Annotated in this window: 52 protein-coding genes and 1 pseudogene (2 of these 53 cut by a window edge); 32 read left to right on the forward strand and 21 right to left on the reverse strand. The window is 59.2% G+C overall.

Annotated elements, in window-relative coordinates:
- Nucleotides 1–6, forward strand: partial view of a MerR family transcriptional regulator gene (locus ACYZTZ_RS01530; protein ID WP_461996998.1) — the 3' end only. The gene continues 954 nt to the left of window position 1, outside the view; 6 of the gene's 960 nt are visible here — the last part of the coding sequence; its start codon lies off the left edge, out of view; the stop codon is at nt 4–6.
- Between the two features lies 1 nt (nt 7).
- Here ACYZTZ_RS01530 and ACYZTZ_RS01535 read toward each other — a convergent pair whose 3' ends face one another.
- Nucleotides 8–613, reverse strand: coding sequence for a hypothetical protein (locus tag ACYZTZ_RS01535; protein WP_129438411.1), 606 nt, complete (start codon nt 611–613; stop codon nt 8–10).
- A 54-nt stretch (nt 614–667) separates the two neighbouring features.
- Nucleotides 668–1144 carry a PAS domain-containing protein gene (locus tag ACYZTZ_RS01540; RefSeq protein WP_056743003.1) on the reverse strand — a complete coding sequence of 159 codons (477 nt, stop codon included), beginning with the start codon at nt 1142–1144 and terminating at the stop codon, nt 668–670.
- A gap of 154 nt (nt 1145–1298) precedes the next feature.
- Between ACYZTZ_RS01540 and ACYZTZ_RS01545 the strand changes: the two genes are divergently transcribed.
- Entirely contained in the window at nt 1299–1754 is a 456-nt protein-coding gene (locus ACYZTZ_RS01545) for a flavodoxin (RefSeq protein WP_056743005.1), read from the forward strand.
- On the opposite strand, the gene ACYZTZ_RS01550 is transcribed toward ACYZTZ_RS01545, so the two are convergent.
- Entirely contained in the window at nt 1735–2631 is an 897-nt protein-coding gene (locus tag ACYZTZ_RS01550; protein WP_461996999.1) for a LysR family transcriptional regulator, read from the reverse strand. The two genes, ACYZTZ_RS01545 and ACYZTZ_RS01550, sit on opposite strands and share 20 nt — an antisense overlap.
- Before the next feature lie 96 nt (nt 2632–2727).
- Between ACYZTZ_RS01550 and ACYZTZ_RS01555 the strand changes: the two genes are divergently transcribed.
- The 5 genes from ACYZTZ_RS01555 (at nt 2728) to ACYZTZ_RS01575 (ending at nt 6646) form a co-directional block, all read left to right on the forward strand.
- Nucleotides 2728–3114 (forward strand): CidA/LrgA family protein, encoded by a 387-nt coding sequence (locus ACYZTZ_RS01555; protein ID WP_415773277.1) that lies wholly within the window; start codon nt 2728–2730, stop codon nt 3112–3114.
- A complete protein-coding gene (locus tag ACYZTZ_RS01560) occupies nt 3104–3790 on the forward strand; it encodes an LrgB family protein (RefSeq protein WP_461997000.1) in 687 nt (228 codons plus the stop codon). Before ACYZTZ_RS01555 ends, ACYZTZ_RS01560 begins: the two co-directional genes overlap by 11 nt.
- Nucleotides 3791–3937: 147 nt before the next feature.
- Nucleotides 3938–4720 (forward strand): class II aldolase/adducin family protein, encoded by a 783-nt coding sequence (locus tag ACYZTZ_RS01565; protein ID WP_046045897.1) that lies wholly within the window; start codon nt 3938–3940, stop codon nt 4718–4720.
- On the forward strand, nt 4720–5622 hold the full coding sequence (locus tag ACYZTZ_RS01570) for an alpha/beta fold hydrolase (protein WP_461997001.1): 903 nt from the start codon (nt 4720–4722) through the stop codon (nt 5620–5622). The genes ACYZTZ_RS01565 and ACYZTZ_RS01570 overlap by 1 nt, the downstream gene beginning before the upstream one ends.
- A 112-nt stretch (nt 5623–5734) precedes the next feature.
- The gene (locus ACYZTZ_RS01575) at nt 5735–6646 is read left to right on the forward strand and encodes an SDR family oxidoreductase (RefSeq protein ID WP_046045899.1); all 912 of its coding nucleotides are present in this window, start codon (nt 5735–5737) and stop codon (nt 6644–6646) included.
- An 84-nt stretch (nt 6647–6730) separates the two neighbouring features.
- Here ACYZTZ_RS01575 and ACYZTZ_RS01580 read toward each other — a convergent pair whose 3' ends face one another.
- Both ACYZTZ_RS01580 and ACYZTZ_RS01585 read right to left on the reverse strand, forming a co-directional pair.
- Complete coding sequence (locus ACYZTZ_RS01580) at nt 6731–6997, reverse strand: bacteriocin immunity protein (protein WP_461997002.1); 267 nt, start codon at nt 6995–6997, stop codon at nt 6731–6733.
- Between the two features lies 1 nt (nt 6998).
- On the reverse strand, nt 6999–9332 hold the full coding sequence (locus tag ACYZTZ_RS01585) for an S-type pyocin domain-containing protein (protein ID WP_461997003.1): 2334 nt from the start codon (nt 9330–9332) through the stop codon (nt 6999–7001).
- 668 nt (nt 9333–10000) lie between these two features.
- On the opposite strand from ACYZTZ_RS01585, the gene ACYZTZ_RS01590 reads away from it, so the two are divergent.
- The 4 genes from ACYZTZ_RS01590 (at nt 10001) to ACYZTZ_RS01605 (ending at nt 19459) form a co-directional block, all read left to right on the forward strand.
- Entirely contained in the window at nt 10001–11794 is a 1794-nt protein-coding gene (locus ACYZTZ_RS01590) for a DUF1302 domain-containing protein (protein WP_461997004.1), read from the forward strand.
- Nucleotides 11795–11817: 23 nt separating this feature from the next.
- Entirely contained in the window at nt 11818–13185 is a 1368-nt protein-coding gene (locus ACYZTZ_RS01595; protein ID WP_461997005.1) for a DUF1329 domain-containing protein, read from the forward strand.
- A 140-nt stretch (nt 13186–13325) separates the two neighbouring features.
- Nucleotides 13326–15875, forward strand: coding sequence for a LuxR C-terminal-related transcriptional regulator (locus ACYZTZ_RS01600; RefSeq protein ID WP_461997006.1), 2550 nt, complete (start codon nt 13326–13328; stop codon nt 15873–15875).
- 155 nt (nt 15876–16030) lie between these two features.
- Nucleotides 16031–19459: a dermonecrotic toxin domain-containing protein gene (locus tag ACYZTZ_RS01605; RefSeq protein ID WP_462000632.1), complete on the forward strand. Its 3429-nt coding sequence runs from the start codon at nt 16031–16033 to the stop codon at nt 19457–19459.
- A 44-nt stretch (nt 19460–19503) separates the two neighbouring features.
- Here the strand turns inward: ACYZTZ_RS01605 and ACYZTZ_RS01610 are convergent, their stop codons facing one another.
- Nucleotides 19504–20295, reverse strand: coding sequence for an IclR family transcriptional regulator (locus ACYZTZ_RS01610; RefSeq protein ID WP_461997007.1), 792 nt, complete (start codon nt 20293–20295; stop codon nt 19504–19506).
- Between the two features lie 164 nt (nt 20296–20459).
- Between ACYZTZ_RS01610 and hmgA the strand changes: the two genes are divergently transcribed.
- From hmgA to maiA, 3 genes are read left to right on the forward strand one after another with little or no spacing between them, the layout of a single operon-like run.
- On the forward strand, nt 20460–21764 hold the full coding sequence (hmgA, locus tag ACYZTZ_RS01615) for a homogentisate 1,2-dioxygenase (protein ID WP_461997008.1): 1305 nt from the start codon (nt 20460–20462) through the stop codon (nt 21762–21764).
- Nucleotides 21765–21767: 3 nt separating this feature from the next.
- Entirely contained in the window at nt 21768–23072 is a 1305-nt protein-coding gene (fahA, locus tag ACYZTZ_RS01620) for a fumarylacetoacetase (RefSeq protein WP_461997009.1), read from the forward strand.
- Between the two features lie 12 nt (nt 23073–23084).
- The gene (gene maiA / locus ACYZTZ_RS01625; RefSeq protein ID WP_461997010.1) at nt 23085–23720 is read left to right on the forward strand and encodes a maleylacetoacetate isomerase; all 636 of its coding nucleotides are present in this window, start codon (nt 23085–23087) and stop codon (nt 23718–23720) included.
- A gap of 97 nt (nt 23721–23817) precedes the next feature.
- Here the strand turns inward: maiA and ACYZTZ_RS01630 are convergent, their stop codons facing one another.
- Nucleotides 23818–24621, reverse strand: coding sequence for a SirB1 family protein (locus ACYZTZ_RS01630; RefSeq protein ID WP_461997011.1), 804 nt, complete (start codon nt 24619–24621; stop codon nt 23818–23820).
- A 183-nt stretch (nt 24622–24804) separates the two neighbouring features.
- Between ACYZTZ_RS01630 and ACYZTZ_RS01635 the strand changes: the two genes are divergently transcribed.
- The 4 genes from ACYZTZ_RS01635 (at nt 24805) to ACYZTZ_RS01650 (ending at nt 29138) form a co-directional block, all read left to right on the forward strand.
- On the forward strand, nt 24805–25824 hold the full coding sequence (locus ACYZTZ_RS01635; RefSeq protein WP_046045910.1) for a Glu/Leu/Phe/Val dehydrogenase family protein: 1020 nt from the start codon (nt 24805–24807) through the stop codon (nt 25822–25824).
- Nucleotides 25825–25938: 114 nt separating this feature from the next.
- Nucleotides 25939–27033: a pyruvate dehydrogenase (acetyl-transferring) E1 component subunit alpha gene (gene pdhA, locus ACYZTZ_RS01640; RefSeq protein WP_461997012.1), complete on the forward strand. Its 1095-nt coding sequence runs from the start codon at nt 25939–25941 to the stop codon at nt 27031–27033.
- Nucleotides 27026–28012, forward strand: coding sequence for an alpha-ketoacid dehydrogenase subunit beta (locus tag ACYZTZ_RS01645; protein ID WP_461997013.1), 987 nt, complete (start codon nt 27026–27028; stop codon nt 28010–28012). The genes pdhA and ACYZTZ_RS01645 overlap by 8 nt, the downstream gene beginning before the upstream one ends.
- Nucleotides 28013–28028: 16 nt before the next feature.
- Entirely contained in the window at nt 28029–29138 is a 1110-nt protein-coding gene (locus ACYZTZ_RS01650) for a dihydrolipoamide acetyltransferase family protein (protein ID WP_461997014.1), read from the forward strand.
- 161 nt (nt 29139–29299) lie between these two features.
- Here ACYZTZ_RS01650 and ACYZTZ_RS01655 read toward each other — a convergent pair.
- Nucleotides 29300–29554 (reverse strand): annotated as a pseudogene (locus tag ACYZTZ_RS01655) (YebG family protein); the annotation flags it as partial.
- 278 nt (nt 29555–29832) lie between these two features.
- Between ACYZTZ_RS01655 and ACYZTZ_RS01660 the strand changes: the two are divergent.
- The gene (locus ACYZTZ_RS01660) at nt 29833–30333 is read left to right on the forward strand and encodes a phosphate-starvation-inducible protein PsiE (RefSeq protein ID WP_008150634.1); all 501 of its coding nucleotides are present in this window, start codon (nt 29833–29835) and stop codon (nt 30331–30333) included.
- Here ACYZTZ_RS01660 and ACYZTZ_RS01665 read toward each other — a convergent pair.
- From ACYZTZ_RS01665 to ACYZTZ_RS01675, 3 genes are all read right to left on the reverse strand, one after another.
- Nucleotides 30330–30647 carry a DUF3509 domain-containing protein gene (locus ACYZTZ_RS01665; RefSeq protein ID WP_461997015.1) on the reverse strand — a complete coding sequence of 106 codons (318 nt, stop codon included), beginning with the start codon at nt 30645–30647 and terminating at the stop codon, nt 30330–30332. The genes ACYZTZ_RS01660 and ACYZTZ_RS01665 overlap by 4 nt on opposite strands.
- A gap of 216 nt (nt 30648–30863) precedes the next feature.
- Entirely contained in the window at nt 30864–32165 is a 1302-nt protein-coding gene (locus tag ACYZTZ_RS01670; protein WP_461997016.1) for a serine/threonine transporter, read from the reverse strand.
- 62 nt (nt 32166–32227) lie between these two features.
- Nucleotides 32228–33604, reverse strand: a complete 1377-nt coding sequence (locus ACYZTZ_RS01675; protein WP_461997017.1) for an L-serine ammonia-lyase — start codon at nt 33602–33604, stop codon at nt 32228–32230.
- 135 nt (nt 33605–33739) lie between these two features.
- On the opposite strand from ACYZTZ_RS01675, the gene ACYZTZ_RS01680 reads away from it, so the two are divergent.
- The 8 genes from ACYZTZ_RS01680 (at nt 33740) to ACYZTZ_RS01715 (ending at nt 41919) form a co-directional block, all read left to right on the forward strand.
- Nucleotides 33740–34687, forward strand: a complete 948-nt coding sequence (locus tag ACYZTZ_RS01680; RefSeq protein WP_056743053.1) for a LysR substrate-binding domain-containing protein — start codon at nt 33740–33742, stop codon at nt 34685–34687.
- A 213-nt stretch (nt 34688–34900) separates the two neighbouring features.
- A complete protein-coding gene (locus ACYZTZ_RS01685) occupies nt 34901–35308 on the forward strand; it encodes an HPF/RaiA family ribosome-associated protein (protein WP_008150614.1) in 408 nt (135 codons plus the stop codon).
- Between the two features lie 201 nt (nt 35309–35509).
- On the forward strand, nt 35510–35815 hold the full coding sequence (locus ACYZTZ_RS01690; protein WP_461997018.1) for a DUF3649 domain-containing protein: 306 nt from the start codon (nt 35510–35512) through the stop codon (nt 35813–35815).
- Nucleotides 35812–37392, forward strand: a complete 1581-nt coding sequence (locus ACYZTZ_RS01695; RefSeq protein WP_461997019.1) for a PepSY-associated TM helix domain-containing protein — start codon at nt 35812–35814, stop codon at nt 37390–37392. The genes ACYZTZ_RS01690 and ACYZTZ_RS01695 overlap by 4 nt, the downstream gene beginning before the upstream one ends.
- A complete protein-coding gene (locus tag ACYZTZ_RS01700) occupies nt 37393–37719 on the forward strand; it encodes a DUF3325 domain-containing protein (protein WP_095129392.1) in 327 nt (108 codons plus the stop codon).
- Between the two features lie 4 nt (nt 37720–37723).
- Nucleotides 37724–38287 carry an RNA polymerase sigma factor gene (locus tag ACYZTZ_RS01705; RefSeq protein WP_095129391.1) on the forward strand — a complete coding sequence of 188 codons (564 nt, stop codon included), beginning with the start codon at nt 37724–37726 and terminating at the stop codon, nt 38285–38287.
- Complete coding sequence (locus tag ACYZTZ_RS01710; RefSeq protein WP_461997020.1) at nt 38284–39273, forward strand: FecR family protein; 990 nt, start codon at nt 38284–38286, stop codon at nt 39271–39273. The genes ACYZTZ_RS01705 and ACYZTZ_RS01710 overlap by 4 nt, the downstream gene beginning before the upstream one ends.
- Before the next feature lie 216 nt (nt 39274–39489).
- Nucleotides 39490–41919, forward strand: coding sequence for a TonB-dependent siderophore receptor (locus tag ACYZTZ_RS01715; RefSeq protein ID WP_461997021.1), 2430 nt, complete (start codon nt 39490–39492; stop codon nt 41917–41919).
- A 117-nt stretch (nt 41920–42036) separates the two neighbouring features.
- Here ACYZTZ_RS01715 and ACYZTZ_RS01720 read toward each other — a convergent pair whose 3' ends face one another.
- Nucleotides 42037–42912 carry a helix-turn-helix domain-containing protein gene (locus ACYZTZ_RS01720; RefSeq protein WP_461997022.1) on the reverse strand — a complete coding sequence of 292 codons (876 nt, stop codon included), beginning with the start codon at nt 42910–42912 and terminating at the stop codon, nt 42037–42039.
- Between the two features lie 137 nt (nt 42913–43049).
- On the opposite strand from ACYZTZ_RS01720, the gene ACYZTZ_RS01725 reads away from it, so the two are divergent.
- Entirely contained in the window at nt 43050–43952 is a 903-nt protein-coding gene (locus ACYZTZ_RS01725) for a DMT family transporter (RefSeq protein WP_461997023.1), read from the forward strand.
- Between the two features lie 29 nt (nt 43953–43981).
- Here the strand turns inward: ACYZTZ_RS01725 and ACYZTZ_RS01730 are convergent, their stop codons facing one another.
- The 3 genes from ACYZTZ_RS01730 to ACYZTZ_RS01740 form a co-directional block, all read right to left on the reverse strand.
- The gene (locus ACYZTZ_RS01730) at nt 43982–44491 is read right to left on the reverse strand and encodes a DUF2165 family protein (RefSeq protein ID WP_461997024.1); all 510 of its coding nucleotides are present in this window, start codon (nt 44489–44491) and stop codon (nt 43982–43984) included.
- Nucleotides 44492–44632: 141 nt separating this feature from the next.
- A complete protein-coding gene (locus tag ACYZTZ_RS01735; RefSeq protein WP_461997025.1) occupies nt 44633–45607 on the reverse strand; it encodes a 2-hydroxyacid dehydrogenase in 975 nt (324 codons plus the stop codon).
- 143 nt (nt 45608–45750) lie between these two features.
- Entirely contained in the window at nt 45751–46719 is a 969-nt protein-coding gene (locus ACYZTZ_RS01740) for a LysR family transcriptional regulator (RefSeq protein WP_008150590.1), read from the reverse strand.
- Nucleotides 46720–46901: 182 nt separating this feature from the next.
- On the opposite strand from ACYZTZ_RS01740, the gene ACYZTZ_RS01745 reads away from it, so the two are divergent.
- From ACYZTZ_RS01745 to ACYZTZ_RS01760, 4 genes are all read left to right on the forward strand, one after another.
- A complete protein-coding gene (locus tag ACYZTZ_RS01745) occupies nt 46902–48413 on the forward strand; it encodes an efflux transporter outer membrane subunit (RefSeq protein ID WP_461997026.1) in 1512 nt (503 codons plus the stop codon).
- Between the two features lie 139 nt (nt 48414–48552).
- The gene (locus ACYZTZ_RS01750) at nt 48553–50745 is read left to right on the forward strand and encodes an FUSC family protein (protein ID WP_461997027.1); all 2193 of its coding nucleotides are present in this window, start codon (nt 48553–48555) and stop codon (nt 50743–50745) included.
- Nucleotides 50735–50935, forward strand: a complete 201-nt coding sequence (locus tag ACYZTZ_RS01755; protein WP_008153498.1) for a DUF1656 domain-containing protein — start codon at nt 50735–50737, stop codon at nt 50933–50935. The genes ACYZTZ_RS01750 and ACYZTZ_RS01755 overlap by 11 nt, the downstream gene beginning before the upstream one ends.
- 10 nt (nt 50936–50945) lie before the next feature.
- Nucleotides 50946–51794 carry an efflux RND transporter periplasmic adaptor subunit gene (locus ACYZTZ_RS01760; RefSeq protein ID WP_140684284.1) on the forward strand — a complete coding sequence of 283 codons (849 nt, stop codon included), beginning with the start codon at nt 50946–50948 and terminating at the stop codon, nt 51792–51794.
- Nucleotides 51795–51944: 150 nt separating this feature from the next.
- Here the strand turns inward: ACYZTZ_RS01760 and ACYZTZ_RS01765 are convergent, their stop codons facing one another.
- The 6 genes from ACYZTZ_RS01765 to ACYZTZ_RS01790 form a co-directional block, all read right to left on the reverse strand.
- Nucleotides 51945–52343 carry a DUF4440 domain-containing protein gene (locus tag ACYZTZ_RS01765; RefSeq protein WP_461997028.1) on the reverse strand — a complete coding sequence of 133 codons (399 nt, stop codon included), beginning with the start codon at nt 52341–52343 and terminating at the stop codon, nt 51945–51947.
- A 147-nt stretch (nt 52344–52490) separates the two neighbouring features.
- Complete coding sequence (locus tag ACYZTZ_RS01770) at nt 52491–53315, reverse strand: SDR family oxidoreductase (RefSeq protein WP_461997029.1); 825 nt, start codon at nt 53313–53315, stop codon at nt 52491–52493.
- A gap of 32 nt (nt 53316–53347) precedes the next feature.
- Entirely contained in the window at nt 53348–53812 is a 465-nt protein-coding gene (locus ACYZTZ_RS01775) for a multidrug transporter (protein ID WP_461997030.1), read from the reverse strand.
- A 285-nt stretch (nt 53813–54097) separates the two neighbouring features.
- Nucleotides 54098–55549, reverse strand: a complete 1452-nt coding sequence (locus ACYZTZ_RS01780) for a mannose-1-phosphate guanylyltransferase/mannose-6-phosphate isomerase (protein WP_461997031.1) — start codon at nt 55547–55549, stop codon at nt 54098–54100.
- Between the two features lie 107 nt (nt 55550–55656).
- Complete coding sequence (locus tag ACYZTZ_RS01785; RefSeq protein WP_046045934.1) at nt 55657–56310, reverse strand: alginate O-acetyltransferase AlgF; 654 nt, start codon at nt 56308–56310, stop codon at nt 55657–55659.
- Between the two features lie 14 nt (nt 56311–56324).
- Nucleotides 56325–57005, reverse strand: the 3' portion of a protein-coding gene (locus ACYZTZ_RS01790) for an alginate O-acetyltransferase (RefSeq protein WP_056743082.1). The gene runs 495 nt beyond the window's last position; the window shows 681 of its 1176 coding nt (coding positions 496–1176); its start codon lies off the right edge, out of view — the gene reads right to left on this strand; its stop codon occupies nt 56325–56327.

Genomic DNA, 57005 nt, shown 5'->3' on the forward strand with positions numbered 1-57005 from the left:
ACTTGAATCAGAGATGCATGGCCGGATGCGTCAGCCGATGCTGTTGAAGGATGTACTGGCGCAGACGCTCGGTTTCGTCCTTGTCACCCTGATTCAACTGATAGGCAAAGAAGCCGCTCTCGGTTTCTTTCTCGAAGGTGCCGCGCAACGCGATGCGCTCGTAGCCAGACGGGCTGAACCACAAGGCGAAATGTTTGGGCGGTTTGGTCTTGTTGCGAACTTCCAGCAAGACCCCTTTGAACGACACTTCGTGCACCCACATCGTACCGGGTTGGCCATTGGCATTCTCCAGCGCTACCGGCTCTTCGAGTACCAGGCGCCATGGCCGGACCATCGGTCCGTCTTCATAGATGCTGGGGACGCCGAGGCGTAAATGCAGCGCATGAAATTCGTCTTCCACCAGGTGCAGCGGGAAGGTCATTTGCTGATTTTCGAAGTTGGCCTGGATGGTGACTTGCTCATGAGCGGCAAGGCGCGTGAGCAGGTCACGAATCTGTGAACCACCGTTGACGAGCAGGCTCGACGTCGCATCCCGCACATTGAGTTGCGGGTTGTGTTGCATTGTCTGGATAAAATCCAGCTCATCCTGGGTCAGGAGTGCGTCGCGTTGCATAATCTGCTCGACAGAAAAAGTTACAAAGTCACTGGTGATTGTAGTTAATGACAATCAATCCTTCGTTTTGTTTTCGCCGTTCGTCGCTTTTAGTGCGGCAAGCTCGGCCTGGACCTCAGCCAATTGCGCCTCCAACTGCGCGACTCGCTGCTGCGCCTTGACCTGAAGGGTGACGTCTTTCTGCACACCGATGAAATAAGTCTGTCCGTCATCCGGGTTCTTCACCGTCGAGAGGGACAGCTCGTTCCAGAACGGCGTGCCGTCCTTGCGATAGTTCCTGAGGATTTCCCGGCAGGAACCGCCACTGCTCAACGCCTCGCGAATCAACGGGAGAGCTTCCTGGTCGCGGTCCCCTGACTGAAGAAAACGGCAATCCTGGTAGAGGATTTCTTCGCTGGTGTAACCCGTCAGGCGTTCGAATGCCGGGTTGACGTAAATCAGGATGTTGTCCTGCTCGCCTTCCTTTTCGGCAATCACGATGCCGTCGTTGGAAGCGTTGATCACCATTTGCAGCAGTTGGGCGTTAATCATCGGAGAATCCTTTCCAATTTGATTGTGGGATGCATTCTAAAAGAACACTGAGAACTTTCTACTGGTCACCCGCGTTAATTGAGAGTCAATCGCAGCTTTTTTGCCACGGCTGTTAATATCCCCCGTCTTTTTACTCAGCTTCAGGATCAGATTGATGAAAGTCGCCATCCTTTCCGGCTCGGTGTACGGCACGGCTGAAGAAGTCGCCCGCCACGCCGCAAATATTTTAAAAGCAGCGGGTTTCGAAACCTGGCACAACCCGCGTGCAACCCTCGCCGATGTTCAGGCTTTTGGTCCCGAAGCCTTCCTGGCGGTGACCTCGACCACCGGCATGGGCGAGTTGCCGGACAACCTGCAACCGTTGTATTTCGCAATCCGTGACCAGTTACCAGCTGCCTGGCGTGGCTTGCCGGGTGCCGTGATTGGTCTGGGCGATGCGAGTTACGGCGATACGTTCTGCGGCGGTGGCGAGCAAATGCGTGAATTGTTCGGCGAACTGGGCCTACGCGAAGTCCTGCCAATGCTGCGCCTGGATGCCAGTGAAAGCGTGACGCCGGAAACCGACGCCGAGCCTTGGCTGGCGGAGTTGGTCAGCGCTCTGCGGGGCTGACCGGCCGCTCGCGCAGCAGGGCGAGCCAGGCTTGCGCGGCTTTTGACAGGTACGCGCCCTGACGCCAGATGAAGGCGATATCCCAGCGCAGATAACCCGGTGCGTTCAAGGTCAGGCGCACCACGCCTGGCCGCACCAGCCCGCGTGCCACCACGCGCGGCAACAGCACCACACCTTGACCGGCCGCCACCAGCGCCGCGAGAAAGTCAGCCTGGCCGCTGCGACCACCTTCCTTCGGCGTAAATCCCAGTTGCTGGCAGGCTTGCAGCAAGCGGTCATTGAGCACGAAGCTGCGCTGATACAGCAGGAATGGAGTGTCGGCCAATTCCTCCAGCCCAATCACCGTCTTCGACGCCAGCGGATGGTCGGCCGGCAGCAGGGCGTCCAGCGGTTCATCGCAGAAAGGCTGGAAGGCGAACTGCGGGTCCTTCGTCAACAGGCTGCCACCCAGTTCCAACTCTCCACTCAAAACGGCCTGTTCGATGTTCAGGCTACCGCCCTCAAGCAATTGAATGCTGATGTTCGGGTAGCGTCGTCGGTATTCGGCGAACAGTCCGGCGAACAGCGCGTCGCTGCCCAGAAGCGGCAAACCCAGACGCAATTCCCCGCGGGCCAGTTGGCTCAAGTCATCCAGCTCACTGAGCAGTTCGTTGCGCAGCCGCAACATGCCTTCGGCCCGTTGCAGGACCACGCTGCCGGCGGCGGTAAGACGCAGCTGCGAACCCTGCCGTTCGAGCAGCGCAGTGCCGAGGCTCTGTTCCAGTTGAGCGACCTGTTTGCTCACCGCCGATTGACTGATGTGCAAGGTTTTGGCGGCCTGAGTAAAACCACCCTGATGCATGACCTCGACGAAGCTGCGTAGCTGTTTGAATTCCATGTGCATGATTCCATTTTGGAATGGCTTCGAGTCTAACAATTCGCTTCGGGTATGGCAGCCCGCTCCTTAAAATGAGCACCTGTGAGGACCGAAGACATGAACGCATCAACCTTGAAAAGCCTGGCTCGACTGGCGGCCGAATTAGCCGTGCTGCTGGCCATCTATCTACTCGGCTGCCAGATGGCCGTGTGGTTTGCCTGGCCGATTCCCGGTGGTGTCATCGGCATGGTGCTGTTGCTGCTGGCGTTCGCTTTGGGTGTGGTCAAACCGGCAGCGCTACAAATGGGCGCCGGCCTGTTGATGGCCGAGATGCTGTTGTTCTTCATTCCGGCGCTCATGAGCCTGCTCGATTACGGCGGTCTGCTGCGCAGCGACGGTTGGCGAATTTTGCTGGTGATCGGCGTCAGCACGTTGATGGTGATGCTGGTGACCGCCTTCACCGTGGAACTGGTGGTGCGGTTGAGGAGGTCTCGTGAAGCTTGAACTGATGCCGATGTTCTGGCTGGCCTTCACGCTGCTGGCTTATTTATTCAGCCGCTGGATCTACCGTCGCACTGGGCGCTATGTACTGTCGCCACTGATTCTGGTCCCGGCTCTATTGTTGGCACTCGCCGTGCCGCTGCACACCGCGTATGCCGAATACTCGAGCAACACCCATTGGCTGATGCTGGTGCTGGGGCCGGTTACCGTCGCTTTCGCGGTACCGATCTGGCAGCAGCGGCAGATGCTGATGCGGCATTGGTCGGCGTTGTTGCTGGGGATGCTGGCGGGCAGCGTCGCGTCCATCGGCAGTTCGTTCGGGTTGGCCAAGGCGCTGGCGCTGGACAGTTCGGTGACGATGTCGCTGGTGCCGCGTTCGATCACCACGCCTTTTGCCATGCCGCTGGCCCATGACTTGGGCGGCGTACCGGAACTGACTGCAGTGTTTGTGATGTTCACCGGGGTGTTCGGGGCGATGCTCGGCGGCATTCTGCTCAAGTGGTTGCCCCTGCGCAGCGCCTTGGCTCGAGGGGCGTTGTTTGGTGTCGGCGCTCACGGTGCCGGGGTCAGTCGGGCACATGAAGTGGGGGGTGAAGAGGGCTCGGTGGCGGGGTTAGTCATGGTTCTGACGGGGCTGCTGAATCTGTTCGCCGCACCGTTGTTGGCGGCAGTACTTTGACATGGATCCACGTTCGTTGGCGTACTGACTCGCTAGGCCATCAAGCTGGCTGCCAATGCAACTACACGATCCCCGGGGCGTGACTAGACTGTTGTAACGTCGGTGAACAATAGAAACCCCAAGAATAAAAATTAGAGGTTCCTTGCCGTGAGCGTAGCCCCCGTCCAATCGCCACACAGTGTCAAAGACCAGGTCAGTGCCGCCGAGTGGCAGACCCGCGTCGACCTGGCCGCCTGCTATCGTCTGGTTGCCCTGCATGGCTGGGATGACCTGATTTTTACCCACATCTCGGCCAAGGTCCCCGGTACCGAAGACTTTCTGATCAACCCGTTCGGGCTGATGTTCCACGAGATTACCGCGTCCAGCCTGGTCAAGGTCGATCAGGCCGGCAACAAGCTGATGGACAGCCCTTACGAGATCAATCCGGCGGGTTACACCATCCACAGCGCGGTGCACGAGGTTCGTCACGACGTCGTCTGCGTGCTGCACACCCACACCGCTGCCGGTGTCGCCGTGTCGGCGCAGAAACAAGGCATTTTGCCGATCAGCCAACAATCGTTGTTTGTCCTGTCCAGCCTGGCTTATCACGCCTACGAAGGGGTTGCGCTTAACCATGAAGAGAAGGCGCGACTGCAAGCCGACCTCGGCGAAAACAATTTCCTGATGCTGCACAACCACGGCCTGCTGACCTGCGGCGCTACCATCGCCGATACGTTCCTGATGATGTTTACCTTCCAGCGCGCCTGCGATATCCAGGTGCTGGCGCAGAACGGTGGCGCCGAATTGATTGCCATCGAACCGCAGATTCTGGCGGGTGCCAAGGCGATGATCGCCGGCGTCACAAAAAGTGCTCAAGGGATGGGCGGCGCACTGGCCTGGCCAGCGCTGCTGCGCAAACTCGATAAACAAGACGCGGGTTATAAACTCTAATGGCACTCGCCGAGATCCCCCTGTGTGTCTGGCGCAAACGCGGCCAGACGTTCATCTTCCGTGGCCAGACCATCCGTTACTGGACTGCGGGGCAGGGTGAGCCACTGTTGCTCATTCATGGCTTCCCGACCGCCAGTTGGGACTGGCATTTCCTGTGGCAGCCGCTGACCCAGCGCTATCGGGTAATTGCCTGCGACATGCTCGGCTTCGGTGATTCCGCCAAACCGGTGGACCACGAATACAGCCTGTTGGAGCAGGCCGATCTGCTACAGGCTTTGCTGGCGCACGTGAAGGTCGAGCAGCCGGTGCACCTGTTGGCTCACGATTATGGCGACAGCGTGGCCCAGGAACTGTTGGCCCGGCATTACGAAGCGCGCATCCATATCGCCAGTTGTGTGTTCCTCAATGGCGGCCTCTTTCCCGAAACCCATCGCCCGATACTGATGCAAAAACTCCTGCTCAGCCCCTTGGGCTGGATGATCGGGCGAGCCTTTTCCCGTGACGGTCTGGTGAAGAGTTTCCGGCAGATCTTCGGTCCGCAAAGTCGCCCCACCGAGAGCGAGATGGATGATTTCTGGAGCTTGATCGAGAGCAATCAAGGGCCACGGATCATGCACAAATTGATCGCCTACATCCCTGAGCGACGTGCCCAGCGCGAGCGTTGGGTCAGCGCGATGCAGCGGGGTGAAGTACCGTTGCGGGTGATCGATGGTGAGGTCGATCCGATCTCCGGCGCGCACATGGTCCAGCGCTATCGGGAACTGATCCCGAACCCGGACACGGTCTTGTTGCCCGGAATTGGCCATTACCCTCAAACCGAGGCGCCGGGGCAGGTGCTCAAGCACTATCTGGAGTTTCGCGATCAGATGATCTCACCGCCGCGCAAGGCCGCCTGCTCCTGATTATCCCTCTGTCTTATCGCGCACCATTCAGCCTCACCCCAGTTCATTGTGACCCGCATCGCCGTGCCTGACACTCGGACTCATTGTCCCCTGGCCTGCTGGAGTCCCCCCAATGAATGAGTCTGTGCGCTTCGAAGATAAAGTCGTGATCATCACGGGGGCAGGCGGCGGCCTGGGCCGGGCCCACGCGCTGCTGTTCGCCAAACAGGGCGCCAAAGTGCTGGTCAACGACCTTGGCGGTTCGGCTCAGGGCGAAGGCGCAAACGCTTCGGCGGCCGACCGGGTGGTGGCCGAAATCCGCGAGGCCGGTGGCATCGCCGAGGCCAACCATGACTCCGTCACCGACGGCGACAAAATCGTTCAGAACGCCTTGGACACCTTCGGTCGTGTCGATGTAGTGGTCAACAACGCCGGGATCCTGCGGGACAAAACCTTCCACAAAATGGAAGACGGCGACTGGGACCTGGTTTACCGCGTCCACGTCGAAGGCGCCTACAAAGTTACCCGTGCCGCCTGGCCGCACCTGCGCGAGCAAAACTACGGCCGCATCATCTTCACCGCTTCGACGTCGGGCATTTACGGCAACTTCGGTCAGTCCAACTACGGCATGGCCAAACTCGGCCTTTACGGCCTGACCCGCACGCTGGCCATCGAAGGCCGCAAGAACAACATCCTGGTCAACGCCATCGCCCCCACCGGCGGCACTCGCATGACCGAAGGCCTGATCCCGCCGCAAGTCTTTGAACAACTCAAACCGGAACTGGTCAGCCCGCTGGTGGTGTACCTCGCCAGTGAGAACTGCCAGGAAACCTCCGGGCTGTTTGAAGTCGGTGGCGGCTGGATGGGCAAAGTGCGCTGGGAACGAAGCCTCGGCGCGGGGTTTGATCCTCGGGTTGGTTTCTCCCCCGAAGATGTGGCGGCGCATTGGCAACAGATCTGCGATTTTGAAGGCGCGGCGCACCCGCAGGACAACCTTGAAGCGCTGAAGGAAATGATGGCGAATTTGCAGAAGTATTCGATTTGATGGAAGCCAGCAAGGTCATCGTTCTTGACCTTGCTGGTTCTTGATAGTCGGAACTGAAGTCGAATGCTCGCTTCTTTATTTGGATTACTTTGTTTCAGTTTTGAAGTTAGGCTTTCCGTTGGCCGAACGCCATTGCTTTATTGCGTTTATTACACCGATCGGGCTGTCTTCAACACCCTCTCTGGGGTCATATAAAACGCCTGTGCCGTCGGGGTGTTCTGACGTGAGTACAATGTTTTCGACAATTGCATCATGCTCGGCTTCGGATGAGTAATTGCCCTCGAATAAACACTCGATGAGGTCTAAGTATTCGTCTTCTGTGTATTCTTCCAGTGTGCTACGAAGATTCATTTCATTCTCCTTTTATATTGGAGTGAATGCTGATATGCAGTTTTGGCGTCATCACCCGAAGGTTGTCCATGTCATAGACCTCGCCGCCTGCTCCGATGGGGTTGATGTGGTGGATTTCATACTTTATTCGCCTGCCCACTTGGTCCTGAGGAAGTGCGGCAGGAGCAAGTCGGTGTTTCATATCCATTTGTCTTAACTTTGTAAATTGGCTGCTCAATAATTCATCGTCGCCCATGGCCTTCCAAAATGCCCTACGAAACGCTTTAAAACTCGAAAACTCCCGTCCTCGAAATTTATCCGCAATCTGCATCGGAATCGGCGCTCCTTCTCCCGTCGAGGCTGCACCCAACCAGTTTCCGGAAACTGGTTGTCCGGCGCCACTGGCAACACCGGGATCCTGCCGCCGATCCCTGAGCATCGTGAACGTCGGAGGGATCCCGGACTCGATCGGAAAGACGGTGATGAAGCCACCAAATTCGTAGCGATCCAGCTCTGGAAACGGATCGATTCGCCCCGTGTCGGGGGTGACGGTAGCGCCTTCATAAATCGGCAGGTCAGTGTCGATCAGCGGAAATTCCGTTGAAGGATCCTGCGGTTCTACCAGCGGCGTCCAGGTGATGACGGGACCGTTGGAGACGGTGCTGCCGGAAACGTAGACATTCTTGCGCGCGTCAAAGTGAGCGAACCTTACCGGCACACTGGCGGGAACTGTCACACCGTCAGTGGCAACAACAACGATCTCTACCTTGTTGCCTATCGTCCTCGAGCCGAGTCTCACCGGCAGGTCGATTTCCCCTCCGACGGCTGCCAGTTCATACAGGTCGGCAGTTGAATCAGGAGCGAGTTCTGACAGCGGAACACTTACAGAGAAAAGATCACCGTTACCCAGCCTGGAGGGAGCCAATAGAGCGGCGAACCCGACCAGGACCGGCACTGCTACTGATGCGAGTGCTGCGATAACCGCGGCTACCGCTGCTCGTAACGCGGTCCTGAGCGCCAAGGACGTCGCTGGACTAACGCCGAATGTTCCGAGTGTGCCGGTAAACGTTGGGCCGAATGCCGCCATTGAACCGACATTGGCAAACGAGGGGCTTTGCCACCGAGCCTCTGTTTCCTCTCGCCATTGCGTCAGAAGGCGTGCTTGCTCGAGTTGACGTTGGGTCTCGGCCTCTGCCGCCAGAAGAGCCTGTTGCCGCTCGCGCTCTTGCGCCTGCTTTTCCTTCTGCTGCTGTATTTTCAGATTCGCCAGTTGAGCTTGACGTTGAGCCACGGCGGTAGCTGTATCAATGACTTTCCTGCGAGTCTCCAGACTCTGTCTTTCTGTTTGCAGTTGCTTTTGTATCTGCTCGATTCGCTGTTCCATTTCGGCTTGGAGACGAGCCTGCTCGGCTGCGAAATGCTGTGCGGCTGCTTCTGCATTAGCTTCAGCCTCGGCCAGCGCTGTTTTCAATGTAGCGATTCGTGCTTTTTCTTGAGCCTGATTCTGAGCCTGAAAATCAGCCAGCGCTTTAAGTTGTGCCTCTAGGTGTGCCTTTTCGGCAGCCATTCGAACTTGTTCTTGCTCTCGGCGTGCCGCGTCAGCGATTTCTTTCAGGCGCTGCTGTTCAGCTGCGATCCGGGCGCGCTCGGCAGCTACTCGTTGGGCTTCCGCCGCTGCCGCTTGCGCTTGATCATTGGCCTGAACGGCGGCCAGCCGATTGAGTACCTGCACTTGTTGCTGGTTCAGTATCTGAATGGACTGCGCCAGCAGCCAGGCCTCGTGAGCAGCACGGTATGAGGCCGTCCATGCTTGCATTGCAATACCACCGGGCATGACCCGTTGTCCCATGGTCGATGCCTTTTGATAGAACTCAATCAAGCTTCGGTTCAGCGGGTCACCGCCATAAAACTGATTGGCAAGAGCTGTTTTCTGATGGAAGTCAGCGGTCTTTCGACTCAAAAGAGTGTTGCGAACACCTAGTTCACGAATGATCGCGTCTGCAGGAGGAAGGGGATGAGTCGAACCTTCCAGTCTTGTGGCTGCTAGTTCTTGTTCGATGGTCTGTGGTAGTTGATTGATGCGGGTTTGATATTCCTGCGCAAGTGACTTTTTGGTGGCGTCTATCGTATGTGAGTTGGCAATAACAATATGGTGGGGGTCAAAGTTGTGGGGGCCAAACATGCCGCTATGGGGGATGGTCGATGAAGTTGCAGGTACGATCGGAACGTGTAACGGTGCAATTGCAGTCGTGTAAACAGCTTCGGTTAACTCCCATGTTGGAGGCTTTTGCATATTCATATCCTTTTGAATGTGCTTGTTGAATGATGGAGTAGTGGGGCATTGTTCGGTTGGCATCGACTTATTTTTTGCCGGCGAGTGGTCGATAGGTTTCAAGTTACAGCAAAGTTTTGGTTCATGATTCTGGTAAGGCTGTAAGTAAATGCGTATGGGTTTGAGTGAACTTTCGGCGGGTTAAAACGATCATGGGTAAATGCTTCTGTTCAAGAAGAAATTTCCCATGTCGTTTCCGGAAGTTTCTCGGAGGGGGGGCGTTCGGTTTTTCAACAGGCATAAAAAAGGCCGCTGCAAACGCAGCGGCCAAAGTAAGACGATTGATCAGGAGCTATAAATCAACGTCAGTGAACACGGGGCGATGAGTCGAAAATCTTCAATTCATCTGAAATCTGTCGCCAATGACGTGGACGGGGCACTCGCCATTGCTTCCTGCTTTCCGGCCGTTTGCCGTGAAAGCCCGGCAAGAATAAGGCCTTGAGCCAAAAGGAAAAATAGCGATTCATGACATGAACTGTTGCAGTATGAGTAACAGTGCTGACAGACCTCTCCCACACGCCATGCGCTGCGTTGATAACCCCCCATCCAGCCCATCCATAACCTGCGCAAAACGCCGTCCCATGCGGGGATTCATCCTTTGGAGGTACATCGCGAATACCTCCTTGGTGCGCTTATCGCTCCCAACGTGCGGCAGTAGGGTGGGGCCTTCTGTCACTCACCGGGGAAGACGCATGACAAAAACAACAATGCGCGCCATCTTCACGCCGCAAGCGCTCGCCGCTGCGGTTGCCTTGGGTTGCTGCGCCCAGGCGCAGGCTGTTTCATTCAACATCGGGGAAATCGAGGGGACCTTTGACTCTTCGCTGTCCGTCGGCGCGAGCTGGGGCATGCGCGATGCCGACAAATCTCTGGTGGGCATCGTCAATGGCGGGACCGGCCAGTCTTCGACCGGGGATGACGGGCGGCTGAACTTCAAAAAGGGCGAAACCTTCTCCAAGATCTTCAAGGGTATTCATGACCTCGAATTGAAGTACGGCGACACCGGTGTGTTCGTGCGTGGCAAGTACTGGTATGACTTCGAACTCAAGGACGAGGATCGTGAGTTCAAACCGATCAGTGACAGCGGTCGTAAGGAAGGCGCCAAGTCCTCCGGGGCGCAGTTGCTCGACGCCTTCGTCTATCATAACTATTCCATCGCCGAGCTGCCGGGCACTGTGCGCGCCGGTAAGCAGGTGGTGAGTTGGGGTGAAAGTACCTTCATCGGCAACTCGATCAACAGCATCAACCCGATCGACGTTTCAGCGTTCCGCCGTCCTGGCGCCGAAATCAAGGAAGGCCTGATTCCGGTGAACATGCTGTTCGCCTCCCAAAGCCTGACCGACCAACTCTCGGTGGAAGGTTTCTATCAACTGGAGTGGGACCAGACCGTCGTCGACAACTGCGGCACCTTCTTCGGCAACGACGTGGTGGCTGACGGCTGCAACAAGAATTACACGGTTGCCAGCCCGGCGATTGCACCGTTGCAACCGATCGCTGCAGCGTTTGGCCAAGGCTTCGAAGTCAGTCAGGAAGGGGTGATCGTACCGCGCGGTGGTGACCGCGACGCCCGCGACTCCGGGCAGTGGGGGACGGCGCTGCGCTGGCTCGGCGACGACACTGAGTACGGCCTGTACTTCATGAACTATCACAGCCGTAGCCCGACGGTCGGCACCACCACTGCCGGCCTGACAACGCTGGCACGGATCCCGGCCATCGTCGGTGCCGCCAACAGAATCGCGCCCGGTACCGGGTCTGCACTGGCTCAGAGTGTGATGCTCGGACGCGGCCAGTATTACCTTGAGTACCCGGAAGATATTCGTCTCTACGGCGCGAGCTTTTCCACCACCTTGCCTACCGGCACGGCGTGGACCGGCGAGATCAGCTATCGCCCCAACGCTCCGGTGCAAGTCAACACTAACGACCTGACCCTGGCCTTGCTTAACCCGATCGCAGGCGGCGCGGCATCACCTATCGCGACCACGCCAGGTGCCGACAACAAAGGCTACCGCCGCAAGGAAGTGACGCAGGTCCAGAGCACCCTGACGCACTTCTTTGACCAAGTGTTGGGTGCCCAACGGCTGACCCTGGTGGGCGAAGCGGCGGTGGTGCACGTCGGTGGCCTGGAGCCGCGAACCAAACTGCGTTACGGCCGTGACGCGGTCTATGGCCAGTACGGTTTTGGTGGCAATACCGACGGCTTCGTCACCTCGACCTCCTGGGGCTACCGCGCCCGGGCGATCCTCGATTACGCCAACGTCATCGGCGGGATCAACCTCAAACCCAACCTGTCCTGGTCCCACGACGTCGCCGGTTACGGCCCTAACGGGCTGTTCAACGAAGGCGCCAAGGCCGTCAGCGTCGGCGTCGATGCCGACTACCGCAACACCTATACCGCGAGCCTCAGTTACACCGATTTCTTCGGCGGTGACTACAACACCCTGGAAGACCGCGACTTCCTGGCGCTGAGCTTCGGCGTGAACTTCTGATCTGGCTGAGAAGGATGATTTTAATGCGCAAGATGATTCTGCAATGCGGCGCCCTGGCCTTGAGTCTGCTGGCTGCCAACGTGATGGCGGCGGTCTCGCCTGAAGAAGCCAACAAGCTTGGCACCAGCCTCACGCCGCTGGGTGCCGAGAAGGCCGGCAACGCTGATGGCTCGATCCCGGCCTGGACCGGCGGTATCCCGAAAAACGCCGGCGCGGTGGACAGCAAGGGTTTCCTGGCTGACCCGTTCGCCAGCGAAAAACCACTGTTTATCATCACCGCCGCGACGGTCGACAAGTACAAAGACAAGTTGTCGGAAGGTCAGGTGGCGATGTTCAAGCGCTACCCGGACACCTACAAGATCCCGGTCTACCCGACCCACCGCACCGTGGCCGTACCCCCGGAGATTTACGAGTCGGCCAAACGCAGCGCACTGAACGTGAACAGCATCAACGACGGTAACGGCCTGGCCAACTTCACCGGTAACCGTTACTACGCCTTCCCGATTCCGAAGACCGGCGTCGAGGTGCTGTGGAACCACATCACCCGCTATCACGGCGGCAACCTGCGCCGCATCATCACTCAGGTGACCCCGCAAACGAACGGCAGCTACACGCCGATCCGCTTTGAGGAAGAGATCGCCGTACCGCAACTGATGAAGGAACTGGACCCGGAAAAAGCCGCCAATGTGCTGACTTTCTTCAAGCAATCGGTGACGGCACCTGCGCGTCTGGCGGGTAACGTGCTGCTGGTTCACGAAACTCTCGATCAGGTGAAAGAGCCGCGTCTGGCGTGGATTTACAACGCCGGCCAGCGCCGTGTGCGTCGCGCACCGCAAGTGGCTTATGACGGGCCGGGTACTGCCGCTGACGGCCTGCGCACGTCCGACAACTTCGACATGTTCTCCGGTGCACCGGATCGCTACGACTGGAAACTGGTCGGCAAGAAGGAAATGTACATCCCTTACAACAGCTACAAACTCGACTCACCGAGTCTCAAGTACGACGACATCGTCAAGGCCGGGCACATCAACCAGGACCTGACCCGTTATGAGTTGCACCGGGTCTGGGAAATTATCGGTACGGTCAAGCCGAGCGAGCGACACATCTACGCCAAACGCCACATGTACCTCGACGAAGACAGCTGGCAAGTAGCGCTGGCAGACCATTACGACGGTCGCGGTCAGCTGTGGCGAGTGGCCGAGGGACACGCTCAGTACTACTACGATCACCAGACTCCGGCCTACACCCTCGAAGCGCTCTACGACATCATTGCCGGCCGATACATTGCCCTGGGAATGAAGAACGAAGAGAAGCACAGTTTCGAATTCGGCTTCGAAGCCAAGGCTGCCGACTACACGCCATCGGCCTTGCGCGCCGAGGGCGTTCGGTAAGGGTTTTGATACATCGACAGTACAAAAGGCGACCGGGTGGTCGCCTTTTTTATGGCTGCCAATCAGCGTGCTGAATACTTCTCAACAAGCGGGTTCGAGAGGGCTAGGGTTGCCGGACAATTATAAAAAGGCACGCCGCAATGACCGCCATGATCCCGTGTCTGGACCGTTCTGGATTCCTGCCCCGTCTGTCCACTCACCACCAGTCACGGGCTCGCTTGACCGAGCCGTTACTGGCCTCCACGGCCCGGGTGAAATTAATCTGCGCGCCGGCCGGCAGTGGCAAGACAGCGCTGCTCGCCGAATGCCTGTTGCAGGCACCAACCCAGTGCCGTGTGTTCTGGTTGCCATTGTCTGGCGGGGTGTTGAGCGCGGTGGATTTTCGTCATCGTCTGACAGAAACGCTGGGGTTGGCTTCGTCGAGCGAATCCGAGTTGCTGGGGTATCTGTCACGATTGCAGACGCCAACCTGGCTGTTTCTCGATGACTATTGCCGCGTCCCGAACCCCGAGTTGGACTTGGTGCTGGATCGCATGCTGGCGGTGAGTAGCCCGATGTTGACCTGGTGGCTGGGCGCTCGCCGCCGGCCGCCCTGCAACTGGCCAAGGTTGCTGCTCGACGATGAGTTGTACGAGTGCGAAAGCACTTCGCTGGCTTTCACGCCAGGTGAAGTCGAGCAGATATTGCAGCCCTGGGTACCGGAGCAGGCCAGCAAGGTGGCCAGTCGGATCATCCAGCGCACCGGCGGCTGGTGTGCCGGTGTGCGGATTGCATTGCTGCACAAGTGCGACTGGTTGCGTCAGGACAAAACCCTGGGACGGGCGGACACCTTGCTCGATTACCTGGAGCATGAGTTGTTCAGCTCGCTGACGCCTGAGTTGAGCGAGGCCTGGCGCGTGCTGGCGCACTTGCCCCGCTTCAATGCCCGGCTGTGCGATCACCTGTTCGGGGCCGGAGAGGGCGCTCAGTACTTGCGGACCTTGCAAGCGCTGGGCTGTTTTATCGAACCTTGGGGGGACTCCACCGATTGGCTGCAGATATTCACCCCGTTCACGCAGTTGTTGCGCGATGAGCAATGGCCGGCGGGACGCTCCTGGCATCGGCGTGCCTGCCAATGGTTCTGTGCCGAACAGGACTGGAAATCGGGCTTCGAACAGGCATTGCTCGCCGAGGAATACGAAGTGGCGGTCAGCCTGTTGCAGCACTTCAGTTTTGAGCATTTGTTCGAGGAGCAAACGGTGGTGCTGTTGTTGCGTTTGCATGAGCAGCAAGGCGAGGAACTGACGCTGGGCAGCCCGCAATTGGTCGGATTGATTACAGCTGCGCTGTTATTCGCCGGACGTTTCGAACAGGCGACTGCCTGTATTGCTCATTTGGCGCATTTTACGCCTCAACCGTCGGCGGTGCTTCAGCGTCAACTGATTGCACGTTGGCAGGCCCTGCAGGGTTGGTTACTGCATTTACAGGGACGAATGGAGGCTTCGCGCGCGCACTTTCTTGACGCGTTGAACGCGCTCGATCCCGAATGCTGGACGGCGCGCCTGATGTGTTTGTCCGGTTTGACGCAACAGGCATTGCTAAGGGGCGAACTCGACGTGGCGCAAGCCCACAACCGCGAGGCGCTGTGCCTGGCGCGGGCGCAAGGTTCGCTGGTGTTCGAGGGCCTGATGGAGCTCGATCATGCGCAATGGCTGGAGCAGCGTGGCGCCCCGGCTCGCGCCGAGAGTCTGCTCTGCGACATCGATGAACTGCTCCGTCAGCGTTCGGACCGACCTGCACCCTTGCTGGGACGAATTGCGTTGCGGCGTGGGCGGTTGGCCTTGTGTATGGGCGCAGACGAGCGCGCTGCCGAGTTCTTTCAGGCGGGCCTGGACGATTGCTTGCGCAACCACGACAAGCGCGTGTTGTATGGGTTTCTGGGTCAGGCCCAATTGGCTGCGAACCAGGGCGATTACGCCCAGGCATTCGTCCGGTTGCGCGACGCGGAGCGGCTGATGCAACAACGGCATATTCCAGACACCGTCTACCGCGGCGTTCTGCTGCAAGTCAGCAGCCAGCTCTGGTTGCAACAAGGCCGTCCGGAACTGGCACATGAGGCCCTGACCCGCGTGCTGCGCCACTATCGCGGGCCGAATGCTCGGCAGGCGCCGCCGGCGACGCTGGAGCTCATTGCGCGAATCGAATACTTGCTGGTCCTGGCCGATACCCAAATGCACGTGGCGATCGAACCTTTGGCGCAGCTTCACGGGGCGCTGGTCGTTGCGCACGAACGCGGCATGTTGAATCTGGAAACAGAACTGCAACTGATGATTGCGCAAGTGGCTTGGCTCACCGGCGACAGTGCACAGGCACAAAGTGCCATGCAGCGGGGCCAGGCGTTGGCGGAGCGCGGTCATCTACAGTTTGCGCTGCGTGAATTGAGTTTGCGCCAGCCCGATTTGTACAGTTGTGCGGGGCGGGTAGATCCAGGGGAAAAGGCTGAGGCGGTGATTGCGGAGGGCCCTCTGAGTCGACGGGAACTTGAAGTGCTCACTTTGATTGCGCAGGGTAATTCCAATCAACAGATTGCCGAGCAACTTTATATTTCCGTTCATACGGTAAAAACCCATGCGCGTCGTATTCATGGGAAGTTAGGTGTTGAGCGTAGAACGCAGGCGGTGGCCAGGGCTAAGTTGTTGAAGTTGTGTTAGGTGAAATAAGGGGTGTGCGTGCGGTGTTAAATTTATTGAAATAAACATCGTATGTTCGATTGAGGATTATTCTTTTAGAGTTTGGTTTAAGTTCCCGAGTAAATAAAAATTATTTACCGCTTAGCTCAAAATAAAGGATGAATCAATTGGACAAGATGTTCACGAGCCTGATGCTCGATAGCCTGCGCCAACGCGTCGATAGTGCAACTGAATTTAAGAAGGCTAACTTGGCAGGTCAACAACTGTTGGCGGTGCTGAAGGCGATTCCTTCGTTCAAGGACATGGCGCGAAATCGATTGGTTGAAAAACTTCGGGAGGACCATCCGGGTGTTGAACTCGATAAAGTTTTTGTGAATAGAGGCAGCTACGCGGAAAATCTTGAAAGTCGACCGGCAGGTTCGTTGCTGGAGGTCCACTTCGAATGCCTGTCACGTAATCTGTCTCCCAACTACGTGGTCGGTTCTGATGGTGTGTATGACCGCCCGAACACGACCGACAGCCAATTCAAAGTTCCTGGGCTGGATATCTATCAGGTTGAGCGCCTTCTCGAGAATGCCCGCCAAAATCTGAGCTGGAAGCATCGCAATAGTCTTGACCAGTATTGGAAGGCTGCGGCCAGTGGACAAGTCGATGGAAACCCTTCATCTACCCACAAGGATGTTCTGCAGCAATCGATAGCAAGGACGCTGATGGCGGAGCTTTCCTTGAGTGTTATCGGTGGGCGGCTTGAGCCTCACCAAGGCGAGCGGGTTGCAGATATTTTACTGTCGGGTCATGGCGGGTCACTGTACCAAGTGGTGATTAATAATGTGGGCCAGTTCCCTGTTCGCCTTCCCTCGGGATTTGTCGTGGACATGTCTGGTTTGGGTAATGCTGAGTTGTTACTGAACAATGATCATTACGGGTGCGTGCTGTATACCCCCGACCGAGGGTTCGAGTTTTTCCTGAGCAGCAATGACGTACAGGCAGCGTTGTGCAGTCGTCTGTCGATATCCGGGGGCGAAATTTCTTACCCGGGCCTGCAGGAAAGTGCCTTTCAGTATTGCGCCGGTTCGCGAATCAAACACCAGAAAGATGAAGTGTCGAAGCTGTTGGAGAAAAGCGATAACAGCGGCGTGGGACTCTTCGCCTCTCTGGAAAATGTTCAGCAACTTGGCGCACTTCGACACCACTGGCGGGAGAGTTTTGAAGCGTTGCAAGCCGCTGTTAAACGCACTGAGTGGCCCAACTGGTTGAAGGGTGCACCTCCATCGGTACAGGAGCGCTATTCGGAACTTGAATACTCGATGGTCAAGTACGAGTCTGACTTTAACGCCACATTCAATGGGTATTTTTCTTTACGGGAGTATACCCGACGGCAAGTTGCCGATTGGACCCGGAGTGCCCTCGGTATCGAATTGGATTCCGAGAGCATTCGGGTGCGCAGTGTCTATGAAATCAAGGTCGGTGGACGGACTATCCGTCAAGAGGACAGCTACACCTTGACCGAGTTCGTGACGATTGGCTTGCATGATTCCGGTCATCGCGCCCGGTTGGTGCTTGAGGGCGGCGAGGCCTTCGGTCTGACCATCGCGAAGCTCGAGAGCTGGCTGCAAAATATTGATGTGCGAGCAGACTTTGTGAATGCTCAGCCGGCCAACCCGCCTCAGCCTTACCGCGAAGCGTTGAACAATAAAATGTTCAGTCAGGTGGAGTTTGCCTTATGGGTTGCTCGCCATTCCGGTCGCTTCAGCAGCGAGGATTTCAATCTCGTCAATCGGGCAATGGCCGGCGACTCGGCGGTATTGATCAATGGTGTGAGTATTACGGATTCAACTCAGCCGTTGAAGGACGTGCTGGTGTTCCATGGACGTCAGGGGGCGCTGGGGCCGCAGCAGGTTTTTCTGAGAAACCCTCATGGTCACTATGAGTTTCTGCGCTTCGGCAGCTTTTCTGAATTTGCAGATCAACTCAAATTCTGGATGAGAGGTGATCCTGTTTATGCTGCGTCGCTGATTAACCCCAGTGACCTGCCAGCCATCGGTAAAAAGGTAGGGGTGAAGGATAACTGGCTGTGGGAGTATTATGGATTTCGTGTCGCTGCGGTGGTACTGAGTCGCAGCCCGAATGAACCGCTGGCCGGTCTGGTGCAGGTGAATTACCGGTGGACGTTAGCAGAAATAAATTTGGTGGCACCTCCGAATTATCGACGTGTCCCGCAATCCCTGCGTCAGACGTACGCTCGGCTCAATACAGAACTCAAGGCGTTGTATACGGTCGAGTTCCGTGACACCGGATTCCCATCCTTTGAGGTCTTCGCTCGCAAACTTATTAAACAGCGGGTAGAACAGGTACTTCGAGAACGAGGGAGCGCTGTCGATGTAGATCCGGATCTTGTTTATGTACAGATCAGTCCTCAAGAGGATATGACCCTGTCGCAACTGATTATCAGTGAGCGTAGCTTTGACGCCAACAACAGTCCGCGTCCGGATCCTCGGGACTATCCGCGATTCCACTGGTCAACGGCTCACCCACCACTGGATAAATTGTCGATCCGGGATATTTCCGGTTGGTCGAAAACACTTCGTCCGGGAGAGAAATATATTGAGTTGATAGAGTCTGATTATTTGCCGTCAAATCATCAGCTGTATACGTTTAAGCGAGAGGTTAACTTTAAGAAATTGCAGGGTGAGATGTATCAGGCGTTACTCTCTCAATATTTTGACGCTGGTTTGAATAATGAACAGTTGAATAGTTTGGAGCGCATCATTGTCGGATTGAGAACTCCTGAGGAGTACCGCGGTTCGGAGCCCGTTGTCAATACTGAAAGTGTTTACTATTTTACGTTGAAGAGTATCCGTAAAGTTGAGGGTGTTTATATTTTCCGAGCTGTCACAAGCAAGGGGGTTGAAGACTTCATTTACACTCCGCATGCACCAGATCATGTCGCATTTCGTAGCGTAAATAAGTTTGTAGGGTCTATTCGAGATCGCCAGGGGCCGCTCAGGGATTACTACATCAAGCGGATAAGCTTTCTCGATAAGAAGGTCATTAACGATTATTTCGATGAGCTTGATGCGAATCTTGATACCGTAGCGCCACCGAAGCCTCTGATCAATACTCGCGTCAGGGATTTGCGAATGTCCTACGGAATTCACGTCAGGCGGGTTATCGCGGACGTGGACGCCCAAACTACCAGTCTTGCTGAAATTATCGGAGGCCTGGTTTACGAAAACGTGATGTTGGCGGCCACTGTTATCAGTATTGTCATTCCTCCCGTTGGCCTCGCGGTAACGGCGATCGAAGTCGCTAAAAACATCTACGACGGCATCAAGGCTCAACACTACGGTGACAACGAGGCCGCGTTTACCCATTTCAAGGATGCCCTGATCGGGCTGGTCGGTCTGGCTGGGGTGGGGCAGGGAGTCGAGAGCGTGACCAAGGCGCAGAAGACGCTCATTCAACTGGTGGGTGATGCCAATACCGTGGTGGGGCTGATGTCCACGGCGCTGGATCAGAAGCTCGGCCATGAACGTCTGATCGAGATCTTCCAGCAAGTGCTCGACGAACCTGACGTTAGCACCAGTAAAACCATAGTGATTTGACGGGCAGTTAACATTCGCCTGGCAGTTATGCCGTCAGCGGAAGCTCAAATCGAGCTGGCGGGCTCAAACCCCATCCGCCAACTCACGGCCCGCGTCGCAGCCAACAACCGCTGCGCCGCCGGGCCGTTTTCGTCGGCGTGAAACAACGACGTCGGGCCGACAATGGTCATCACCGCCGCAACATGCCCGACAGCGTTGAACACCGGTGCCGACAAGGCGTCCACGCCCGGCATCAGCAAACCATGCACATGATGCAGACCGCGTTCGCGGATCTGTTCGCACAACGCTTTATAGGCCTGATCGTCCGCCAGCGCATGTGAAGCGCTGCTTTGCAGTTCCTGCTCGCGCAAATCGACGGTTTCACGCTTCGGCAGATAGGCGCCGAACACCAGCCCCGTGGACGAACTGAGCAACGGCAATACCGAACCCAGCTGAGTCACCACCGTCACCGCGCGCACCGCCGGTTCGATATGCACCACGGTCGCACCCTGATTGCCCCACACCGCTATAAAGCAGGTTTCATTCAGATCGTCACGCAACTCGGCCAGGGGCAGGGCGCCGACTTTCAGCACGTCCATACTGTTGAGTGCGGCGAGACCGACGCGCAAGGCTTCGCGGCCCAGACCGTAATGGTTGGTGGCGGCATTCTGTTCAGCAAAACCGCTGGCAATCAGCGCCTGCAAATAGCGGTGAACCTTGCTCGCCGGCATCTGTACGTGTTCGGCCAGGCGCGACAGTGAAGTCGATGGCGACAGCTCGGCAAGCGCCTTGAGGATGTCGGTGCCGACCTCGGCCGAGCGGACTTTCTGTTTATCGTTGCTGCGCGGCGTTTCCATGGAGGCGGTCTGATCCCGGGACGAATGGGCGTCTTTATAGCTTGACGGTCAATACCAATCAAATTACGTTAAGCGTAATCGAATTACGATAAAAATAACCCGGGCGTGCCGAGACCTCTTCAATGGAGCAACGGGCCATGCCTACTCCCTGTTCAGGAGGCTCCATGAACCTCGATTCAACGGCGCCCGAGCTGGCTTATCAGTCCGGCTTCGGCAACGAATTCAGCAGTGAAGCGTTGCCCGGCGCACTGCCTGTCGGCCAGAACTCCCCGCAAAAAGCCCCGTACGGTCTCTACACCGAATTGTTCTCCGGCACTGCGTTCACCATGGCTCGCAGTGAAGCGCGGCGCACCTGGATGTACCGCATTCAGCCGTCGGCCAATCACCCTGCGTTCGTCAAACTGGATCGGCAACTGGCCGGCGGCCCGTTGGGTGAAGTGACCCCCAATCGCCTGCGCTGGAATCCGTTGGACATCCCGGCCGAGCCAACCGATTTCATCGACGGGCTGGTGAGCATGGCCGCCAACTCGGGCGCAGAAAAACCGGCCGGGATCAGCATCTACAGCTACCGCGCCAACCGCTCCATGGAGCGCGTGTTTTTCAACGCCGATGGCGAACTGCTGCTGGTGCCTGAACTGGGACGTCTGCGCATCGCGACTGAACTGGGTGTGCTGGAACTGGAACCGCTGGAAATCGCCGTGCTGCCACGCGGTCTGAAATTTCGTGTCGAACTGCTCGACCCGCAAGCTCGCGGCTACATCGCCGAGAACCACGGCGCGCCGCTGCGCCTGCCTGACCTCGGGCCGATCGGCAGCAATGGTCTGGCCAACGCACGGGACTTCCTGACGCCGGTCGCTCATTACGAAAACCTCAAGCAACCGACCACCCTGGTGCAGAAATTTCTTGGCCAGTTGTGGGGCTGCGAGCTCGATCATTCGCCGCTGAACGTGGTCGCTTGGCACGGCAATAACGTGCCGTACAAATATGACCTGCGCCGTTTCAACACCATCGGCACGGTCAGTTTCGATCACCCGGATCCATCAATCTTCACCGTCCTGACGTCGCCGACCAGCGTCCACGGTCTGGCCAATCTCGACTTCGTGATCTTCCCGCCACGCTGGATGGTGGCCGAGAAAACCTTCCGCCCACCGTGGTTCCATCGCAACCTGATGAACGAATTCATGGGCCTGATCAAGGGCGAGTACGACGCCAAGGCCGAAGGCTTTGTGCCCGGCGGTGCGTCCTTGCACAGTTGCATGAGCGCCCACGGGCCGGATGGTGAAACCTGCACCAAGGCGATCAACGCCGAACTCGCGCCAGCGAAAATCGACAACACCATGGCCTTCATGTTCGAGACCAGCCAGGTGCTGCGCCCGAGCCGATTCGCGCTGGATTGCCCGCAACTACAAAACAACTACGATGCCTGTTGGGCCACGCTGCCCGCCACTTTCGACCCGACCCGGAGATAACCCATGACTCAGACTTCCATCACTCGTAGCTGGGTTGCCTCCGCCAACGGCCATGCTGATTTCCCTCTGCAGAACCTGCCGCTGGGCGTGTTCAGCGTGAAGGGTTCGGCACCGCGCAGTGGCGTAGCCATTGGCGAACATATCTTTGACCTGGAAGCTGCACTGGACGCCGGGCTGTTCGATGGCGTCGCAAAAACTGCAGTTGAAGCCACCCGTGGCGGCCAGTTGAACGCGTTCTTCGAACTGGGTCGTGACGCTCGCGTTGCCCTGCGCGAACGCCTGCTGGAATTGTTCAAAGAAGGCAGCACCCTGCACGGCAAGATCGAAGCCCAAGGCGCAAAACTGCTGCCACTGGCGGCGAATTGCGAGATGCACCTGCCGGCGAAAATCAACGACTACACCGACTTCTACGTCGGCATCGAGCACGCGCAGAACGTCGGCAAACTGTTCCGTCCCGACAACCCGTTGCTGCCGAACTACAAATACGTGCCGATCGGTTATCACGGCCGCGCTTCGACCATTCGCCCGTCGGGCACCGATGTTCGCCGTCCGAAAGGCCAGACCCTGCCAGCCGGTCAGACCGAGCCGACGTTTGGTCCATGTGCACGTCTGGATTACGAACTGGAGCTGGGCATCTGGATCGGTCAGGGCAACGAGATGGGCGACTCGATCGCCATCGGTGACGCCGCCGATCACATCGCCGGTTTCTGCCTGCTCAACGACTGGTCGGCGCGGGACATTCAGGCTTGGGAATACCAGCCGCTGGGACCATTCCTGTCGAAGAGTTTCATCACCAGCATCTCGCCATGGGTGGTGACGGCCGAAGCGCTGGAACCGTTCCGTCGTGCTCAGCCGGGACGTCCGGAAGGTGATCCACAGCCGCTGCCGTACCTGTTCGACAAGCGTGATCAGGCCGCCGGCGCCTTCGACATCGAACTGGAAGTGTTGCTGCTCACCGAAGGCCTGCGCGAGCAAAAACTGCCGGCCCATCGCCTGACCCTGAGCAACACCAAACATATGTACTGGACCGTGGCGCAATTGGTCGCGCACCACAGCGTCAACGGCTGCCAGTTGCAGGCCGGCGACCTGTTCGGTTCGGGCACCTTGTCGGGGCCTGAGAATGGTCAGTTCGGTAGCCTGCTGGAAATCACTGAGGGCGGTAAAAAGCCGATCGAACTTGCGTCTGGTGAGGTACGGAAATTCCTTGAGGACGGCGACGAAATCATCCTGCGCGCACGTTGCAGCCGTGACGGTTTTGCCTCCATCGGCTTCGGCGAATGCCGTGGCAAAGTGTTGCCGGCGCGCTAAGAGGATCGGGTCATGGAACTCTATACCTACTACCGTTCGACTTCGTCCTATCGGGTGCGCATTGCGTTGGCGCTCAAGGGGCTGGATTACCAGGCGCTGCCGATCAATCTGATCGCACCGCCCGGTGGCGAACATCGACAGCCGCCGTATCTGAGCATTAATCCGCAAGGCCGAGTGCCGGCCTTGCGCACTGACGAAGGTGAGCTGTTGATCCAGTCGCCGGCGATCATCGAATACCTGGAGGAACGTTATCCACAGGTGCCGCTGCTCTCCAAAGACTTCGCCGCTCGCGCCCATGAGCGGGGTGTGGCGGCGCTGATTGGTTGCGACGTGCATCCGCTGCACAACGTCAGCGTGCTCAACAAGCTGCGGCAGTTGGGGCACGATGAACCGCAAGTGGTGGAGTGGATCGGGCACTGGATCAGCCAAGGATTGGCGACGGTGGAGCAGTTGATCGGCGATGAGGGTTATTGCTTTGGTCCGACGCCTGGGCTGGCGGATGTTTACCTGATCCCGCAGCTGTACGCGGCCGAGCGCTTCAGCATTTCACTTGAGGCGTATCCGCGGATTCGTCGAGTGGCGGCGTTGGCGGCGACGCATCCGGCGTTTATCCAGGCGCATCCGGCGAATCAGCCAGACACCCCTTAAGTCAGAAACAAGATCAAAAGATCGCAGCCTTCGGCAGCTCCTACATTGGGATGGTGTACACCCTGTAGGAGCTGCCGAAGGCTGCGATCTTTTGCTTTTAATGGACGATTGAGTTAGGCGGCAGGTGCCCTAATCGTTCAGTCAGGCGAATCCGCTGAATCGGGTCGTCACTGAGCAGCAGGGCATGCTCCAGGTCAAAGCGCTCGGCGTTCGGGCAATCCAGTCGTTGATAGAGGCTGGCCCGGGCCAGGTAGTCGGAGGCGCTGGCGTTGCCCAGTTCCAGCACTCGTTCGGCGTCGATCAGGGCGCCGATGTAGTCATCGTTGGAAAGGTGTAACTGACGCAGGTTGCGCGACAGCCGCTGGAGCATTTGCACCGGCTCGGCCGTGAGCAAATGTTCGGCGCCGAGCTTCATGTTCGGGCCGTACTGGCGTTGCAGCAGTTCCCGGCAGTCGTTGGGGTACAACCGACGCCCGCCGCATGGGTCGAGCAGGTGATCGGCGCCCGGTACCCGCAGCAGGAAATGCCCGGGGAAGTTGACGCCAACCATGGGGATTTCCAGACCTTTGGCCAGTTCCAGGGCAATCAATCCCAGACTCAGTGGCTGCCCACGTTTGCGTTCCAGCACCTTATTGACCAGCGCGACTTGCGGACGCAATGGCGTGGAGTCGTCCTGAGCGAATCCCAGGTCATTCATACGCCGTAACAACGGTTGGGCCAATTCGCTGACCGGCAACATCGGCAAGCCGTAACTGACCCGTTGTTGCAGGTCCTTGAAATCTTGCAGCACCGCCTCGGGATTGACCTCACTGTCGTGTTCGGCGGCAATCCACAGCGCCGCCTCGAACAGCGCGGGCGGTGAACGTTGCAGACAGTCGAAAAAACGTTGGCGGGGGGTCATCAAAATCTCCGGGTAATGCCTCGTTTTAGCCCCGTCTCCGCCATTCGTCCAGTGCCGAACATAGGTGGTTGCAGGTTATGTCCGAAAGTCTGCATGGCGGCGGTGCTTATTCCGGTGCGCTTCTGCAATTTTCGGGCGCAAGCCTATACTGGCGACTACAAGAAGCAATTCGGGAGCCCTACGATGTTCGCTCTCATGCAAAGCACTCGCCTTGAATCGCTGCATCTGAGCGTCGACTCGGTCACCGGGTTGAAGGCGGTCATTGCCATTCATAACAGCCGTCTGGGGCCTGCCCTGGGTGGGTGTCGTTACCTTGCCTATCCCAGCGACGAATCTGCCGTCGAGGATGCGGTGCGCCTTGCTCAAGGCATGAGTTACAAGGCGGCGTTGGCCGGCCTGGCTCAGGGCGGCGGCGTTGCAGTGATTGTTCGCCCGGTTCATGTGGAAAACCGCGCCGCGCTATTCGAAGCCTTCGGGCGTTGCATCAATCAGCTTGACGGGCGCTACATCACCGCCATCGACAGTGGCACCTCCGTGGCGGACATGGATTGCATCGCCCAACAGACCCAGCACGTCACCAGCACCACCTCGGCGGGCGACCCTGCACCGCACGCGGCGATGGGCGTGTTCACCGGCATTCGTGCCACCGCCATGGCCCGACTGGGCAGCGATAACCTCGAAGGCCTGCGAGTGGCGATTCAAGGGCTCGGCAACGTTGGCTATGCCCTCGCCGAACAACTGCACGCCGCCGGTGCCGAGCTGCTGGTCAGCGACATCGATCACGGCAAGGTCCAACTGGCGATGGAGCAACTCGGCGCTCACCCGATCGCCAACGAAGCGCTGCTCAGCACCCCTTGCGACATTCTCGCGCCCTGCGGCCTCGGTGGCGTGCTCAACAGCCACAGCGTGACGCAACTGCGCTGCGCGGCGGTGGCAGGTTCGGCGAACAACCAACTGACCCATCTGGAAGTCGCCGATCAACTGGAACGGCGGGGCATTCTGTATGCGCCGGACTACGTGATCAATTCCGGCGGGCTGATCTACGTGTCGCTCAAACACCGCGGCGAAGAGCTGTCGACCATCACCGCACACCTGTCGAAAATCAGCTCACGGCTGACCGAAGTCTTCGCCCATGCCCAAGCGGAAAAACGCTCGCCGGCCCGAGTGGCTGACGAATTGGCGGAGAAAGTGCTGTATCGATGAGGTTGAACCGATGAAGGAGTGAGGGCCTATCCGGCAGACTTGCTCCAAGGCCTGGCGCCACAAGCGTCAAGCTTGACTGACGCACGCTGACGCGGCGTGCCAGGAGCCCCTGTGATGCCTCACAAGGTTGAGCTGCCTTACACCCGATTTTTATCCCCTGACGGCCAATTGCTCGGCGAGCTTCCTGCCTGGGCCGACGATTTCAATTTGCTGACGCGCCTTTATCGGCAGATGGTCCTGACCCGCCTTTTCGATCAGAAAGCCGTCGCCCTGCAACGCACCGGGCGCATCGGCACTTATGCGCCGACGTTGGGCCAGGAAGCCATTGGCGTCGCCGTCGGCAGCGTGATGCACGCCGAAGACGTGCTGATTCCGTATTACCGTGACACCGCCGTGCAGTTGATGCGTGGGGTGCGCATGGAAGAAATTCTCCTGTACTGGGGCGGCGACGAGCGCGGCAGCGACTTTGCCGAACCGGCGGCGGCCCAGGACTTTCCGATCTGTGTGCCGATTGCCACCCAGGCCTTGCATGCCTGCGGCGTTGCCAGTGCGTTCAAAATCCGCGGCGAACATCGGGTTGCCGTCACCACCTGCGGCGACGGCGCCACCAGCAAAGGCGATTTCCTCGAAGCCCTCAACGTCGCCGGTGCCTGGCAGTTGCCGGTGGTGTTCGTGGTCAACAACAACCAATGGGCGATCTCGGTGCCGCGGCGAATTCAGTGCGGCGCCCCGACGCTGGCACAGAAAGCGATCGGTGCCGGGTTCCACGGTGAGCAGGTCGACGGCAATGACATGCTCGCGGTTTACGACCGAGTACAAGTGGCCCTCGAAAGGGCGCGTCACGGCAAAGGCCCGGTGTTGCTGGAATGCCTGAGCTACCGCCTCGGCGACCACACCACCGCTGACGATGCCACACGCTACCGGCCAGCGGACGAGGTCAAGCAGGCCTGGCTCGAAGAACCGGTCAAACGCCTGCAACGTTTCATGGTCGGCCAGGGCGTGTGGGACGAAGGCCGCGAACAGGCGCTGATCAGCGAATGCCAGGGCTTGGTGCAGCGTGCTGTGGATAACTTCGAAGCGGCGGGTATTCAGGCGCCCGAATCGATCATGGATCACGTCTACGCCCAATGGCCGGCGTCCCTCGCCGGGCAGCGTGAAGAGTTGCTCGAACGGGCGGCGCGCCGCGCGGGAGATTCGAGCCATGAGTAACGGCAAAGTCACGTTGCTGGAAGCGGTGAATCTCGCGCTGCATCGGGCCATGAGCGAAGACGAGAACGTCCTCGTCCTCGGTGAAGACGTCGGGGTGAACGGCGGCGTGTTTCGCGCCACCCAAGGGCTGCGCGACAGCTTTGGCTTCAAGCGAGTCATCGACTCGCCGCTGGCCGAAACCATGCTCGGCGGACTGGTGGTCGGCATGGCTGCTCAGGGGCTGAAACCGGTGGTGGAAATCCAGTTCATGGGTTTCATCTACGCCGCCATGGAACACCTGGTTTCCCACGCCAGCCGCATGCGCAATCGCACACGCGGGCGGATCACCTGCCCGATAGTCATGCGCACGCCGATGGGCGCAGGGATTCGCGCGCCGGAACATCACAGCGAAAGCACTGAAGCATTGTTCGCGCACATTCCAGGTCTGCGGGTGGTGATTCCGTCATCGCCGGCGCGGGCTTATGGCTTGTTGCTGGCGGCCATCGATGACCCGGACCCGGTGGTGTTTCTCGAACCGACCCGGCTCTATCGCATGAACCCGCAAACGCTGGTGGATGACGGTAAACGCCTGCCGCTGGACAGCTGTTTCACCCTGCGCGAAGGCAGCGACATCACGTTGATCAGCTGGGGCGCCAGCGTGATGGAAACCCTGCAAGCCGCCACCGCATTGGCCGAGCGGGGTGTCTCGGCGGAAGTGATCGATGTCGCGAGTATCAAGCCGCTGGACCTCGACACGATGGAAGCCTCGGTGCGCAAGACCGGTCGTTGCGTGATCGTTCATGAAGCGCCGCGCTCCTGCGGCGTCGGCGCGGAAATCGCCGCGAGTCTCTATGAGCGGGTGTTGCTGGAATTGCAGGCACCGATCCAGCGAGTCACGGCGCCTGATATTCCGCCGCCGCTGTATCGGCTGGAATCGCTGTACATGCCCAACGTCGGGGACATTCTTCAGGCCTGCGACAACGTTCTGCACTTCGCCTGAACCCAAGGAGGCTGCGATGAAATATTTCAAACTGCCGGATCTGGGCGAGGGTTTGCAGGAGGCGGAAATCGTCCGTTGGCACGTCGCGGTCGGCGATACCGTCAAGGCCGATCAACTGCTGGTGTCGGTAGAAACTGCCAAGGCCCTTGTGGATATCCCCGCACCCTATGACGGCGTGGTGGCGAAACTTCATGGCGGTGAGGGCGACATCATTCACGTCGGTGAACCGCTGCTCGGTTACGAAGGCGAAGCGGACGCGGGCACCGTGGTCGGGCGGCTCGAAGGTGGCGGCAGCAGTCAGAATGACTCGTTTTTCATCGGCGCTGCCCCCTCGACCCGAGAACACCTGGCGACTCGCGCCACGCCAGCCGTGCGACAACTGGCTCGGCAACTCGGCGTGGAGTTGAGCGGGTTGACGGGCTCCGGCCACGAGGGGCTGATCACCCGCACGGATGTGGAAAACGGGGCTCAAACTGAACTGGATCGCTTCGGCGGCGAACGGTTGCGCGGTGTTCGGCGCAGCATGGCGCTGAACATGGCGCGGTCCCACGCCGAAGTCGTGCCCGTGACGATTTTCGGTGACGCCGACCTGCATCGCTGGGGGCAGGCACGCGAACCGCTGATTCGTCTCGCCAAAGCGATGGCGGCAGCGTGCGCCGTGGAGCCGGTGCTCAATAGTGCCTTCGACGGCAAAAGCCTGTCGCTCAAACAACACGAACGGCTCGATCTGGGCATCGCCGTGGACACCCCGGACGGCTTGTTCGTGCCAGTGCTGCGCGATGTCGGTCACCGCACTCCGGCTGACTTGAAGGAAGGCGTCATGCGATTAAGGGCCGACGTGCAGGCGCGATCGATTCCGCCCAAGGAAATGATGGGGGCGACCCTGACGTTGTCGAATTTCGGTACCTTGTTCGGTCGCTACGCCAACCCGGTGGTGATGCCGCCGCAAGTGGCAATCCTCGCCGCTGGCGCGATCCGCGACGAACCGGTGGCTGTCGACGGCGCGGTGGTGGTGCATCCGGTCCTGCCGCTGTCCCTGACTTTCGATCATCGCGTGGTGACGGGCGGCGAGGCGGCACGCTTCTTCAAGGCGCTGGTCGAGGCGCTGGAGCAACCCGAAGCCTAGGTTTTTCGCAGGCATGAAAAAGGCCCTGAGTCATTTGACTCAGGGCCTATTCAATTCGGGGTTGCTTACTTGGCAGCCTTGGGCGCTTTAGCTGGCTTGGTCGGCTCAGCGACTTCAACAGGTGCAGGTGCCTCAACGGGGGCAGCCTTTTCAACGACTTCAGCCGGCGCATTGAGCAATTCGGACAACGCGTCCGGCTGGCTCTTGAACGCCTTGGCGAACACATCGCGGTTCTTCGCCATGTAGATCCCGGCTTCTTCCACTTGCTGTTCGGTCAGGGACGGAACGGCTTTTTGCAACACTTCAGCCAGCAACTCGGCCAGTTCGAGCATTTTGTCATGACGGTCAGCTTCGGCTTTATCCATGAACAAGCGCTCCAGATCTCGGCTGCTGCGGTATACCACTTCGACGGCCATTCACCACCTCACATGCCTTCACATTAAGTTGTCTTATTCGACTACTGTATTTATATACAGCGAAAAGGATAAGCGAATCCCTGCGCTTTGGGTAGTGGCTTTTTAATGTAGACCGAAATCAGGGTTTGTGAGGTGCAGGTGCGACCAAACGCCACGGAGCGCGTTTTAGAGCACCTCGCCATCATGTGGCAGGCGCCTCTGGCCTTTTTTCTGCATGCAGAACAACCGTCACGTCAAACCCGCATCATCCGCTCGAACCGAGCTAAGGAAGAATCATCGTGAAAATCAACTGGGCCGAGAACCTGCGGCAGAACGTGCATCAACTGGCCGAGTCTCTGGGCAACCTGTTCGTCGAGACCTTCCACTACCTGGCGCTGTTCGCCATCGGTGCCGTCACCGCGTGGGCGGCGGTGATGGAGTTTTTGCAGATGATCGAGGCGGGGCACATCAAGATCGATGACATCTTGCTGCTGTTCATCTATTTGGAACTGGGGGCGATGGTCGGGATTTACTTCAAGACCAACCACATGCCGGTGCGTTTCCTGATCTACGTGGCGATCACTGCGCTGACGCGACTGCTGATCTCCAACGTCTCGCACCACAACCCGCCGGACATCGGCATCATCTACCTGTGCGGCGGGATTCTGCTGCTGGCGTTCTCGATTTTGGTGGTGCGTTACGCCTCGTCGCAATTCCCTTCGGTGAAGATCGAACACCCGCAACGCAAGATCGGTGCGGGTTCCGGTGAGCATCCCGAAGTGGAGAAGGGCGAGCTTTAAAGCCTCATGGCCGGCCGGCTGTGGCCCTTGACGCGTGGCGGCGGCAGGTTGTGATTGTCGCCGTCGGTCATGGCTTCAAGGATGGCCACGGCGCTGTGGCCCTGTTCGATGGCGATGCCGAACTGAATGCTTTGCACCAGGCGTTTGAGGCGCTGGGGGTCATTGCGTTGTTCGGCGCTGATCATCCGTTTGGCGACCACGTGACCGCTGTTGGACAGGGTCAGCATGATGCTGCCATCCAGGCCCTGAATGCTCAGGTTGATCTGATAATCCGCTGCAAAAGTATCGGTAATGAGCTGAAAAGGGTTGTCCATGATGCGTTACCGCCTGATTGAACGTGCAGTTGTTGACCTACCGTGATCGGGATTAGTTCGCAACACCAGACCACCGGCACATCGCTCGCTGAGGTTTCAAACGTCCTTTTGCCTCTGGAGTGTCATAGCAAGGGGCATGCCGGAAAAATTGTCGAACAATAGACACGGCAAAAAATAGGCGGGCTCTGTGGCCCGCCTTCTTTTTGCCTGCCCGTTTCAGGGCATGAAGGAGTAGATGATCGCAGACAGTGCAATCAAACCGATCAGCACCGCGAACACGTTCGAGGCCTGACCCGAGTACTGGCGCAAGGCCGGCACGCGGCGGATGGCGTACATCGGCATCAGGAACAGCAGGCACGCAATGATTGGCCCGCCGAGGGTTTCGATCATGCCGAGGATGCTCGGGTTGAACGTCGCCACGGCCCAGCAGCTGAGGATCATGAACAGCGCGGTGACGCGATTCAGCCAACTGGCAGACATCACCCGGCCACGGCCGCGCAGGCTTTTCACGATCAGCCCCTGAAAGCCTTCGCTGGCGCCGATGTAATGGCCGAGGAACGACTTGGTGATCGCCACCAGCGCAATCAGCGGTGCGGCGTAAGCGATGACCGGCGTCTGGAAGTGGTTGGCCAGGTACGACAGGATCGAGATGTTCTGCGCCTTCGCCGCCGCCAAATCAGCCGGAGACAGGGCCAGCACGCAGCTGAAGCAGAAGAACATCACCGTCACCACCATCATCCCGTGGGCGATGGCGAGGATGCCGCTGCTTTTGCGTTCGGCCTGCTCGCCGTAGCGCTGTTTCTGGTCGACGGAGAAGGCGGAGATGATCGGCGAATGGTTGAACGAAAACACCATCACCGGGATCGCCAGCCACAACGTCTTGAAGAACAGCGGCATGGCCATGCCTTCACTGGCGGTGGCGAAGAACGCTCCGTTCCAGTTCGGGATCAGGCACAAACCGAGCAGCAGCAACGCCGCAACGAACGGATAAACCAGCACGCTCATGCATTTGACGATAACGCCCTGGCCGCAACGGACGATCGCCATCAGACCGAGGATCAGTACCAGCGACAGAATCGCCCGCGGTGGCGGGGCGATGTGCAACTGATGCTCCATGAAGCTGCTCAAGGTGTTGGTCAGCGCCACGCTGTACACCAGCAGAATCGGGAAGATCGCAAAGAAATACAGCAGCGTGATCAGCTTGCCGGCACCGATGCCGAAGTGTTCTTCCACCACTTCGGTGATGTCCCCGGAGCGCCCGGACAGCACGAAGCGGGTCAGGCCGCGATGGGCGAAGAAGGTCATCGGAAACGCCAGCACTGCCAGGACCAGCAGCGGCCAGAAGCCACCCACACCAGCGTTGATCGGCAGGAAAAGCGTGCCGGCGCCGATAGCCGTGCCATAAAGGCCGAGCATCCAGGTGGTGTCGTGTTTGCTCCAGCCCTTGTGGGTTATTTCGCTATTGCGTGTCAGGTCTACAGCAGGATTATCGGCAGCAGGTGTACGTACATCGGTCATCGTTTGGCCTCGTTATTGTTCTTGCTCGGGCTCACGTGTTGCGGACGGTCAGGGAGTGCTCCTCAGCACTCCACCCAGCTAACAGCCAGGCCGCCCCGTGAAGTCTCTTTGTATTTGTCATGCATGTCGGCGCCGGTATCGCGCATGGTGCGGATCACCCGGTCCAGGGAAATGAAGTGTTTGCCGTCGCCGCGCAGGGCCATTTGCGTGGCGTTGATCGCTTTCACGGCAGCAATTGCGTTGCGCTCGATGCACGGCACTTGCACCAGACCGCCGACCGGGTCGCAGGTCAGGCCGAGGTTGTGTTCCAAACCGATTTCGGCGGCGTTTTCCAGTTGCTCGGGCGTGGCGCCGAGTATGTCCGCCAGACCGGCAGCGGCCATGGCGCAGGCGGAGCCGACTTCGCCCTGACAGCCAACTTCGGCACCGGAGATAGACGCGTTTTTCTTGCAGAGAATGCCTACAGCCGCAGCGCCCAAAAAGAACGCCACCACGTCATCGTCCGACGCGTCCGGGTTGAATTTCATGTAGTAGTGCAGCACCGCCGGAATGATCCCCGCCGCGCCGTTGGTCGGCGCTGTGACCATGCGCCCGCCCGCTGCGTTTTCTTCGTTCACGGCGAGGGCAAACAGGTTCACCCACTCCATGGCCGATAGCGTGGAGGTGATGACATTCGGCTTGCCGATTTCCAACAGGCTGCGGTGCAATTTCGCCGCGCGACGCGGAACATTCAGACCGCCGGGCAGGATGCCTTCGTGACGCAGCCCCTGCTCGACGCATTCGCGCATCACCGACCAGATGTGCAGCAGGCCATTGCGGATTTCGGCTTCACTGCGCCAGGCCAGTTCATTGGCCATCATCAACTCGGAAACGCGCAGACCGTGCTGGTTGCAGAGCTTGAGCAATTCGGCGGCGCTGGAGAAATCGTACGGCAGCACCACGTCGCTGGTGGGCGCGATGCCGGACTCGGCTTCGGCCGCTTCGATGATGAAACCACCGCCGATCGAGTAGTACGTTTGCTCCGACAATTCACCGGTTTCGCCAAAGGCTGTCAGGGACATGGCGTTGGGGTGGTAGGGCAGGCTCTCGTCGAGCAGCAGGAGATCGCGTTGCCAGTTGAAGGCGATGGTCGATTTGCCGGCAAGGGACAGTTCACCGGTTTCGCGCAGGGTCTGGATTCGGCTGTCGATGGACGTGGGATCGATGCTGTCCGGCCATTCGCCCATCAGGCCCATGACACAGGCGCGATCGGTGGCGTGACCGACGCCGGTCGCCGACAGCGAACCATAAAGTCGGATTTCTACGCGCCGTACGTCGGCCAGCAATTGTTGGTCAATCAGGGCTTGGGCGAAGGTCGCAGCGGCGCGCATCGGGCCGACGGTATGGGAACTGGACGGACCGATGCCGACTTTAAAGAGATCGAAAACACTGATAGCCATGCTAAAGCCTATACAAGCAATGGAGGAGGAATCGCTGCCATTTTTGTAGGACAAGCGCAATGTCGGCGATACTGCCTACCTCGGTCCTACGTGACCAACGAAACTTCCTAAGACAGCCTTTAGCAGGACTAAACAATGAGTCGCCAATTGCACGCCCAGACTTACGTCTGGCTGCACGTGTTTTCCTGTGCCGCGCGGCACTTGTCGTTCACCCGATGCGCCGAAGAGCTGCACATCACTCCGGGTGCGGTCAGTCAGCAAATCCGACAGCTGGAAGAACGGCTTGGGTTTCGACTTTTCCACCGTCGCGCTCGCGGCGTGGAACTGAGCGCTGAAGGCCAGCGACTGGCCATCACGGTCAACGAGGCTTACGGCAGCATCGATGCGGAATTGCGACGACTGGACGCAGGAATGATCAGCGGGATTTTGCGGGTGCGCTCGATTCCATCGTTCCTTAGCAAGTGGTTGACCCCAAGGTTGCCGCGTTTGCAACAGCGCTTTCCGGACATTCAGTTGCGCCTGGTGGCTGAGGACAGCAGCGTGCCATTGCACGAAGGCGACTTCGACCTGGCCATCGACCTGAATGACGGCAGCTATCCCGGTTTGTTATCCACAACCTTGCTCGACGAACAGATATTCCCGGTCTGTGCCCCAAGCCTGTTGCGCGGCCGGCCGCCGCTGCATGGTCCGGCGGACCTGATGCATTTCCCGTTGCTGCACGACATTACCGCCTGGCGCGGCAGTTACGAGTATGCAGAGTGGGAGTTCTACCTCAACGCCATCGGCTTCGAAGGCGCGGACGTGCGGCGCGGGCACACTTTCAATCGAAATCACCTGACCATCGAAGCGGCGATTGCCGGGATGGGCGTGGCGATTGCGCGACGAACGTTGCTCAATGATGAGTTGGAGCGAGGGACGTTGATCGTGCCGTTTGGTTTGGCGGTGCCGAATCACAAGCGTTACGTGCTGCTCTATGCGCCAGGGACGCTGAGCCATCCGGGCGTGCGCGCGGTGCATGACTGGCTGGTAGAGGAGGCGGGAATTTTTCGAAGTCTGCACCCGCTGGCGGAGCGGCAGATGTGAGCAATTGTGACAAAAGAGTCAGGCGACCCAACTCCCGACCTTAACAGCGCTTTTGCTCCTTGTCCGGCTTTTTTTGCGTATGAAAATTTATCTTTTTTTAGGGGTTGAATTGTTCTGCGAGCAGACCGATTGTGTAAGTAAGAGGTCACGGTGATGACGCCTATGGGCCAGCCGAAGGGCCTCTCGCGAGCTAGCTGAAATAAGGGATGAACTATGCAAATCCAAGTCAACAGCGATAACCATATTCAAAGCAGCATCCGACTGGAGGAGTGGGTACGTACTACCATTGAGAGCACGCTCGAACGTTATGAAGAGGACCTGACACGCGTCGAGGTTCATCTGCGGGACGAGAACGGCGACAAGCCCGGTCCCCATGACATGCGCTGTCAGCTGGAAGCGCGGCCAAAAGGCCACCAACCGATTTCTGTCACCCATAAAGCCGCAAACCTGGAACTGGCGATCGACGGTGCGGCTGAAAAACTTGAACATGCGCTTGAGCACCTGTTCGGCAAACTGCGGGGCAAACCACGTGCCGCTGTGGTGCCGTTCGAGAGAGTCGCAGCCGATGCGCTGCTGGAAGACGAGTTTCTCGAGAACGAACAGGCTGCGCAAAACGGTTGAAGCCTGATTAATTTTTACCTTTCCACTACTGAAAACGGGCCTGCTTATGCAGGCCCGTTCTTGTTTGTGCTGACTGACCGCTGGCTGCTGTAACAACGATCCCGTCGGATCTCTTTTGCACATGAGAATATTTATCATTAGTATTGCGACCTTGTTGGTCCCGTGACGCTCACGAGGCCTCACCCGTTTCAAGGTCGAAACATGAAAGTCAAAATCACCGCGCTCCCCGTTTCCTACCGACTGGCCGTCACTTCCCGAGTGCTGGCCGCCGTGCTTGGGGGGTACCTCGTCGCGGCATTGGCCAGTGTCAGCCTGACGATGTGGCTGCCCATGGCTCGCGGCGAAGCGGTGGTCACCGGGATGATGACCTCGTTTCTGGTGTATCTGGTCGCTGTACTCTGGTGCTTTGCCTGTCGCAGTGCGTGGCAAGCCTGGTTCGGATTGATCGTGCCGAGCGTGATTTTGGCGGCGATGGCGGGGCTGGCCTACTGGATGGTCCACGCATGAAAGAGGGCTTTCGACAGGCCATGGCCTGGCTGCACACCTGGGCCGGGTTGATCTTCGGCTGGCTGCTGTTCGCGATTTTCCTGACCGGCACGCTCGCCTATTTCAAGGATGAGATCAGCCACTGGATGCAGCCGGAAATTCCCGCCCGTGCGCTGTCCTCCGAAGCCAGTCTGACCCTGGCCCAGCACTACCTTGAGCAGCACGCCGCGGGTGCATCGCGATGGCTCATCGATTTACCGGATGCTCGCGAACCTGGGTTGTCGGTGAGGTGGCAGCAAGCACCGGCCAAGCCCGGCACGCGCGGTCAATTCACCGAAAAACTCCTCGATCCGCAAACTGGCGCAGAAGTGCAGGGCCGGGACACACGCGGTGGCGAATTCTTTTACCGCTTCCACTTTCAGCTGCAGATGCCCTATCCGTGGGGGCGCTGGCTGTCGACGATCGCAGCGATGGTGATGTTCGTCGCGCTGATCAGCGGGATCATCACCCACAAGAAAATCTTCAAGGACTTCTTCACCTTTCGCCCGCGCAAGGGCCAGCGCTCCTGGCTGGACGGGCACAACGCAGTGGGCGTGCTGGTGTTGCCATTTCATTTGATGATCACTTACAGCAGCCTGGTGATTTTCATGTCGATGGTGATGCCGGCGAGCATCGTCGCCTCTTATGGCAGTGACTTCGATACGTTTTACGATGAAGTGTTTCCTGCTTCCAGTATTCCCGAACTTGCCGGTGAACCGGGTCAGTTGGCACCGTTGGCACCGCTGCTGGAACGGGCCAGCGAGCAATGGTCGGGCGGGCGGGCCGGGCGGCTGACGGTGAACAATCCAGGCGATGCGAATGCCTCGGTCATTCTTGCGCGTGACGGCGCCGACCGAGTGGTCCACGACTTTGGCAGCGCGGTGACATTCAACGGCGTGACCGGGCAGCTGCTCAGCGCAACGCCGAAGCAAGCATTGCCAATGGCCATTGCCGGCAGTTTCTATGGCTTGCACATGGGCCATTTCGCCGGTCCGGTATTGCGCTGGCTGTACTTCATTTGTGGTTTGGCGGGCACTGGGATGATCGGTACCGGGCTGGTGATCTGGCTCGGCAAGCGTCAGCTCAAACATGCGAAGAGCGGTGTGATGCCGTTTGAGTTGCGACTGGTGGAAGTCCTGAACATCGCCAGCATGTCGGGGTTGATGGTCGCGGTGGCGGCGTTCTTCTGGGCCAATCGATTGTTGCCGATCGGAATGGCCGGGCGGGCGGATTGGGAAGTGAACAGCTTCTTCATTGTCTGGGGTTTGAGTGTGTTGCACGCCATGGTCCGCCATGGTCGCGCAGCGTGGGCCGAACAGTTGGCGCTGGCAGCGTTGCTGTTCTGTGCGGTGCCGCTGCTGAACGCGCTGACCACGCCTGATCACTTGGGCGTCACCCTGATGCAGGGCGATTGGGCCATGGCCGGTTTCGATTTGACGTGCCTGGGCAGTGGTCTGTTTTTCGCGTGGGCTGCGTGGAAAATGCAGCGCGCGGCACAGGCTGGAATCGTCACCCGACCGCGGGCGAAATCGATAATGCTTGAGCAAAAGGCGCTCTGAATGTTCCTGGCCTTGTTGCTGTGCTACGGCGGTTTCACCGCGCTGTGTTTATCCATGGATCGGCATCACGCCGAACTGTTGGGGCGTAAGCCCTCGGCCCGTCGCCGCCAGGGGATGAAACTTGGTGGCTGGCTGTTGCTGGCGTTATCGCTGTGGGCCGCGGTGTCGTCGACGGGGTGGGGTCTTGGATTGGTGGAGTGGTTTGCAGTGTTGATGCTCAGCGCTCTGGTGCTGGTGTTGTTGATGCCATATCGCCCGCGCCTGGCCTTGGCGTTGGCCGGGTTGAGCGTGCTCGCCAGCCCCGTTGCCGCGTTTGCGCAGGGCTGACCTGATGATCACCAGCCCCCCGGAATCCCATGACGACGAACATCGCGGTGCGCGTGCGCATTTCCTGCAGGTGTTCCTTTCCCAGCGTTCGCAAATGGAAGCGCTGGTGAGCCGTCGTGTCGGGTGTCGGGCGACGGCCGCAGACCTGGTGCAGGACTTGTTTCTGCGTTTCTGGCGTCGGCCGCTGGTGCAGGTCGAAGAGCTCAGCACTTACCTGTTGCGCTGCGCCGGCAACATCGCCATCGACCATTTGCGCAGCGAAGGCACGCGGGTGCGGGTCAACGAGGGCTGGATGCCGGATCAACCCGACAGTCACGGCAGCGAACCGCAAGCAGCGTTGGAGGCGGGCAATGACTTGCGTCACGTCGAAGCGGCGTTGCGTGCGCTGCCTGAGCGCACGCGGCAGATCTTTTTGCTCAACCGTATTCACGGGCGCAAATACGCCGAAATCGCCAAGGCCATGGGTTTGTCCCAAAGCGCTGTGGAAAAACATATGATGCGCGCCCTCGAGGCTTGCAAGGCCAGCCTGAGGGAACCCGAACCGCGCACGCCAGGGAAAGCACCGTGAACAACACCGAACGCGTCACCCCGACGCCTGCTCAGGAACAGGCGGCCTTCGCCTGGCTGAGTCTGTTGCATGACCAGCCCAGCAGCGGCGATCAGGCCACCTTCAGTCATTGGTTACAGGCCGATCCCGCCCATGCCGAGGCTTACGCCCAGGCGCAAGTGGTGTGGGAGTTGACCGAAACACCGGCCCGAACGTTGGCCGATGAAGACGCGTTTGCCTTGCAGGGTTATCTCAACGCGATGAATCGCTCGCGCCGTTCCAGCGTTCGGCGTTGGTCCGGGGCGTTGGCGATGGCGGCGTGTCTGGTGCTAATGATCGGCTTCGGTGCCGGCTGGCAACCGTCGCGCTGGGTCGATGATCTGGGGGCGGACTATGTGTCGGCGCCGGGGGAGATTCGCACCGTCACGTTGGCGGATCAGTCGCAAGTCACGCTGGATGCTGACAGCGCAATTGCGGTGGATTTCAGTCGTGGCGAGCGGCACGTTCAGTTGCGGCGCGGCGCCGGATTTTTCAGCGTGACCCACACCGGCGATCCGTTTGTGGTGGACGCTGAGAAGGGCCAGGCGCGGGTGCTGGGGACTCAGTTCGAAGTGCGTCTGCAACCGCACGGCGCGCAGGTCACGGTGTTGTCCGGGCGGGTTGGTGTGACGGCGGACAAAAACGCCACACAGCAAATCCTGACGGCTGGCCAGCAAGTGGCTTATGGCGATGGCTTGGCGGAAAAACTCCACAGCGTCGACAGCGAAGCGCAATTGGCGTGGCGTCAGGGATGGCTCAATTACTACAAGGCGACACTCGCCGACGTGGTGCAAGACCTTGGGCGTTATTACCCGGGACGGATTGTGCTGCTCAACGATGAACTGGCGGCGCGGCGGGTCAGTGGCAGCTTTCCGAGCAAGGACCCGCAGGCGGTGTTGAGTTCGTTGCAAGGGGTGTTGGGAATTGAGCAACACAAGGTTTTGGGGCATCTGATTATTTTGCGTTGAGGCGGATGGCCTCATCGCGAGCAGGCTCGCTCCCACAGGGGAGCGCATTCCAAATTGTGGGAGCGAGCTTGCTCGCGATAGCGTCAGATCAAACACCGCATGGCCTGAATAAAAATATTTTCAGAATTCTGGTGAGGTAAACCCCGACGCCATCCGTGTAGTGACTGAAACTGCGAGTCATTCGCATCCGTAGCGGTTCTACACAGGTCATGAGCAATGAAGTCCAGGGCGAAATCGGGTTCGGTCAAACAATGGTTGGGTACGTGTGCCCTGAGCTTTTCGGCGTTGGCATTGCTGCCGTTGAGTGTGGCGGTGGCGGCTGAGGCCGGCAGTGTCCGACAGAGTGCGCAGTTCAGCTTCGCAATGGCCGCCAAACCACTGCCTCAGGCCTTGAGCGACTTCAGTCGGATCACCGGCATCAGCGTGGTCTACACCGATGAGGCGCCTTACGGCATCAACGCTCCAGCGCTCAGCGGACAGATGAGTGCCGAGCAAGCAATGCAGCGTTTGCTCAGCGGTTCGGGTTTTACCTTCCGCCGTACCGACGGCCACACGTTGGTGCTGGAGCCGTTGCCTACCGATGGCGCCTTGAACCTGGGCGCGACCACCATCACCTCGGTGGCCGATCAATCCATGAGCTATCAGCCGCCACCCACCAGTTCGGTGATGCGCTCATCGGCCTTGCTTCAGGAAATCCCCCAGACCGTCAACGTGGTTCCGGCTCAAGTCATTCGCGATCAAGCGCCGCGCAATCTGGACGACGCGCTGGCCAACGTCAGCGGCATCACCCAGGGCAACACGCTCGCGAGCACTCAGGACTCGGTGATGACCCGCGGTTTCGGCGACAACCGTAACGGCTCGATCATGCGCGACGGCATGCCGATCGTGCAGGGCCGTGGCATGAATGCGACCGTGGACCGGGTCGAAGTGCTCAAGGGCCCGGCCTCGCTTCTTTACGGCATTCAAGACCCGGGCGGCGTGGTCAACATGGTCAGCAAAAAGCCCGAGCTTGAGCAGTACAACGCGTTGACCCTGCGTGGCTCGACCTATGGCGACGGTAAAAACGGCAGCGGTGGCGGTCTCGACAGCACCGGTGCGCTCGGCGAATCCGGGTTGGCCTATCGCATGGTGCTGGACCACGAAGACGAAGACTACTGGCGCAATTTCGGCACTCACCGCGAGACATTGGTAGCACCGTCATTGGCCTGGTTCGGCGAAAGCACCAAGCTGCTGTTTGCTTACGAACACCGCGAGTTTCTGACTCCGTTCGATCGCGGCACGGTGATCGACCCGCGTGACAATCATCCGCTGGACATCTCCCGCGAGCGTCGCCTCGACGAGCCGTTCAACAACATGGAAGGCCGCTCGGACCTCTATCACTTCGAGGCCGATCACGAACTCAACGACAACTGGAAAGCCCACTTCGGCTACAGCTGGAACCGTGAAACCTACGATGCCAGCCAGGTGCGCATCACCGCCATCGACACCAAGAAGGGCACGTTGACCCGCAGCATGGACGGCACTCAAAACGCTATCAGCACCGACCGCTTCACCACCGCCAGCCTTGAAGGCAATGTCCAGTTCGCGGGGATGAAACATGACCTGGTGTTCGGCGTCGATGATGAATACCGCAAGATTTACCGCGAAGACCTGATCCGTCAGAAAAGCTTGAGTACTTTCAGTTACATCAACCCGGTGTACGGCCGCGAAGTCGCCGGCACCACCGTCAGCCCGGCGGACAGCGCGCAGACCGATGAACTGCGCAGCGACTCGATCTTCCTCCAGGACTCGATCCACCTGACCGATCAATGGATTTTCGTCGCTGGCGGGCGCTTCCAGGAATACGACCAGTACGCCGGCAAAGGCGTACCGTTCCGGGCCAACACCGACAGCAACGGCCAGAAATGGGTGCCTCGCGCCGGCCTGGTGTATCGCTACACCGATGAACTGTCGTTCTACGGCAGCTACACCGAGTCGTTCAAACCCAACTCGACCATCGCGCCGTTGAGCGGCAGCAGCACCGTGCTGGACGGCAGCATTGCGCCGGAAGAAGCCAAGTCCTGGGAAATCGGCGCCAAGCTCGACATGCCGGGCCGCGTCACCGGTAACGTCGCGCTGTTCGACATCAAAAAACGCAACGTGCTGGTGGCCAACTCCGAAGGTCTGGTGACGATCTACAGCGCCGCCGGCGAAGTGCGTTCCCGTGGTCTGGAAGTCGACCTGAGCGGTCAGTTGACTGATCGCTGGAGCATGATCGGCAGCTATGCCTACACCGATGCAGAAGTCACGGAAGACCCGATCTACAAAGGCAAAAAGCTGCAAAACGTAGCGAAGAATAGCGGCTCGCTGTCGGCGGTTTATGACTTCGGCACCATCGTCGGTGGCGATCAGCTGCGGGTCGGCGCGGGCGCGCGTTATATCGGTGAGCGAGCGGGTAACGCGGTGAACGATTTCGACCTGCCGAGCTACACCGTGGCCGATGCGTTCGCTACCTACAACACCAAAGTCGAAGGGCAGAAGGTCAAGTTCCAGCTCAACGTGAAGAACCTGTTTGACCGCACCTACTACACCTCGGCGGCGAGCCGGTTCTTTGTGTCGATGGGGGATTCGCGACAGGTGTCGCTTTCAAGCACGCTGGAGTTCTGATTGGAAACCGAGTCATCGTTCATCGCGAGCAGGCTCACTCCCACAGGGGAATGCGTTCCAAATGTGGGAGTGAGCCTGCTCGCGATGGCGGCGTGCCAGACACTGAAGACTTCAGGGTTACCGCAAAAACGCCTGGCGATACTCGCCGGGCGTTCCGCCTAAAGCTTGCCTGAATCGATTGGTGAAATGACTCGCACTGGCAAACCCGCACGCCAATGCAATTTCCCCCAACGGCTGCGATGTCGCACGCAACAACTCCCGCGCCCGGCTCAGTCGTCGCGACAGCACATACTGATGCGGCGGCAACCCAAAGCTCTCGCGAAACATCCGCGCAAAGTGGTATTCGGATAACGCACACAACGCCGCCAACTGCCCCAGGCTGATCGCCTCGGCCAATTGGTTGTCGATGAACTCCACCAACTGCCGCCGCTGATGCGCAGCCAATCCACCCTTGAGCCGCAACCCCACACGCATCCCGACCTGGCCGAGCAACACGTGGCTGAGCATTTCATGGGCCAGGCTGCTGGTGAGCACGCGTTCGCCGGGTTCGTCCCAGTTGAGTGTGAGCATTTGCCGAAAGCGCCGGGCTTGCGCCGGGTCGTCCAGAAAGGTGGCTTCGCGCAACTGCAGCTCGCGAGGTTCGCGGTCCAGCAGCGTGACGCATCCGAGGGCGAATTGTTCGGGGCTGAAATACACGTGGGCCAGGCGAATGTCGCCGTTGATCACCCAGCCAGATTGATGCTCGGCCGGCAGGATGCACAACTTGTCGGGGCCGCCCTTGGTGCCGGGCTGGTCGCGACGAAAGGTCCCGGTGCCGCCGGCGATGTAACAGGACAGCGTGTGATGGCTCGGCGCTTCGTAATCCTGGGCGTCGTGATGGTTGCTCCACAAGGCTGCAGCCATGCCGTCACCGAGCTCGGCGCTGTGCTCGAGGCGAGCATTGGGCGAGCGGTTGAGGGCTTGAAAGACTTGCAGTGATTCCAATGCGGGCATGATCGCTTCTCTCCAACGCCTTGCATCCTACTCCGTAGCCGTTCGGCTGCCAGCCTGTGACCCGACAAAAGCGCAAGTTTATGCAAGTGCGACGAGGCTTGGCGCAGGACACTGAGCCCCTATTGAGGAGCTTTGCCATGAACCTGTCGTTGTATTTGCTGACCGTGCTGATCTGGGGCACCACCTGGATTGCCTTGAAATGGCAATTGGGCGTGGTGGCGATTCCGGTGTCGATCGTTTATCGCTTTGGTCTCGCAGCGCTGGTGCTGTTTGTCATGCTGCTGCTGAGTCGCCGCCTGCAAGTGATGAACCGTCGCGGGCATCTGATTTGCCTGGCGCAGGGGCTGTGCCTGTTCTGCATCAACTTCATGTGCTTCTTGACTGCCAGCCAGTGGATCCCCAGCGGTCTGGTCGCGGTGGTGTTTTCCACCGCCACGTTGTGGAACGCGCTCAATGCACGCGTGTTCTTCGGCCAGAAAGTTGCTCGCAATGTGCTGATGGGCGGTGCGCTGGGCTTGTTCGGGCTTGGCCTGTTGTTCTGGCCTGAACTGGCGGGCCACACCGCGAGCCCGCAAACCTTGCTCGGGTTGGGCCTGGCATTGCTCGGGACACTGTGTTTCTCGGCAGGCAACATGCTGTCGAGCCTGCAACAGAAAGCCGGGCTCAAGCCGCTGACCACCAACGCCTGGGGCATGGCATATGGCGCGGCGATGTTGTCGGTGTGGTGCCTGGTCAAAGGCATTCCGTTCGACATGGAATGGAACGCGCGCTACATCGGCTCGCTGCTGTACCTGGTGATTCCGGGTTCGGTGATCGGTTTCACAGCCTACTTGACGTTGGTCGGGCGGATGGGGCCAGAGCGCGCAGCCTATTGCACCGTACTGTTCCCCATCGTGGCGCTGAACGTGTCGGCGTTTGCCGAAGGCTATCAATGGACCGCGCCCGCATTGATGGGTTTGGTACTGGTGATGCTGGGCAATGTGCTGGTGTTTCGTAAGCCCAAGGCGCCGATGGTGCAGGGGAACGGCAAGCTGGCCTGAGAGGCATGATGGTTGAGCGTTGAAGCCACTCAGCGCTCAATTCTGATGGCTATAAATATCAGCAAAGGCAATATGAAATCGACGATATGCCGAGCCCAGTCTTTCGCGTTCCAGGTTTGTGACTCATCCATGTTGAACCATTCGACACCGACCATTTGCAGGCAGATGTAATAAACAAACATGGCGATCAATAATCCAATAATTGCAAACTTCTTCGCTTCATGAAAGTTTTTGGAAGAGGCGTTTATGTTTCGGTAAAGATGATAGGCGCCTAGCAAGCAGAAAGCGGTATAAATGACTTCAAGGGTAATAATGATCCAGTAGATTCGGTGGTGGAGCATGGGCGAGGTAATTGCCCTGTAGCTCAGGTTCAGGTTTTCTCGGGTGGTGTCCATGCTAAGGACGTGACCGACATATTCATAGTTTGATGCGTAGTCGGTGAAGTTGCTGTACATCACCAGCAGGCCAAAGAAGCTTATGTAAGTCATCAGTATTACTTTGCTGTATCTGATGATCTTGTCAGTTGTAATGTTGTTCAAGGTGGGCGCTCTCCATAACTAATAACCCGTGGGTCGGGTCAGTAGTGAAGAGTCTATCTTGTCGAACTTGTTTTCGGCGGCAGACTGAATTTCAAGTTGTGTATGGAGCGGGCAGACGTTTAAAGCGTCTGCCCTTTTTAGTTAGTGCTTCCAAACTTGTGGGTTCACCAGATCTTGCGGTCGCTCTCCCAGCAAAGCGCTGCGCAAGTTAGCCAAGGCACGGTTGGCCATGGCTTCGCGGGTTTCATGAGTTGCTGAGCCGATGTGCGGCAACGTCACCGCGTTTTTCAGTTGGAACAGGGGAGACTCGGCCAGCGGTTCTTTCTCATAAACGTCCAGCCCGGCGCCGCGAATCCTGTTGTTTTGCAGGGCTTCGATCAGGGCAGGTTCGTCCACCACCGGACCGCGCGCAATGTTCACCAGAATCGCGCTCGGCTTCATCAATGCCAGTTCGCGATGGCTGATCAGGTGTCTGGTTTTTTCGCTGAGCGGCACCACCAGGCAGACGAAATCGGCTTCGGCCAGCAGTTGATCAAGGCTGCGGAACTGCGCGCCGAGTTCTTGCTCCAGTTCGGTCTTGCGGCTGTTGCCGCTGTAGATAATCGGCATGTTGAAGCCCAGTCGGCCACGTCGGGCGATGGCCGCACCGATGTTGCCCATGCCGACAATGCCCAACGTTTTGCCGTGTACATCGCAGCCGAACAACGGCGCACCAACGGTGGCTTGCCATTGGCCAGCCTTGGTCCAGGCGTCCAGTTCGGCGACGCGGCGGGCGCTGCTCATGAGCAAGGCGAAGGCCAGGTCGGCGGTGCTTTCGGTGAGGACGTCGGGGGTGTTGGTGAGCATGATCCCGCGTTCGTTGAAGTAGGCGACATCGTAGTTGTCGTAGCCGACCGAGACGCTGGAGACGACTTCCAGTTTGGCGGCGTTTTCCAGTTGTGCGCGACCGAGTTTGCGACCGACGCCGATCAGGCCGTGGGCGTGGGGCAGGGCTTCGTTGAATTGGGCGTTGATGTCGCCGTTTTTCGGGTTTGGGACGATGACGTCGAAGTCTTGCTGCAGGCGTTCGATCATTTCGGGGGGGACGCGGCTGAAGGCGAGGACGGTCTTTTTCATGGGAGGAGGGCTCTCGGGCGCAGGTGAATGCCAAGCACGCTAACATTCTTCCGAGCTTTTATGCGAGCACCCGGATTACCGAGTGTACGCCGTTGATCGTTCCCACGCAGAGAGGGGGAACGATCAATCACTTGGGCTGGAAATCAATTCGCGACCCGAACCCCACCCATGCTCCCACTCAATTCATAAGCCACCAATTCCGCCTGATGCGCCGCCAAAATCTCCGGCAACGACCCGCGCAAATACTCGACCCACGTCTTGATCTTCGCATCCAGATACTGCCGCGACGGGTAGATCGCATACAGATTCAACTCCTGCGACCGGTAGTTCGGCATCACCCGCACCAGCGTCCCGTTGCGCAACCCTTCAATCGCTGCATACACCGGCAAAACCCCAACCCCCATGCCGCTGGTGATTGCCGTCTTCATCGCGTCGGCGGAGTTCACCAGAAACGGCGAGCTATTAATCGTCACCATCTCTTGGCCTTCCGGGCCGTCGAAGGTCCATTTCTCCAGCGGAATCACCGGGCTCACCAAACGCAGGCACGCGTGGTTCAGCAAATCGCTGGGCTTCTGCGCGCAGCCGTTGGCTTTCACATACGCGGGCGAGGCGCAAACGATGCTGTAGGTGATGCCCAAACGCTGGGAGACGAAGCCTGAGTCCGGCAGCTCGCTGGCCAACACGATGGACACGTCGTAGCCCTCGTCGAGCAGGTCCGGCACGCGGTTGGCCATGGTCAGGTCGAAGGTGACGTCGGGGTGGGTTTTGCGGTAGCGGGCGATGGCGTCGATCACGAAGTGCTGACCGATGCCGGTCATGGTGTGCACCTTGAGCTGTCCGGCCGGGCGGGCGTGGGCGTCGCTGGCTTCGGCTTCGGCTTCTTCGACGTAGGCCAGGATCTGCTCGCAGCGCAATAGATAGCGCTTGCCGGCCTCGGTCAGGGCGATGCGTCGGGTGGTGCGGTTGAGCAGGCGGGTTTGCAGGTGGGCTTCCAGGTTGGAGACCGCGCGCGAAACGTTGGCCGTCGTGGTGTCGAGTTGCACGGCGGCGGCGGTGAAGCTGCCGGCCTCGGCCACGTAACTGAAGGCGCGCATGTTTTGCAAAGTGTCCATGGGGTGCTCTCGGAGGCGATGGCAAATTGTGACACGAAGTTACGGGGGCTGAGACCCCGACCAAGGGATTATCGCGCTAACGGTAACAAAGATTCACAGGATTCCCAGCTTATCGCCATCCAGGCCCACCCCTAGAATTGCGCACCTCAGGAACAACTCCCTCAATTCAGGAAATCGCAGCAGTGCCGCGTCGCATCAACAGAGCGCTTCAGACGCTCAGTGTTTTGGCTTTAACCCTGGCAATCAGCGGCTGCATCGGTACCGGAGGTATTGCCCCTCAGGGCAAGGCACTCGAGGCCAATTCACTGGCCACCGACGAAGCCATCCAGAACGCTGCACAGGACGCACACTGGCCGACCGCGCAATGGTGGCAGGCCTATGGCGACCCGCAATTGAACCGCTGGATCGACCTCGCCCTGCAAGGCAGCCCGACCATGGCCATGGCGGCGGCGCGAGTGCGTCAGGCCAAATCCATGGCCGGGATCGCCGAGTCCGCCGAGTCTTTGCAGATCAATGGCGAATCCACCCTCAAACGCCACAACTGGCCCACCGATCAGTTCTACGGGCCGGGCGAGTTGGCCAACACGACGACGTGGGACAACAACGCCGCGCTGGGCTTCAGCTACGCCCTCGACCTTTGGGGCCGCGAAAGCAACGCCACCGAGCGCGCCGTCGACATGGCGCACATGAGTGCCGCGGAAGCGCGTCTGGCCCAGCTCGAATTGCAGAACAACATCGTGCGCGCCTACATCGAGCTGTCGTTGCATTACGCGCAACGGGACATCGTCGCCGCGACCCTGAAACAGCAGCAGCAAATTCTCGACCTCGCGCAGAAGCGCCTGAACGGTGGCATCGGCACCCATTTCGAAGTCAGTCAGGCTGAAACGCCGCTGCCGGAAACCCACCGCCAGATCGATGCGCTGGACGAAGAAGTCGCCCTGAGTCGCAATCAACTCGCAGCCCTTGCGGGCAAAGGTCCGGGGGAGGGCGCGCAGTTGCAGCGGCCAACGTTGTCGTTAGGCGCAGCGCTGAAACTGCCGTCGTCGTTGCCCGCGCAGTTGCTCGGTCAACGCCCGGACGTGGTCGCCAGTCGCTGGCAAGTGGCGGCCCAGGCGCGTGGTATTGATGTCGCTCACGCCGGTTTCTACCCCAACGTCGACCTGGTCGGCAGCCTCGGCTACATGGCCACCGGTGGTGGAGCGCTGGAGTTTTTGACCGGCAAGAAGCTCAACTACAGCGTCGGCCCGGCCATCTCGTTGCCGATCTTCGACGGCGGGCGTTTACGTTCGGAGCTGGGCGAAGCCTCGGCCGGTTACGACATCGCCGTGGCCAAGTACAACCAGACGCTGGTCAACGCACTGAAAAACATCTCCGACCAGTTGATCCGCCGCGAGTCCATGGACAAGCAGCAGGCCTTCGCCGCCGAGTCGGTGGCCACCGCCCAGAAGACTTACGACATCGCGATGATCGCCTACCAGCGCGGCCTCACCGATTACCTCAACGTGCTCAACGCCCAGACCTTGTTGTTCAAACAGCAGCAGGTTCAGCAGCAGGTTCAGGCGGCGCGCCTCAGTGCGCACGCTGAACTGGTGACGGCGCTCGGCGGCGGACTGGGCGCGGGCGACGATGTGCCGACAGACAGCCAGACCCAGGCACCGAAAACCCCGGTCCTGCTTGAGAGCCTCTCAAATTGAACATGCAACCTGTGGGAGCGAGCCTGCTCGCGAATGCGGTGTGTCAGGCGAAATCAGCAGTGACTGACACATCGCATTCGCGAGCAGGCTCGCTCCCACAGGTGCCGCGCCCGGCCTTAATTTCATTGAGCAGGATTTCATGACTCCCTTGCCCGCACCTTTGCGCTGGCTGTATTCCCTTGAATGGCGCCGGGGTTTCTTCGACTGGGCGCGCAGCGATGGCGTGACCTGGGTCTACATTTTCAAGGTGCTGTTCGCGGCGTTTCTGACCCTGTGGCTGGCCATGCGCCTGGAGTTGCCGCAGCCGCGCACGGCGATGATCACCGTGTTCATCGTCATGCAACCACAAAGCGGTCACGTGTTGGCCAAGAGTTTCTATCGCTTTCTTGGGACATTGGCCGGCTCGGCGGTGATGGTCGCGTTGATTGCCTTGTTTGCGCAGAACACCGAGCTGTTCCTCGGTTCGCTGGCGATCTGGGTGGGCATCTGTTCGGCCGGCGCGGCGCGCTATCGCAACTTCCGCGCTTACGGTTTCGTGCTCGCCGGGTACACCGCCGCGATGGTCGGTTTGCCCGCACTGGCGCACCCGGACGGCGCGTTCATGGCGGCAGTCTGGCGGGTGCTGGAAATCTCCCTGGGGATCATTTGCTCCACGCTGGTCAGCGCCGCGATCCTGCCGCAATCCGCCAGCGCCGCCATGCGCAACGCCTTGTATCAGCGCTTCGGCGTGTTTGCGCTATTCGTCACCGATGGCTTGCGTGGTCGCAGCAAACGGGAGGCTTTCGAGGCGAGCAACGTGCGCTTCATTGCTGAGGCCGTGGGGCTGGAAGGGCTGCGCAGCGTCACTGTGTTTGAAGACCCGCACATGCGTCGACGCAACGGTCGGCTCAGCCGCTTGAACAGCGAGTTCATGGGCATTACCACCCGTTTCAACGCCTTGCACCAGTTGCTCGAACGCTTGCGCAGCAGCGGCACCGATCACGTGGTTGCGGCGATCAAACCGGGTTTGCAGGACCTCGCCGAACTGCTCGACGGCTTCAGCGGTCGTGCCTTGACCAACGCCGATGCGGGGCGTCTGGTGATCGCGTTGACCGCCTATAAAGAAGGTTTGCCGGCACGCGTTCGCAGCTTGCGGGCGATTTTTCAGGAGAGCAATCCGAGCGACGCCGAGCAGCTGGATTTTCATACCGCGTACGAATTGCTCTATCGCTTTGTCGATGACCTGCACAGTTATGCACAGACCCACGCGTCGCTGGCCGATCACAGCCATGCGCGCGAGCAATGGGATGAGCCGTTCACCCCGCAAACCAACTGGATGGCGTCGGCCGCCTCGGGGATTCGCGCGGCGTTTATTCTGGTGGTTCTGGGCAGCTATTGGGTCGCCACCGCGTGGCCAAGCGGGGCGACGATGACCCTGATTGCCGCCGCGACCGTGGGCCTTTCAGCGGCGACACCGAACCCGAAACGCATGGCGTTTCAGATGGCTTGCGGGACGTTCCTCGGGGCCCTGATCGGCTTCGTCGAGATGTTTTTCATCTTCCCCTGGATCGACGGTTTTCCGTTGCTCTGCGTGATGCTCGCACCGGTGATCGTGCTCGGTTCGTTCCTGACTTCACGGCCTCAATATGCGGGCGTAGGGCTCGGCTTGCTGATCTTCTTCAGCACCGGTTCGGTGCCGGACAACCTCACCGTTTACAACCCATACGCCTTCATCAACGACTACATCGCCATGGTGCTCGGCATGCTGGTGTGCGCGGCGGCCGGGGCGATCATTCTGCCGCCCAACAGCCGCTGGTTGTGGCGTCGGCTGGAGCAGGATTTGCGCGGGCAAGTGGTGTACGCCATCAGCGGCAAACTCAAGGGTTTGGCGTCGAGTTTCGAAAGCAGCACCCGCGACCTGCTGCATCAGGCCTACGGTCTCGCGGCAGGGCAGCCGCAGGTGCAACGGGACTTGCTGCGCTGGATGTTCGTGGTGCTGGAAGTCGGCCACGCGATCATCGAGTTGCGCAAGGAACAGGCGATCCTGCCGGTGCATCCGGCCTATGCCGAATCCCAACCGTGGCGTCAGGCGATCCGGGTGATGGGGCGCTCGCTGGTGCGACTGTTTCTGCAACCGAGCCAGAGCAATCTGGAGCGTGGATTGATCGCCGTCGATCACGCGATCAGCCGCGTGCAAGCCACCGACGAACCTTTCGCGCCGCATTTCGATACCTCGGCCTTGCGTCGGGTGAAGAGCTATTTGCACTTCATCCGCACTTCGTTGCTGGACCCGCAATCACCGCTCGCGGCTTACGCCACCGCCAAGCCCCAAGGACTTGAACATGCCTCGTGAAATCGCCTTCCACGGCGTGTACATGCCGACCATGACCCTGATGTTTTTCATTGCGGCGGCACTGGCCTGGGCACTTGATCGGTTCCTGTCCGGGTTCGATCTGTACCGTTTCTTCTGGCACCCGGCGCTGCTGCGCCTGAGTCTGTTTACCTGTCTGTTCGGCGCCCTGGCGCTGACTGTCTACCACTGAGAATGCCCTGATGAAAAAGCTTTTCAGCCTGCTCGCCACCTTGCTGGTGCTGGCCCTTGCGATGTGGATCGGCCGGACCCTGTGGGTGCATTACATGGACACCCCATGGACCCGCGACGGTCGGGTGCGCGCCGACATCATCAACGTCGCCGCCGACGTCACCGGGGAAGTGGTGGACGTGCCGGTGCGCGACAATCAACAGGTGAAGAAGGGCGATTTGCTGATGCGGATCGACCCCGAGCACTACCGCATCGCGGTCAAACAGGCACAATCGCTGGTGGCCTCGCGCAAGTCGACGTGGGAGATGCGCAAGGTCAACGCCCACCGCCGCGCCGACATGGACAACCTGGTGATCTCCAGGGAAAACCGCGACGACGCCAGCAACATCGCCGACTCGGCCCTGGCCGATTACCAGCACGCTCAGGCGCAGCTCGAAGCCGCCGAACTGAACCTCAAACGCACTGAAGTCCGCGCAGCGGTGGACGGCTACGTGACCAACCTCAATGTGCATCGCGGCGATTACGCGCGCATCGGTGAGGCGAAAATGGCCGTGGTCGACATGAACTCGTTCTGGGTCTACGGCTTCTTCGAAGAAACCAAATTGCCCCACGTGCGGATCGGCGATAAAGCCGACATGCAGCTGATGAGTGGGGAAGTGTTGAAGGGGCATGTGGAAAGCATTTCTCGCGGCATCTACGATCGCGATAACCCGGAGAGCCGCGAGCTGATTGCAGATGTGAACCCGACCTTTAACTGGGTGCGTTTGGCGCAGCGGGTGCCGGTGCGGATACACATTGATGAAGTGCCGGAAGGGGTGCTGTTGGCGGCGGGGATTACGTGCACCGTTGTGGTTAACTGACCGTTAGACCGAGTCGGGCCCTTCGCGAGCAAGCCCGCTCCCACACTTGATCTGCGTCGTACACATATTCCGTGTTCACTGAAAATCTAATGTGGGAGCGGGCTTGCTCGCGAATGAAGCGACTCGGTCTATCAGACATAAGGCAAAGGTTCATTCCTTGCAAAACGTCTCATGCAAATGCCGCCAAACCACCTTGCCATCCGCCTGCTTCTCAAACACCACCGTCGACCGCCGATCAGAGTGCAACCCCGTCGCATCGGTCTGCTGCTCGCGATAACTCACCGTTGCACCACCGTCGTGCAGAGCGATGCCGCGCAACTCGCTGAGCTCGATTCTGAACCCGAGCTTCTTCCCGCCGGCCATCAAAAACAATTCGCTCAACGCATCGAAATCCAGCACCCGGCCCAACGGCGAGACCATGGAAAACTGCGGAGAAAAACGCGTCAGCAACCGTTCAAGCGTCGGCTCGTCCTGTTCCTCGGCTAACCATTGCTCGATGGCGACGTGAGCCTGGATCACTTCGTCAAAGTATTCGGTGTAGTCAGTCATGGAAGTGTTTCCTGAAATTTTCTGCGTTAGTTCTGACGCCATCGCGAGCAGGCTCGCTCCCACAGGGATCTTTGGTGTGAATGCAATTTATGCCACGCAGCAGAACCCTGTGGGAGCGAGCCTGCTCGCGATGGCGTCGACTCGGTCTCAGAGTTGCCCGCGCAACCCGAACCGCTTCATCAACCCCGCTTCCAGCAGCCCTTTAGGCAACAACCCCGCCAGCAACGGCAACGCCCGGCTGCCATTGCCCAGACGAATCAGGCGCGGTGGTTTGCTCTGCTGCACGGCCTTGAGCAACCCGGCGGCAAATTCACTGGCCGGGGTCGGGTTGTCCTGGGAGGCCTTGGCCCGTGCGCGAATGCCTTCACGCAGTGGAAACCACGGCGATTGTTCGGTAATCAACTGCTCCGCCTCATGGCCGGCATTCTTGGCAAAACTCGAGGCGATGGCGCCCGGCTGGACTTCCATGACCCGCACACCAAACGGCGCCAGTTCCATGCGCAACGCATCGGTCAAGGCATGCACCGCCGCTTTCGAGGCGCAGTAGGCGCCGGCGAATGGCGTGACCAAAACCCCGGACACGCTGCCGATGTTCACCACCAGACCCTTGGCGCGACGCAGCACCGGGAACAGGGCGCGGGTGACGCCGACAATGGCGAACACATTGGTTTCGAATTGCCGCTGCATGGCCGGCACACCGCCGTCGAGCAACGGCCCCATGGCGCCATAACCGGCATTGTTGATCAGCACGTCGAGGCCGCCATGTTGCTGGTTGATGCGCTCGCTCAAGTGTTCGAGTGCGGCGCCATCGTTGACGTCCAGTTGCACGGCGGTGAAACCGGCAGCGGCCAGCGCCGCCACGTCTTCAGCCTTGCGGGCGCTGGCCCAGACGTCGTATCCGGCATTTTTGAACACATCAGCCAAGGCGCGGCCAATGCCGCTGGAACAACCGGTAATCAACGCAACGGGCATGGCGCGGTCCTTGTGCAAAAAGAGGAAGGGGATTAATCGGAGAAACCACCCTGCAAACGCTCAGCGCGAAACTCTAGTGTTTGGGGACGATAGCCAGGGCGCAGCGGCGGCAGCGGCAAACAGTCTTCCCAGTTCGCGCCGGCCTGCAGTTCGCCGGGGCCGCGATAGCGCGGTGCGGCGTATTGATTGTCGGCCAGGTTGACCGTATCGCCCGGCGCATACGCGGCGATGCGCCAGCGCAGTTCGGTCAGCGGCACGTCGTTGCCGTTGTTCATTTTCAGTTGCAACGGCCGGTCCGCCGGGCAGTGTTCGGGCGCATAAGTGATGCGCAACTCCAAGCGCGCCAGTTGCTTGACCTCGCGGTTGTCCAGCCAGATCACCCAGGTTGCCACCAGACCCAAACCAACGGCGGCTGCCAGAGAAACCGGCAATGCCTTGGCCGGGTAGCGCAGCAACAAAATCAGCCAGGTGATGACCAGCAGGACGCCGATGAACATGACGCAAACCTCGGGAGGGGAGAAGGTCATCCTACCTAAGCCTGGGTGCGCTTGGCGATGGGCATTCATTCAGCGGCGGCTGGTCAGGCCCCATCGCGAGCAGGCTCGCTCCCACATTCGACGGAGTTGTCTTATGGGAATGCGATTAAATGTGGGAGCGAGCTTGCTCGCGATGAGGCCCGCGGAGGCAACAAAAACGTGAGACAAAAAAAAAGCCCCCACCCAACCTGCTGCGGATAGGGAAACGCAGCGGGTCGGACGGGGGCTTCTTGTGTTACAGATCAATCACTGCGCGATGGTTTTCACCGACACGCCGCGTTCGATCGGGTTGGAGCGACCGTAGATATCTTCAAACCGCTCGATATCGTCTTCGCCCAGGTAGCTGCCCGACTGCACTTCGATGATTTCCAGCGAGATCTTGCCCGGATTGCGCAAGCGGTGGACCGAGGCGATCGGGATGTAGGTCGACTGGTTTTCAGTGAGCAGGAACACGTTTTCGTCGCAGGTCACTTCAGCGGTGCCACTGACCACGATCCAGTGTTCGGCGCGGTGGTGGTGCATCTGCAACGACAGGCACGCGCCCGGTTTGACCGAGATGCGCTTGACCTGGAAGCGGCCGCCCATGTCCACCGAGTCGTAGGAGCCCCACGGACGATAGACTTCACAGTGGGTCTGGGTTTCGCTACGGCCCAGCTCGTTGAGGGTGTTGACCATCTGTTTCACGCCTTGGACCTTGTCCTTGTGGGCGATCATCATGGCGTCCTTGGTTTCGACGACCACGATGTTATCCAGGCCGATCACCGACACCAGTTTGCCGTTGCCGTGGATCATGCAGTTTTTGCTGTCCTGAATGACCACATCGCCTTTGGTGACGTTGCCGTTGGCGTCTTTTTCATTCACTTCCCACAACGACGACCAGCAGCCGACATCGCTCCAGCCCGCGGTCAGCGGTACAACGCAGGCGCGCTGGGTTTTTTCCATCACCGAGTAGTCGATGGAATTGTCCGGACAGCAAGCGAAGGTGGCGGAGTCGATGTCGACGGTGTCGGCATCCTGCTCGCTGCGTTCCAGGGTCAGCACGCAGGTGTCGTAGATGTCCGGATCGTGTTTTTTCAGCTCTTCGAGGAAACGGCTGGCGCGGAACAGGAACATGCCGCTGTTCCAGAAGTAACCGCCGGACTCGACGAACTCGGTGGCGCGTTTCACGTCCGGTTTTTCGACGAAGTGCGAGACGCGGCTGACACCTTCGGGCAGCAGCGAATCGTTAGCCGACTTGATGTAGCCGTAGCCGGTTTCCGGTTTGGTGGCCGGTACGCCGAACAGCACCATTTCGCCGTTTTCTGCAGCGACCGTGGCCAGGGCCAGCGCGCGTTGCAGGGCTTTCTGATCTTCCAGCACGTGGTCGGCTGGCAGCACCAACATCAATTCGTCGCGACCTTCGTTGACCAGCATCAGTGCGGTCAAGGCCACGGCTGGCGCGGTGTTGCGGCCGAACGGTTCCATCAGGATGCGCTGTACGTCCAGTTTACGGGCGCCCAGCTGCTCGTTGACGATGAAACGGTGTTCCTTGTTGCAGACCACGATGGGGGTGTCCATGCCTTCGAACACCAGGCGTTCCAGGGTTTGCTGGAACAATGTTTGTTCGCCGGTCAGGGCGAGGAATTGTTTGGGAAACTGTTTGCGCGAAAGCGGCCAAAGACGTGAGCCACTACCACCTGACAAGATCACCGGAATCATGTTGTTACTCCTTGAAAATCGTATGGGTCAGAGCTACTGCGTTCTGTCGTTTCACTCTTGTTCTTATTCCGTGTCCGGGGTAGCCCGTGGGCTACCCGGAAAAATGATTAGCGCGTCGAAACCGGGCGTTTTACCCAGACTGGTGCCAGGCTGCTGCCGCTGCCAGTGACGTACAGCACCGCGGCTTCACCGCGTTCCAGGGCAACCGGCTTCACGTCGCCGACTTTCTTGTCGCCATCGTATAGCGCCAGGCTGACTTTAACCGGGTTGATTTCACGCTCGCCACGGCCCTTGGCGGCCACGGTCGGGACCACTTCAGTCTTGCCGTCCGCGGTTTTCAGGGTCAGGGCCTTGTCGCTGAGGTTCTGCACGCGAACCAGGGATTTCTGCTTGTTCTTGAACGGCGGCTCTTCGATCAGTTGCGGTGCGCCGCTGGCGTTGTTGACCAGGGTGTAATAGTGGTCACCGGCCAGTTTCACCGGCAGGGACTGGCTACCGACCTTGGCGCTGTAGTCGCCGCCCGGCATGAAGCTGAAGTCAGTGCTGGACAGCGGCGCGACTTCGGCCAGGTTGGTGGTGCCGACGGTGGCGCTGACTTCAGCGTTACCGGCGTTGTAGACACGTACGAAGCTTGAACCTTTCGGTGCAGTCGGGCCGTAGAGTGCGGCGTCGCCAGCGAAGGCGGACATCGACAACACGCTCATGCCAGCAACGAGAGCGAAGGTCTTGGCGAGACGGCGAGGAGTAGTAGTGAAAGTCATGGTGTACCTCTCTTTCAGTTTTGCGCCCGGTCGGGCGTCTCGGATTTAGTGTTTGCGGCTACGTTTTGTTGGCGAACGCCGGCTTCTTTGAGCTCTGCGACCCACTGCGGGTCGGCGTCACCGATTTCGTTGTTCACAGGCAGATAACGTTCAGGAAACTCCCAGATCAGCACCTGTGGCGGGCTGTTCTTGAAAGCATCACTTTTCAGGTAGCTGAGCATCGGCAGAATCGGGCCGTGGCCGTCTTCGGCGTAATTGACCACGTCGCTGTTCAGCGCTTGTTTCAGCGCACCGACGAAGTTCCAGTTGGGGTTGGCGCTGTAGCTGGTGCCGATCAGGGCCACCGGCACTTCAGTGTTGGCGAACAGGGCGTCATCAGCGGCAGGCTGGTCCTGCGCCGCAACGGTGTTGCGCTTCTGCAACGGCTCAGTCTTGGGCATCAGGTTTTCGAACAGCGGGTCCAGCGGCAGGAACAACCGCAGGTCGCCCTTGTGAGTCACCTTCTCCGCAGGTTCAGTGACGAAGTGTTGCGGCTCGCCGCTCAGCGGGTACTTGTCGGAAATGGATTTCGCCAGGGTCTCGGCGGCGATTTGTGCGCCTTCCGGGGTCCAGTGGGTGTCGGTGCGCAGGAACACTTGCTGACCGTCCAGCTTGGCTTTCAGCATCGGGCCGAACAGATCGGGAGCGAGGACTTT

Source organism: Pseudomonas sp. LB3P58, from assembly GCF_054897895.1.

Excerpts from the sequence above, each read along its gene's own strand:
- ACYZTZ_RS01535 (WP_129438411.1), bottom strand. The coding sequence starts at position 613 with ATGCAACGCGACGCACTCCTGACCCAGGATGAGCTGGATTTTATCCAG.
- ACYZTZ_RS01540 (WP_056743003.1), bottom strand. The coding sequence starts at position 1,144 with ATGATTAACGCCCAACTGCTGCAAATGGTGATCAACGCTTCCAACGAC.
- ACYZTZ_RS01545 (WP_056743005.1), top strand. The coding sequence starts at position 1,299 with ATGAAAGTCGCCATCCTTTCCGGCTCGGTGTACGGCACGGCTGAAGAA.
- ACYZTZ_RS01550 (WP_461996999.1), bottom strand. The coding sequence starts at position 2,631 with ATGGAATTCAAACAGCTACGCAGCTTCGTCGAGGTCATGCATCAGGGT.
- ACYZTZ_RS01555 (WP_415773277.1), top strand. The coding sequence starts at position 2,728 with ATGAACGCATCAACCTTGAAAAGCCTGGCTCGACTGGCGGCCGAATTA.
- ACYZTZ_RS01570 (WP_461997001.1), top strand. The coding sequence starts at position 4,720 with ATGGCACTCGCCGAGATCCCCCTGTGTGTCTGGCGCAAACGCGGCCAG.
- ACYZTZ_RS01575 (WP_046045899.1), top strand. The coding sequence starts at position 5,735 with ATGAATGAGTCTGTGCGCTTCGAAGATAAAGTCGTGATCATCACGGGG.
- ACYZTZ_RS01580 (WP_461997002.1), bottom strand. The coding sequence starts at position 6,997 with ATGAATCTTCGTAGCACACTGGAAGAATACACAGAAGACGAATACTTA.
- ACYZTZ_RS01585 (WP_461997003.1), bottom strand. The coding sequence starts at position 9,332 with ATGCCAACCGAACAATGCCCCACTACTCCATCATTCAACAAGCACATT.
- ACYZTZ_RS01590 (WP_461997004.1), top strand. The coding sequence starts at position 10,001 with ATGACAAAAACAACAATGCGCGCCATCTTCACGCCGCAAGCGCTCGCC.
- ACYZTZ_RS01595 (WP_461997005.1), top strand. The coding sequence starts at position 11,818 with ATGCGCAAGATGATTCTGCAATGCGGCGCCCTGGCCTTGAGTCTGCTG.
- ACYZTZ_RS01600 (WP_461997006.1), top strand. The coding sequence starts at position 13,326 with ATGACCGCCATGATCCCGTGTCTGGACCGTTCTGGATTCCTGCCCCGT.
- ACYZTZ_RS01605 (WP_462000632.1), top strand. The coding sequence starts at position 16,031 with ATGTTCACGAGCCTGATGCTCGATAGCCTGCGCCAACGCGTCGATAGT.
- ACYZTZ_RS01610 (WP_461997007.1), bottom strand. The coding sequence starts at position 20,295 with ATGGAAACGCCGCGCAGCAACGATAAACAGAAAGTCCGCTCGGCCGAG.
- hmgA (WP_461997008.1), top strand. The coding sequence starts at position 20,460 with ATGAACCTCGATTCAACGGCGCCCGAGCTGGCTTATCAGTCCGGCTTC.
- fahA (WP_461997009.1), top strand. The coding sequence starts at position 21,768 with ATGACTCAGACTTCCATCACTCGTAGCTGGGTTGCCTCCGCCAACGGC.
- maiA (WP_461997010.1), top strand. The coding sequence starts at position 23,085 with ATGGAACTCTATACCTACTACCGTTCGACTTCGTCCTATCGGGTGCGC.
- ACYZTZ_RS01630 (WP_461997011.1), bottom strand. The coding sequence starts at position 24,621 with ATGACCCCCCGCCAACGTTTTTTCGACTGTCTGCAACGTTCACCGCCC.
- ACYZTZ_RS01635 (WP_046045910.1), top strand. The coding sequence starts at position 24,805 with ATGTTCGCTCTCATGCAAAGCACTCGCCTTGAATCGCTGCATCTGAGC.
- pdhA (WP_461997012.1), top strand. The coding sequence starts at position 25,939 with ATGCCTCACAAGGTTGAGCTGCCTTACACCCGATTTTTATCCCCTGAC.
- ACYZTZ_RS01645 (WP_461997013.1), top strand. The coding sequence starts at position 27,026 with ATGAGTAACGGCAAAGTCACGTTGCTGGAAGCGGTGAATCTCGCGCTG.
- ACYZTZ_RS01650 (WP_461997014.1), top strand. The coding sequence starts at position 28,029 with ATGAAATATTTCAAACTGCCGGATCTGGGCGAGGGTTTGCAGGAGGCG.
- ACYZTZ_RS01665 (WP_461997015.1), bottom strand. The coding sequence starts at position 30,647 with ATGGACAACCCTTTTCAGCTCATTACCGATACTTTTGCAGCGGATTAT.
- ACYZTZ_RS01670 (WP_461997016.1), bottom strand. The coding sequence starts at position 32,165 with ATGACCGATGTACGTACACCTGCTGCCGATAATCCTGCTGTAGACCTG.
- ACYZTZ_RS01675 (WP_461997017.1), bottom strand. The coding sequence starts at position 33,604 with ATGGCTATCAGTGTTTTCGATCTCTTTAAAGTCGGCATCGGTCCGTCC.
- ACYZTZ_RS01680 (WP_056743053.1), top strand. The coding sequence starts at position 33,740 with ATGAGTCGCCAATTGCACGCCCAGACTTACGTCTGGCTGCACGTGTTT.
- ACYZTZ_RS01685 (WP_008150614.1), top strand. The coding sequence starts at position 34,901 with ATGCAAATCCAAGTCAACAGCGATAACCATATTCAAAGCAGCATCCGA.
- ACYZTZ_RS01690 (WP_461997018.1), top strand. The coding sequence starts at position 35,510 with ATGAAAGTCAAAATCACCGCGCTCCCCGTTTCCTACCGACTGGCCGTC.
- ACYZTZ_RS01695 (WP_461997019.1), top strand. The coding sequence starts at position 35,812 with ATGAAAGAGGGCTTTCGACAGGCCATGGCCTGGCTGCACACCTGGGCC.
- ACYZTZ_RS01700 (WP_095129392.1), top strand. The coding sequence starts at position 37,393 with ATGTTCCTGGCCTTGTTGCTGTGCTACGGCGGTTTCACCGCGCTGTGT.
- ACYZTZ_RS01705 (WP_095129391.1), top strand. The coding sequence starts at position 37,724 with ATGATCACCAGCCCCCCGGAATCCCATGACGACGAACATCGCGGTGCG.
- ACYZTZ_RS01715 (WP_461997021.1), top strand. The coding sequence starts at position 39,490 with ATGAAGTCCAGGGCGAAATCGGGTTCGGTCAAACAATGGTTGGGTACG.
- ACYZTZ_RS01720 (WP_461997022.1), bottom strand. The coding sequence starts at position 42,912 with ATGCCCGCATTGGAATCACTGCAAGTCTTTCAAGCCCTCAACCGCTCG.
- ACYZTZ_RS01725 (WP_461997023.1), top strand. The coding sequence starts at position 43,050 with ATGAACCTGTCGTTGTATTTGCTGACCGTGCTGATCTGGGGCACCACC.
- ACYZTZ_RS01735 (WP_461997025.1), bottom strand. The coding sequence starts at position 45,607 with ATGAAAAAGACCGTCCTCGCCTTCAGCCGCGTCCCCCCCGAAATGATC.
- ACYZTZ_RS01740 (WP_008150590.1), bottom strand. The coding sequence starts at position 46,719 with ATGGACACTTTGCAAAACATGCGCGCCTTCAGTTACGTGGCCGAGGCC.
- ACYZTZ_RS01750 (WP_461997027.1), top strand. The coding sequence starts at position 48,553 with ATGACTCCCTTGCCCGCACCTTTGCGCTGGCTGTATTCCCTTGAATGG.
- ACYZTZ_RS01755 (WP_008153498.1), top strand. The coding sequence starts at position 50,735 with ATGCCTCGTGAAATCGCCTTCCACGGCGTGTACATGCCGACCATGACC.
- ACYZTZ_RS01760 (WP_140684284.1), top strand. The coding sequence starts at position 50,946 with ATGAAAAAGCTTTTCAGCCTGCTCGCCACCTTGCTGGTGCTGGCCCTT.
- ACYZTZ_RS01765 (WP_461997028.1), bottom strand. The coding sequence starts at position 52,343 with ATGACTGACTACACCGAATACTTTGACGAAGTGATCCAGGCTCACGTC.
- ACYZTZ_RS01770 (WP_461997029.1), bottom strand. The coding sequence starts at position 53,315 with ATGCCCGTTGCGTTGATTACCGGTTGTTCCAGCGGCATTGGCCGCGCC.
- ACYZTZ_RS01775 (WP_461997030.1), bottom strand. The coding sequence starts at position 53,812 with ATGTTCATCGGCGTCCTGCTGGTCATCACCTGGCTGATTTTGTTGCTG.
- ACYZTZ_RS01780 (WP_461997031.1), bottom strand. The coding sequence starts at position 55,549 with ATGATTCCGGTGATCTTGTCAGGTGGTAGTGGCTCACGTCTTTGGCCG.
- ACYZTZ_RS01785 (WP_046045934.1), bottom strand. The coding sequence starts at position 56,310 with ATGACTTTCACTACTACTCCTCGCCGTCTCGCCAAGACCTTCGCTCTC.